Genomic DNA, 57,671 nt, shown 5'->3' on the forward strand with positions numbered 1-57,671 from the left:
CAACGGTGCTGTCGCTGGGTGCCTCCGTATTCGCCGCCTATGCGATCGAGCGCGTGCGTTTCACCGGGTCGCGGTCGGTTGGCCTGCTGATTTTCCTTGCCTATCTGGTGCCGCCGTCGATCCTGTTCATTCCGCTGGCTTTCATCGTCTTCAAATTCGGTATCTACGACTCCAAGCTGGCGCTGATCTTCACCTATCCGACCTTTCTCATCCCGTTCTGCACATGGCTGCTGATGGGCTATTTCCGCTCGATCCCGTTCGAGCTCGAGGAAAGTGCGCTGGTCGACGGCGCTTCGCGCTGGCAGATTCTGACGAAGATCATCCTGCCGCTTGCGGTGCCGGGGTTGATCTCCGCGGGCATCTTCGCCTTCACGCTGTCCTGGAACGAGTTCATCTATGCGTTGACCTTCATCCAGTCGTCGGAAAACAAGACCGTTCCAGTGGGTGTACTCACGGAGCTGGTTCGTGGCGACGTGTTCGAATGGGGGTCGCTGATGGCGGGCGCGCTGTTCGGTTCGCTTCCCGTTGTGATCCTCTACTCCTTCTTCGTCGACTATTATGTGTCGTCGATGACCGGTGCGGTGAAGGAGTAGGAAGGCAGGTCAACGTGCCCGCTATTTCGGAACCAGAGTTTGACAAGTGTCAAATGATGGATTACGACTGACGAAAATTGAAAATCGTCACTCGTAACCGGAGGCCAAGCGTGAGCGATATCGCCGACAGGGTTGCCGACTCAAGTCGCCAGGAAAACGTGAACCGCATTCTCGATGCGGCTGACCGGCTGTTCCGGCACTATGGCTACAGCAAGACGAACGTGGCCGACATCGCCCGCGATCTCGGCATGTCGCCAGCCAATATCTATCGCTTCTTCGGTTCCAAGTCCGAAATCCATCAGGCGCTGATGGAGCGGATGTTGACGCACAGAAACGACCTTGCGATGGAAATCGCACGTCTGCCGATCAGCGCAGAAGAGCGTTTGAGACGCTATGGCCATGAGGAACATCAGTTCACTATCAATGTGCTGACCGACCAGAAGAAGGTGCATGAGATGGTGGTCGTCGCCCTGGAGCATCAATGGGGCGTTATCGAAAAACATATCGACCAGCTTCATATCGTTCTCGCCAAGATCATCAGCGACGGCATCGCCGCTGGTGAATTTGTCGAACAGGATCCGGAGATCGCGGCGCGATGTTTTGGCGCCTCTATGGTCGCTCTGTGCCACCCCCAGGTGGCGGCCCAGTGCATGAACAAGGAAAACCGGGCCACCGCGGACGAACTGATAGAGTTCGCGATCCGGGCCCTGAAGAAATAAGCCGTTCCGGAAGCGGAACGGCAATCGTTCATTGAAGTTTTATCGGAGTGCGGACATGGTCTCGCTGTACATAGCCCGGTCGAAGAGGCCGTCTATACCCGGTTTTGCGCTCTTCGTGGCGCTTGGCCTCGCGCTCTCGGCCTGCTCCCAGGAAAAGGCTGAAACAAAAGAGGTGATCCGTCCGGTCAAGGTCGTGGAAATCGCCAAGGCGGATGATACGCGGCGCCTCGATTATTCCGGCTCGGTAAAATCGCGCACCGAAACGAGCCTCGGTTTCCGCATCAATGGCAAGGTCATCGAGCGCAATGTCGATATAGGCGACCGGGTGAAGCCGGGCGACGTTCTGGCTCGCGTCGACGCCAATGATTACGAGCTTGCCACGCGCAGTGCGCAGGCATCCTTGATGGCTGCGCAGAAGCAGGTCGAAACCACCGACCTGACGCGCAAGCGTGCCGAACAGCTCTTTGCGAAGAACTTCGCATCCAAGTCACAGCTCGAGGCCCAGACGCTTGCTTATGAGCAGGCGGTTTCAAGCCGGGATGCGGCAGCCTCATCGCTGGAGCAGGCGAAGAACCAGGTCGCCTATACCGATCTGACGTCCGGCCTGAACGGCATCGTGACGGCGATAAATGCCGATGTCGGGCAGGTCGTGGGAACCGGGACGCCGGTCGTGACGGTTGCTGTCGATGGCGAGAAGGAAGTTCAGATCGCCGTGCCGGAAACCGATATTGCGCAGTTCCGCATCGGCAAGTCCGTTCAGGCGCGTTTCTGGTCGGACAATGCGTTGGTGCTCGATGGCAAGGTTCGCGAGGTCGCCGGCAGTGCCGATCTTCAGTCGCGGACTTTTGCGGTGCGCGTCAGCCTGCCCGCCGATCCGCGCGTTCTGCTGGGTATGACGGCAACGATCGAAGCGAAGGTGGACAATGCCAATGCTTCCATATCCATTCCGCTGAGCGCGCTTGGCCAGAAAGACGGCGCGTCAGTCGTATGGCTCGTGGATCGCGCTGCCGGAACGGTTCACATGCGCCCGGTCAAAGTCGCGGACTTTTCCGATGATGGAGTCCGCGTTGCTGACGGCTTGCGGCCCGGCGATGTCGTTGTTGCCGCCGGCACGCAATTCATGTCGGAAAACATGAAGGTGAAGCTTCCGGAAACCGGCGACCAGAAGGCGGCGGCAGCGGAGCCTGCCGCTGTTCCTGACGCCGGCGTCGTCCGTTAGCCCTTCTTCAAACTCCAAAGCGTGAGTAAGGCCATGAGCAATTCCTCAGAGGAAAAGCAGCCGTTCAATCTTTCGCGCTGGGCAATAGCGCATCCGAGCATCGCACGCTTTCTGTTCGTGCTGCTGATTGTCGCCGGCGCCTTCGGCCTGATGCGGATGGGACAGAAGGAAGATCCTGATTTCACCTTCCGCGTCATGGTGGTGCAGGCGGTCTGGCCGGGCGCGTCCATCGAGGAGATGCAGGACCAGGTCGTCAACAAGATCGAGCGCAAGCTGCAGGAAACGCCGCATCTCGATTTCGTGCGATCCTATTCGCGCGCCGGCAGCGCCATTATCACCGTGCAGATCAAGGGCGATACCAACGCCGAACAGGTGAAGGACGCCTTCTATCAGGTGCGAAAGAAAGTTGGCGATATCTCCAGCGAACTGCCGCAAGGCCTGCTCGGGCCCTACTTCAACGACGAATTCGGCGATACTTTCATCACGCTGAACGCAATCAGCGGCGATGGCTTCAGCTATCCCGAATTGAAGAAGTTTGCGATCCAGGCGCGTGACATGCTGCTGGCCACGCCGGGTGTCGAAAAAGCCGTGATCCTCGGCGACCAGCCGCAGAAAATCTATATCGACGTATCGTCGAAGGCGCTTGCCGAGCGCGGGCTGACATTGAATGACCTTCGCAACACCGTTGCAGGCCAGAACAACGTCGATCCGGCCGGATCGGTCGAAACCGGAACACGGTCGGTGCGCATCGCGGTCGAGGGCGATGTCCGCAAGGTCGAGGATATTCGCGAACTGCGCATCAAGGCCGGCAACCAGGTGACACGCCTGGGCGATATCGCGACGGTATCTTCCGGTCTCGAAGACCCATATGCGCGCAAGTTCCGGATGAATGGCCATGACAGCGTTCAGATCGGCGTGGTCATGGCAAACGGCTTCAAGGTCACGGATGTCGGTAAGGCCGTGGACGCGACCTATGAACGCTTCGAGGAATCGATGCCGGTCGGCGTGTCCGTCGATCAGATATCCAACCAGCCCGAAGTGGTGACCGACGCCATCAGCGAGTTCATGCACGCGCTCGTGGAAGCACTCATTATCGTGCTCGTCGTTTCATTCCTGTCGATCGGCTGGCGTTCCGGCCTGATCATCGCCATCGTCATCCCCCTCGTTCTGGCTGCAACCTTCGCCATCATGTACGAGCTGGGAATAGATCTGCAGCGCATATCGCTCGGTGCCTTGATCATCGCGCTCGGCCTGCTGGTGGACGACGCCATGATCGTCGTCGAACTCATGGAGCGAAAGCTGGAGGAGGGGCTGGAAAAGCTCGACGCCGCCAGTTTCGCCTATTCCTCGACAGCCTTTCCGATGCTGACCGGCACGCTGATCACCATCGCCGGCTTTATCCCGGTCGGCTTCGCGGCGTCGACGGCCGGCGAGTATGTACGCTCGCTGTTCTATGTGGTGGGGATCGCCCTTGTGGTGTCATGGTTCGTGGCGGTCTATTTCACGCCATGGCTCGGCCACATGATCCTCAAGCAGCGCGCACATGCCGGACAGGATCATCACGACGTCTTCGACACGCGCTTCTACCGCCGGCTTCGTTCCACGGTGACATGGGCGGTGCGTCACCGGATCATCGTGTTGTCACTGACGCTCTTCACCTTTGCCGGCAGCCTCTACGCCTTCCAGTTCATTCCGCAGGCGTTCTTCCCGCAATCGTCCCGGCCCGAAGTCCTCGTCGACCTCTGGCTGCCGGAAGGCACCAGCATCAAGGAAGTCGAGAACCAGGCGAAGGCGCTTGAGACGCGCATGATGGACGACCCGGACAAGAAGTTCATCGCCACCTATATCGGCGAGGGCGCACCGCGCTTCTTCCTGCCGCTGGATCAGCAATTGCGCAATCCGAACTACGCGCAGCTTCTGGTCATGGCCAATGACGAGCCTGCACGCGAACGCATCATCGCCAAGCTGCGCGGCATTCTTGCCCAAGACTTCCCGACGGTTCGCGCCAAGGTGGATCGCCTCTTCCTCGGGCCGCCGGTCGGCTGGCCGGTGCAGATGCGCGTGTCGGGACCCGACCGGGAAGAGGTGCGCAAGATCGCGGACGAGGTGAAGCAGAAGTTCCATGCCGATCCAAGGATCGGTGCGATCCATGACGACTGGCTGGAGCCGGTGCCCGCCATGAAGCTGGTCATCGATCAGGATCGGGCGCGGATGCTTGGCGTGACGTCGCAGCGCGTTCGCCAGATGCTTCAGGCGACGATGTCCGGCGTGCCGCTCGACGATTTCCGCGATGGCGAGGAAACCGTCTCGATCGTCGCAAGGGAACCGGAAGCTGCCCGCCATCTGCTTTCGTCGGTCAACTCGGTCTACATCCCGACCGATTTCGGCGGCTTCGTGCCGGTCTCGCAGATCGCCAAGGTCGTGCCGGTGATGGAGCAGGGCATCGAGTGGCGTCGTGACCGTCTGCCGACGATTACTGTTCGCGGCACGCTGCCGGACGGCGTCCAGTCGAATGACGTTGCTACCGCAATGTTCAACGGCATGAAGGATCTGCGCGCTTCGCTGCCTGCAGGCTACAAGGTCGAAATCCAGGGCGGTGCGGAGGAATCAGCGGAAAGCCAGGCTTCGATTGCCGCCAAGGCGCCGATCATGCTGCTGGTCATCCTCGTGCTTCTGATGATCCAGTTGCAGCATTTCGGCAAATCCATGCTGGTGCTGGCGACAGGCCCGCTTGGCATCATCGGCGCTGCCATGGCGCTTCTGATAACAGGCGCTCCATTCGGCTTCGTCGCCATTCTAGGCGTGATCGCTCTGCTCGGCATCATCATGCGCAATTCGATCATTCTCGTCGACCAGATCGACCAGGATATCGCGGCCGGCATGGAACGGCAGGAGGCGATCATCGGTGCCGCCGTTCGCCGCTTCCGTCCGATCATGCTGACGGCGGCAACCGCAGTTCTGGCGCTGATCCCGATTTCACGCGGCGTGTTCTGGGGGCCGCTGGCTTACGCCATGATGGGCGGCATTCTGGTGGCGACGGTTTTGACCATCCTTGTTCTGCCTGCCGGCTATGCGCTGTTCTTCGGCAAGGAGCCGAAGAAGAAGTCGGTAGAGCCGGCCAGCCCGGCCGACGAACCCGGCATCACATTGACACCGCTGGGCGAGATACGGCCTTTGGCGGCGGAATGAGACGTTCGGCCGGTACCTGATCCCGCATCCGTTGTGGGATCAGGATGATGGATGTGGCTCGTCTATGCCGGAATTGGCGAAGAGGTTGGCGACCCAGTCGACGAAGACCCGCAGCTTGTTGCTCAGGTGCCGGTTGGGCGGATAGACGACATAGAGGGGCAAGGGATCGCGGCTCCATTCGCGCAGCACCGGCTGCAGGGTGCCTTTGCTGAACGCTTCCTTGACCAGAAAACGCGGCGCCTGGACGATGCCCATTCCTGCCTCGGCCGCCGCGACATAGGTGATTGCCTCGTTGGTGGCCATCGAACAGCGCCCGAGGATCTCCAGCTTCTCATCACCACGATCGAATAGGAAAGGTTGCTGGCGACCCATCGGCGGCATGAAAAAGCTTACGACATAATGGTTTTTCTCGAGATCCAGCGGATGCTGCGGTTCACCAAACCGTTCGAAATAAGCCGGTGCCGCGCAAGTGACGACGCTCATCTCGGAAATGCGCCTGGCGATAAGGGATTGGTCGTTGATTTCACCAGTCCGCAGGGCGCAGTCGACGTTTTCAGCCAGAATGTCGATCTGCCGGTCGGATACGCCGAGGTCGATTTGGATGTCGGGATAGCGGTCATAGAAATCGCACAGCGCCGGAATGACGATCAGCTTCGCCAGCGCTCCCGCCATGTCGACGCGCAGTTTGCCCTTGGGCAGGGCCTGCGAAGTCGCCATATTGCTGTCGAGTTCGTCGATATCGGAGAGCAGCCTGAGTGCTCTTTCGTAATAGAGCGCGCCGTCGGGTGTCACCAGAACGCGGCGGGTGGTTCTATTGAGGAGCTTGGTGCGCAGATGCGCCTCCAGGCCTTGAACCAGTTTGGTGACGGTGGCCTTGGGCGTGGCCAGTGATTCTGAAGCCCGGCTGAAATTGCCGACTTCGACGACGCGAACGAAGGCTCGCATGGCGGCAAGCTGGTCCATCGTTTTATCCTGTCCAAGATTCTGAAATACCGCTTTATTATTCACTAACAGAAACAGTGAAATTACAAAACGCCTACTTTTCCGTATGTAGCAACAATCCCATCTTATGAAGAACGCGTGGGGGCACTGCGCTTCCCCTGACAAGATGCTGTCAGGAGGCATATGAGATATGAGAGATCTGCCGCTTGACCTCAACTTAGGTTGAGGTCCTATATGGCTGATCGATCGGATGACAGGACGAGTTTTTCAGGGGTCATGAAAGCCAGTTGGACAGAAGAATCGCTTGATGGTGGAGCATGCCGCGTGCCGGTGCGCCTCTATCGCGGCGATGCGCTGGCAAAAGCGCCTCCGCTGGTCATGCATCTGCATGGCGGCTCGTTTCTCGGCGGCTCGCTTGCTACCGGGCAGGCAATTGCGACGCTGCTTGCCGAAGCTGGCGCGGTCGTCGTCTCAGCCGATTATTCCTGCGCCAACGAGCATCCATTCCCACGGGCGCTGCAGCTTTCCTATGAAGTTCTTGGCCGTGTGTGCGGCCAGCGGGCGAAATGGGCGGACAAGAAATCCGCACTGTTCGTTGCCGGCGAAGAGGCCGGCGGCAATCTTGCCGCGGGGCTGGCGCTGATGTGCCGCGACCAGCATTTTGGCGCCTTGCAGGGGCAGATACTGCTCTCGCCTATGCTTGATCCGTTCATGGCGACGGGATCGTTTCGCAAGGCCGAAGCCAAGCCTACCGGCTGCCAATGGTCGGACGGCTGGAACCGTTATCTGGGGTTCGGCGCCAATGCCTGCCACCCCTATGCCGCACCTGCATATTGCGCGCGCCTTGCCGGTGTGGCGCCTGCGCTCATCGTGACCGCGGAGGACGATCCGATGCGCGACGAAAGCCTGAAATATGCACGGCGATTGAATGATGCGGGCGTGATCGTCCGTGAAAGTGTGTTGAGCATCCCGACGGGATGGCCGGCCACTTATTCGAGATGCCCGGCCGTTCAGCCGGGATGGGGGGAGACTGTTCGCAGCCAGTTTGTCGAGTTTTTCCAAGAGACCGGAGCGTTACCCCACTGACGGACCGTTTCCAACCTATACGGCCTGAGCGCCGCTAAGGAGATCATTATGAAGAAGACTACCGCCCGCCGGCTCCTCTGGGGCGCCGGCCTACCCCTTGTTGCGCTGATTTTCGGCGTAGCGACAATCACAAACCTGCCGGAAACGGCCAAGGCTGAGGTGTCGGCACCGGCGCCGGCAACGCCGGTCTCGGTCGCAGTGGTCGAACCGCGTGAGATCACGACCTGGGAAGAGTTCTCCGGCCGCCTAGAAGCGGTGGACCGCGTCGAAATCCGCTCGCGTGTCGCCGGCGCCATACAGTCTGTGCATTTTCGCGAAGGGGCGCTGGTAAAGCAGGGCGATCTGCTCGTGACGATCGACCCGGCACCTTTCGCGTCGGCAGTGGCACAGTCCGAGGCCCTTGTCGCTGCAGCCGAGGCGCGCGTGGAGTTGACCAGGCTCGAACTCGAGCGTGGCCGCAAGCTCGTCGAGAACCGCACGGTATCGCAAAGCGATCTCGACCAGCGGCTTAGCGCTTCTCACGAAGCGGAAGCCAATCTGCGGTCGGCGCAGGCTGCCTTGCAGTCGGCGAAGCTCGACCTTGGCTACACCGAGGTTCGGGCCCCGATTTCGGGTCGCTTGGGCAGGATCGAGATCACGCCCGGTAACCTCGTCGCCGCAGGTTCCGGTTCGCCGATCCTGGCGAAGTTGGTCTCGGTCGACCCGATCTATGCCAGCTTCAGTATCGACGAGCAGCTTCTGGCGCGCGCCTCGGCCGAGCTTCCGGTGACGGATAGCGGAGCGCTGGCGGTCGAGCAGATCCCGGTGGAAATCGGCACGGCCAGCGATGACGGCACGCCGATCCGCGGCAAGCTTCAGCTCATCGACAACGAGGTTGATACGGCAAGCGGCACCATGCGGGTCAGGGCCGTCTTCGACAACCCCAATGGCCGCCTGATTCCTGGCCAGTTCGTGCGGGTGCGCATGGGTCAGCCGAAGCCGGCGCCTGAACTGACCGTCAGCGAGCGAGCAGTCGGGACCGATCAGGACAAGAAGTTCGTTCTGGTCGTCGAGGCGGACAACAAGATCGCCTACCGCGAGGTGGCGCTCGGCGCTTCGGTCGAGGGACTGCGCATCGTCAAGAGCGGGCTCAAGTCCGGCGAGCGGATCGTCGTCAACGGTTTGCAGCGGGTTCGTCCCGGTGCGCTGGTCGATCCTCAGCCGGTTGCCATGGTGCCAAATGAACAGGCGCTGGCCGAAGCCAACGCGGTGGCGCAGTAGAGCAGAAAAGTGAGTACCGTTTCTTCGAATATTCCGGTGCTCATTCAGAACGTTGGGTCGTGCTTCGTGCCTCCGAAGGGATGCGCTGCGATCTGACAGACCGGCGGAAGCGGGGCGCTTCCCACCTGCTTCCGCCGGCAGTCGACACATTGAATTTTGCCGATAGTCCCGATGCCGACAGGCTTTTTCGAGGGCTGTCCGCCAGTTTGCGCCCGGAAGGCGGGATTTTGACATGAATTTTTCCAGATTTTTCGTTGACCGGCCGGTTTTTGCCGGCGTGCTTTCGGTCCTTATTTTGATTGGCGGTCTGCTTGGCCTCCGTGCCCTGCCGATCTCGGAATATCCCGACGTCGTGCCGCCATCCATCGTGGTCAGGGCGCAATATCCGGGCGCCAACCCGACGGTTATCGCTGAAACAGTGGCGACGCCGATCGAGGAGGCCATCAATGGCGTCGAGGACATGCTCTACATGTCGAGCCAGGGCACCACGGACGGCCTGATGACGTTGACCGTGACCTTCAAACTCGGCACCGACCCGGACAAGGCACAGCAGCTCGTGCAGAACCGCGTCAGCCAGGCCGAGCCGCGTCTGCCGGAGGAGGTGAGGCGTCTCGGCGTCACAACGGTCAAGAGCTCGCCCGACCTGATGATGGTCGTGCATCTTCTGTCGCCGAATGACCGCTATGACATCACTTATCTGCGCAACTATGCCGTTATCAACGTCAAGGACCGGCTCGCCCGCATTGACGGTGTCGGCCAGGTGCAGGTCTTCGGCTCAGGCGACTATTCCATGCGCGTCTGGCTCGATCCGCAAAAGGTGGCCAAGCGCGACCTTTCCGCAAGCGACGTCGTACAGGCGATCCGCGAGCAGAATATTCAGGCTGCCGCCGGTGTCGTCGGCGCTTCGCCGGGAGCGCCCGGCCTCGACCTGCAGCTTTCCGTCAACGCTCAAGGACGTCTGCAGAGCGTCGAAGAGTTCGGCAATATCATTGTTAAGACCGGCGCGAATGGCGAGGTCACGCGGCTGCGCGACGTTGCCCGCATCGAACTGGGCGCTGCTGAATATGCGCTGCGCTCGCTGCTCGACAACAAGCAGGCCGTTGCCATTCCGGTGTTTCAGGCGCCCGGTTCCAACGCCATCGAGATTTCCGACAACGTCCAGAAGGTGATGGCGGAGCTGCAGCAGACCATGCCTGACGGCGTGGAATACCAGATCGTCTACGACACGACGCAGTTCGTCCGCGCTTCCATCGAGGCGGTGGTTGATACGCTTCTTGAAGCCATCGTCCTGGTCGTGCTCGTCGTCATTCTGTTCCTGCAAACCTGGCGTGCCTCGATCATCCCGCTGGTCGCGGTGCCTGTCTCGATCATCGGCACCTTCGCGGTGATGTATGTCTTCGGCTTTTCGATCAACGCGCTCACTTTGTTCGGGCTGGTGTTGGCCATCGGTATCGTCGTCGATGACGCCATCGTCGTCGTCGAAAATGTCGAGCGCAATATCGAGGAAGGGCTCTCACCCCGCGATGCGACATACCGCGCCATGCGTGAGGTTTCCGGCCCGATCGTTGCGATCGCCATGGTGCTGGTTGCGGTGTTCGTGCCGCTGGCCTTCATTTCCGGTCTGAGCGGTCAGTTCTACAAGCAGTTCGCCTTGACCATCGCAATCTCGACGGTGATTTCCGCATTCAATTCGCTGACGCTTTCGCCGGCCCTGGCGGCCCTCCTGCTGCGTGGACACGATGCGCCGAAGGATTGGCTAACCCGCGCGATGGACAAGACGTTCGGCTGGTTCTTCCGTGGTTTCAACCGTGCCTTCGGCAGCGGCTCCAAGGCCTATAGCGGTGGCGTGAGGCGGCTTCTGTCGCGCAAGACTGTGATCATGGGCCTCTATATCGTGCTGGTGGCTGCGACCTTCGGCATGTTCAAGGTGGTGCCCGGCGGGTTCGTGCCGGCGCAGGACAAGCAGTATCTTGTCGGTTTCGCGCAGCTGCCCGACGGGGCAACGCTGGACCGCACCGAGGAGGTGATCCGGCGCATGAGCGACATCGCCCTGAAGCAGCCGGGCGTCGAAAGCGCCATTGCTTTTCCGGGCCTGTCGATCAACGGCTTCACCAACAGCTCCAATGCCGGCATCATCTTCCTGTCGCTGAAGCCGTTCGAGGAACGTAAGACGCCCGACCTTTCGGGCGGCGCCATCGCGCAAGCGCTCAATGGCCAGTTCGGCGGCATTCAGGAAGCCTTCATCGCCATATTCCCGCCGCCACCGGTGCAGGGTCTTGGCGTGGTTGGCGGCTTCAAGATGCAGATCGAGGATCGCAATGGCCTCGGCTATCAGGCACTGGACGAGGCGACCAAGGCCTTTCTGGCAAAAGCCTATGCCGCGCCTGAGTTGACCGGGATGTTCACCGGATTCCAGGTCAATGTTCCGCAGCTCTATGCCGATCTCGACCGGACCAAGGCGCATCAGCTCGGCGTCGCGGTGACGGATGTCTTCGATACGCTGCAGATCTATCTCGGTTCGCTTTATGTGAACGACTTCAATCAGTTCGGCCGCACCTATTCCGTGCGCGTTCAGGCTGATGCCGCCTTCCGCGGTCGGGCCGACGATATCGGGCGGCTGGAAGTTCGGTCGCAGTCGGGCGAGATGATCCCGCTGTCCGCCTTGCTCAACGTCAAGCCGAGTGCCGGGCCGGAACGGGCAATCCGTTACAATGGCTTCCTGTCGGCCGACATCAATGGCGGGCCGGCGCCGGGCTATTCTTCAGGCGAGGCGCAGGCCGCCGCCGAGCGGATTGCCGCGGAGACCTTGCCGAAGGGCATTGCCTTCGAATGGACCGACCTGACCTATCAGGAAATCCTCGCCGGCAATTCGGGCGTGCTCGTCTTCCCGCTGGCGCTGGTCCTGGTGTTCCTGGTGCTGGCCGCACTCTATGAGAGCCTGGCTCTGCCGATCGCGATCATCATGATCGTGCCGATGGGTATTCTGGCGGCTCTCACCGGCGTCTGGCTGACCAATGGCGACAACAACATCTTCACCCAGATCGGCCTCATCGTTCTCGTTGGCTTGTCCGCCAAGAACGCCATCCTGATCGTCGAGTTCGCACGCGAACTGGAGTTTTCCGGGATGACGCCAAGGGAGGCTGCGGTCGAGGCGAGCAGGTTGAGATTGCGCCCGATCCTGATGACTTCCATGGCCTTCATCATGGGCGTCGTGCCGCTGGTCTACTCCACCGGTGCGGGCGCGGAAATGCGCTCGGCCATGGGTGTTGCGGTGTTCGCCGGCATGATCGGCGTGACGGCCTTCGGCATCTTCCTGACGCCGGTTTTCTACGTGCTGATGCGTGGACTGACCGGCAACCGGCCGCTCAAGCAGAGCGGCGAAGCGACGCTTCCGGCGCCCGTTACCGAGGCGCCTCACTAATACTTCGCAGCCGCGGGCGGCAACGCCTGCGGCAGCTTCCAACCGACGCGGCCAGATCGGCCAACGTCGGTTTCTCCCCTTCTTGCCGGGCATAAGCCGAACCGCGCCTCCAGCACGGTTCGGCTTCTCTTTGTTCGCGCCCGTTTCGCATTCGTGCCGGCTGAGCAGTCAGCGGGCGGGGATGAACCTTGCCCAATCGGTATAATATGGTATTCCAAGAACCGTGCCAGATCAGGGAGGACCATAGATGACCATTGCCAAGCGTTCGTTGCGTGTGGACCGTCCTGAAAAAACGCTGCGGGAACTCGCGCTGGAAAGCCTGCGCGATGCCATTCTGGACTCGCATTTCAAGCCCGGTGCACGACTGGTGGAACGTGATCTCTGCACCCAGCTCGGCGTCAGCCGTACAATCGTTCGCGAGGTCTTGAGGCATCTCGAATCCGAAGGTCTCGTCGCGACAGTTGGCACGAGAGGCCCGGTGGTTGCCGAGACGACGGCAGATCAGGCGCTGCAGATCTACGAAATTCGAGGCGCTCTCGAGGGTATGGCCGCGAAGCTCTGTGCGCAAAAGCGGGACGGCCGGATAAGCGAAGATCTGCAGGCCGCACTTGAGCGCATCAAGGCTGGCTATCAAAAAAAGAAGATGGACCGGGTTCTTGCCGAGACGACGGAGTTCTACCGCATCCTGTTCGCTGGCGCCGAGCGGGAGGTTGCGTGGGGGATCGTCAGCTCGCTGACCGCGCGCATCAACAGGCTTCGCTCGATGACTATCAAAACGGAAGGCCGCGATGTCGAAGGCCCGAAACAGATGCAGCATATCGTCGATGCCATCCGCGGCGGTGATGGTGAAGGTGCCTATCGCGCGGCGCAGGACCATATCACCCTAGCCTCGTCCATAGCCCGCCAACTGCTGGCCGAGGCGGCGGGCGCCTAGCAAAAACTTACCGAAAAAATCAAGCCGTCGCCTCAAGCAGAAAGAAGGAGGCAAGGGGCTCTTGACATCCAAAAGTTTGGTATACCATAATATGGTTTGAGATATTAGCATATGGAGCAACCGGTGCCGATCGCCATCCGCAAGACAATGCTGCAGGTCGAAACGACGTTCGTCGAAGGCGGCAAAAAGGCAGGGCAGCCGCTGAAGCTCTATGCAGCCATGGCCGTGATCACCAATCCCTGGGCGGGACGCGGCTTCGTGGAAGATCTCAAGCCGGAGATTCATGCCGTTGCTCCCGTACTCGGCGAGCTTCTGACCGGCATGATCATCGACGCCGTCGGCTCCGGCGCGGCCGTCGAAGGCTATGGCAAGGCCGCCGTGGTTGGGCTTTCGGGCGAGGTCGAGCACGCTTCCGCGCTCATCCATACCTTGCGGTTCGGAAATCATTTTCGCGAGGCGGTCGGCGCCAAGACCTATCTTGCCTTCACCAATACGCGCGGCCCCGGCAACGCCCCGATCATGATCCCGCTCATGGACAAGTCCGACGAGGGCCGGCGCTCGCACTATCTCACGATACAAACCTCGATACCCGATGCGCCGGCAGCCGACGAGATCGTGATCGCCTTGGGCGCCTCAGTCGGCGGACGGCCGCATCACCGCATCGGCAACCGCTATGAAGACCTGAAAGACCTTGGCCGTGATGTCAGCAATCCCGCAGCGGTCTAGGACGCCCGGCGGCGCAGCCTATGTGGAGCGGGGTTCAGGAGAACCTCTGCTTCTCATTCATGGCGTCGGCATGAGGCTTGAAGCCTGGTCGCCGCAGATAGGCGCACTGAGTCATACGCATCGCGTTATTGCGGTCGACATGCCGGGGCATGGTGAGAGCGACAGGATAGCAGCCGGGGCGTTGCTACCGGATTTCGTCGCCTGGTTCGGGAAGGTTCTGGACGACCTGCGCCTCGAGAGCGTCAATGTGGCAGGCCATTCGATGGGCGCGCTGATTGCGGGGGGCATGGCTGCAAGTTTTGGGGCGCGGGTGAAGCGCGTCGCACTACTCAACGGTGTCTACCGGCGCGATCCCGAAGCGCGAGCCGCAGTGCTTGCCCGCGTCGATTCCATCCGCGAAGGCCGCATCGACAGGGACGGTCCGCTGCGCCGCTGGTTCGGCGAAGGTAATGAGGACTCACCAGCATACCGCTTGACGCATGGCTGGCTTTCCCAGGTTGATCCTGAAGCTTACGCCACGGCATACGCCGCTTTCGCGCAAGGCGATGCCACCTATGCCGATGCCTGGCCGAGTATTGCGTGTCCGGCACTTTTCCTGACCGGTGAACACGATCCCAATTCCACGCCGGCGATGGCAAAGGCCATGGCAGCGGCGGCACCTTCGGGGCAAGTCAGGATCATTGCGGGGCACCGGCATATGGTGAACCTGACAGCACCCGAAACCGTGGATGGCATCCTGACTGACTGGCTTTCCCGTGAGGAGGTTCCCGCCTGATGGCCGCAATCGATCCAAGGGCACTGCGCGACGCATTCGGGGCGTTTTTGACGGGCGTCACCGTTGTCACGACGCATGATACTGCCGGGCAGCCGGTCGGATTTACCGCGAATTCCTTCACCAGCGTATCGCTCGATCCGCCCTTGCTGCTGGTGTGCCTGGCACGCAGTTCACGGAATTTCGAAGCACTGACCAAGGCGCAGGGCTTTGCAATAAACATATTGTCGGAAACGCAAAAGGATGTCTCGAACACCTTCGCGCGTCCGGTCGAGGATCGGTTTGCGACCGTTGACTGGAAGCGCGGGCCGCATGGCGCGCCGGTGTTTTCCGAAGTCGCCGCATGGTTCGATTGCTCGACCGAAACGATCGTCGATGGCGGAGACCATGTCATCCTGATCGGCAAGGTCGAAGCTTTCGAGAACGGCAAGTCGAACGGTCTTGGCTATGCGCGCGGCAGCTATTTTACGCCGTCGCTCGCGCAGAAGGCGGTTTCGGCTGCGGGCTCCGAAGCGACCGTCATTGCTGGAGCCGTGGCCGCCCGGGATGGCGAGGTCTTGCTCGTCGAGAAAGAAGCAGGCGTCTACGCGCTGCCGTCTTGCGAACTTGTTTCGGGAGACGGCCCGGAACGGCTGCAAAAGTATCTGTCAGAGGCAACGCATCTGCCGGCTTCGATCGGGTTCATCTATTCCGTCTACGAGGATACCACGGCTTCAAAGCAGCACATCGTCTACCGCTGCCAGCTAGGCCCTGGCGAACCGGCAACCGGTCGCTTCTTTGCCGTTGACGCCTTGCCGCTTACCACGATTGCCGACGCTGCGACGGTCGATATTCTGCGGCGCTACGCTGCCGAGAGTGTGCTCGGCAATTTCGGCATGTATGTCGGCAATGAACGCAGCGGCCGCGTCCACCCGGTCGCCGGAAAGGTCCAGCCATGAAGTTTTCGCTGTTCGTGCATATGGAGCGGCTGGACGCGGACCAGAGCCAGCAGAGCCTCTACGATGAATTCATCGAACTCTGCGAGATCGCCGACCGCGGCGGCATGCATGCGATCTGGACCGGCGAACATCACGGCATGGATTTCACCATCGCGCCCAACCCTTTCATCAATCTCGCCGATCTTGCCCGGCGCACCAAGAATGTCCGCCTCGGCACCGGCACCGTCGTTGCGCCTTTCTGGCATCCGATCAAGCTCGCCGGCGAGGCGGCGATGACCGACATCATCAGCGACGGGCGGCTTGATATCGGTATCGCGCGCGGCGCCTATAATTTCGAGTATCAGCGGCTTTCGCCCGGCCTCGATGCATGGGGCGCCGGCCAGCGGCTGCGCGAGATAATCCCTGCCATCAAGGGGCTTTGGGCGGGAGACTATTCTCACGAAGGCGAGTTCTGGTCGTTCCCGTCGACGACCTCTGCGCCGAAGCCTTTGCAGCAGCCGCATCCGCCGATCTGGGTCGCGGCGCGCGATCCGAACTCGCATGAATTCGCGGTCGCCAATGGCTGCAACGTGCAGGTGACGCCGCTCTGGTTCGGGGATGAGGAAGTTGAAAGCCTGATGGGGCGTTTCAATGACGCCTGCGAGAAGTATCCCGAAATTACGCGGCCGAAGATCATGGTGCTGCGCCACACCTATGTCGGCACTGATGAGGCCGACATCGAGCAGGCGGCGCGCGAGATCAGCGTTTATTACAATTACTTCGGTGCCTGGTTCAAAAACGAGAAGCCAATCAGCCAGGGGCTGATCGAGCGGTTAAGCGCGGAAGAAATTGCCGCGAATGCGACCTACGCCCCGGACGTCATGCGCCGCAACAATGTGGTGGGCACGCCGATGGAGGTGATCTCGCGGCTCAAGCACTACGAGGCGCTCGGCTACGACGAATATTCCTTCTGGATCGACACCGGCATGAGCTTCGAGCGCAAGAAGGCGTCGCTGGAACGCTTCATCGCCGACGTCATGCCGGCCTTTGCGGGGTAGGGCGATGAGACGTTTCCAGCATTATATCGACGGCAATTTCGAGGATGGTGCCCATTCCTTCGAAAGCCTTGACCCGGCCACCGGAGCCGCCTGGGCCGAAATGCCCGAGGCACGTGAAGCCGATGTCGATAGCGCCGTCACCGCCGCGCACAAAGCTCTCCATGCAGGTGCGTGGCCGGCATTGACCGCGACCGCGCGCGGCAAGCTGCTTTATCGGCTTGCCGATCTGGTAGCTAGCAATGCTGCCAAGCTGGCTGAACTCGAGACGCAGGATACCGGCAAGATCATTCGCGAGACCTCGGCCCAAATCGCCTATGTCGCCGAATACTACCGCTACTATGCCGGGCTAGCCGACAAGATCGAGGGCTCGCATCTCGCCATAGACAAGCCGGACATGGATGTCTGGCTTCGGCGCGAGCCAGTTGGCGTGGTCGCGGCGGTCGTTCCCTGGAACAGCCAGTTGTTTCTTGCCGCCGTCAAGATCGGGCCAGCCTTGGCTGCCGGCTGCACGCTTGTCGTCAAGGCGTCGGAGGATGGTCCCGCGCCTCTGCTCGAATTTGCGCGCCTCGTGCATGAGGCAGGGTTCCCGGCGGGCGTCGTGAATGTGCTGACTGGCTTCGGAGCGACCTGTGGCGCAGCACTTACCCGGCATCCGAAGGTCGCGCATATCGCCTTCACCGGCGGGCCGGAAACGGCGAGACAGGTGGTGCGCAATTCGGCCGAGAACCTGGCCAGCACTTCGCTCGAACTCGGCGGCAAGTCGCCGTTCATCGTCTTTGCCGATGCCGATCTCGAAAGTGCTGCCAATGCGCAGGTCGCAGGCATTTTCGCCGCAACGGGGCAGAGTTGTGTTGCCGGCTCGCGGCTGATCGTCGAGGCATCTGTGAAAGATCGCTTCCTCGCCATTCTCAAGGCAAAGGCCGAGGCGGTGAAAATCGGTTCGCCGCTCGATATGGACACCGAAGTGGGACCGCTCTGCACGAACCGCCAGCGCGAACTCATTGGCGACATCGTCGCGCGTTCGGTTGCGGCTGGCGCCGAGCTTGTCACTGGCGGGCATATGCCCGAGACACCAGGCTTCTACTATCCGCCCACCATCATCGACTGCACGAAGGTAAAGGCGCCGTCGGTCGAACGGGAACTGTTCGGCCCCGTCCTGTCGGTGCTGAGCTTTACGAGCGAGGAAGAGGCGCTGGCGCTCGCGAACGACACGCCGTTCGGCCTCGCCTCCGGCCTGTTCACGCAGAACCTTACGCGGGCCCACCGCATGATCAAGCGCATCCATGCCGGGGTCGTGTGGGTGAACACCTATCGGGCCGTTTCGCCGATCGCGCCGTTCGGCGGCTATGGCCAATCAGGACACGGCCGCGAGGGCGGACTTGCAGCGGCACTCGACTTCACGCGTACCAAGACCGTTTGGCTGAGGACATCGGACGAACCGATCCCCGATCCATTCGTGATGCGGTGAACGAAACCGCGCCTTGGTGCGGACGCACGACATGACTGACCGACACAACAAAAATGGGAACAAGGGAACATGCGTAAAACAATCAAGATGGCAGTGGTTGCTGCCGCGTTGAGTTTGACTGGTGCTGCCTCGGCAGCGGATCTTGTATTCACAAGTTGGGGCGGAACCACCCAGGATGCGCAGAAAGCGGCATGGGCGGACAAATTCGCCAGTGCCACGGGTGCGAATGTCCTGATGGACGGCCCGACCGACTACGGTAAGATCAAGGCCATGGTCGAGGCCGGAAGCGTCTCTTGGGATGTGGTCGACGCGGAAGGCGATTATGCCGTGCAGGCGGGACAGAACGGCCTTCTCGAAAAGCTGGACTTCAACGTCATCGACAAATCGAAGCTCGATCCGCGCTTCGTCACGGACTATAGCGTCGGCAGCTTCTACTATTCGTTCGTCATCGGCTACAACGCCGCCACCGTCAGCGAAGGCCCGAAGACCTGGGCCGACCTGTTCGACACGCAGAAATTTCCCGGAAAGCGCACCTTTTACAAATGGTCTGCACCCGGCGTGATCGAGGCGGCATTGCTGGCCGACGGTGTGGCTGCGGACAAGCTCTATCCTCTCGATCTCGATCGCGCCTTCAAGAAGCTCGACACCATAAAAGGCGACATCGTCTGGTGGACCGGCGGGGCGCAGTCGCAGCAGCTTCTCGCTTCCGCCGAGGCGCCCTACGGCATGTTCTGGAATGGGCGCCTGACGGCGCTGGAGCAGACAGGCGTCAAGGTTGGCGTCTCCTGGGAGCAAAACATCACGGCGGCGGATTCACTCGTGGTGCCCAAAGGCTCCAAGAACAAGGATGCGGCGATGAAGTTCATTGCGCTTGCAACCAGCGCCGAGGGGCAGAAGGACTTTTCCATCGCCACAGGTTATGCGCCGACGAACCTTGGCTCGGCGGCCCTCATGGATGAGGCGATGCGCAAGACTTTGCCCGACGCACAGTCGGCAAGCCAGGTGAATGCCGACATGAACTACTGGGCGGCAAATCGCGATGCCATCGGCACGCGCTGGTACGCCTGGCAGGCGGAGTAATCGATATGCCGCCGCGTCAGTCGAGGATGCGGCGGCAATCGTAAAGCCCGACCTGATGTTGAGCGGATATGTCCGCTCCATCAACCCTGGGAGTCAGCATGTCGGCAGTGACGGAAACAACGGCGGCAGGAAACTCGGAACGCGCGCGCGGTACGAGCGGCTGGGCCTATGCGCTGCCCGCGCTGTTGCTGCTGCTGATATTTTTCGTCGTGCCGGTGGTAGGGCTGCTGCTTCGAAGCGTTCTCGAACCCGAACCGGGGCTGGGCAATTACGCAACGCTTTTCGGCTCCTCGACCTATCTGCGCATCTTCCTGAACACCTTCATGGTGTCCGCAGTCGTAACTGCTCTTTCGGTGGTCATCGGCTTTCCGGTGGCTTGGATGCTGGCCATCATGCCATCACGCTGGGCTTCGGTGGTGTTCGCAATCCTCCTCCTGTCAATGTGGACGAACCTGCTCGCAAGAACCTATGCCTGGATGGTTCTGCTCCAGCGCACCGGTGTCATCAACAAGACGCTCATGAACCTCGGCCTGATCGACCAGCCGCTGGCGCTGGTCAACAATCTGGTCGGGGTGACGATCGGCATGACCTATATCATGCTGCCCTTCGTGATCCTGCCGCTGCGCGGTGTCATCAAGGCAATCGACCCCGCCATTCTTCAGGCCGCTTCACTGTGCGGCGCGACACGCTGGCAGTGCCTGACACGCGTGCTGATACCGCTTGCGCTTCCGGGTGTCGCGGCCGGCGCCCTGATGGTTTTCGTGATGTCGCTCGGATACTTCGTAACGCCAGCATTGCTCGGCGGCACCGCGAACATGATGCTTGCCGAGATGATTGCGCAATTCGTCCAGTCGCTCGTCAACTGGGGCATGGGCGGAGCCGCTGCCTTCGTCCTGCTGGTGGTGACGCTCTGCATCTACGGCATCCAGCTGCGCCTCTTCGGTGCGGGCCGCCTCGGCCAGGGGGCATAAAACAATGCTTCTTGATTTCGATCGCCTCGGCGCATGGAAATGGGTACTGGTGACGATCACGGCGCTGGTATCACTGTTTCTGCTGCTGCCTATCGTCTTCATCGCGGCCTTGTCCTTCGGCAACTCGCAATGGCTGATTTTCCCGCCGCCGGGCTGGACTCTGCGCTGGTATCGCGACCTGTTTGCCGACCCGCGATGGCTTGAGGCGGCCTGGACCAGCGCCAGGATCGCCATAGCAGTCACGGTCCTGTCGGTTGTTCTCGGACTGTTTGCATCGCTTGCTCTCACGCGCGGAAACTTCCGCGGCCGCGAAGTGCTGCGGGCATTCTTCGTCACGCCGATGATCCTGCCGGTCGTCGTGCTGGCCGTAGCGCTTTATGCGTTCTTCCTGAAAATTGGGCTGAACGGCACATTCTTAGGCTTCATTCTCGCGCATCTTGTTTTGGCACTGCCGTTCTCGGTCATCTCGATCAGCAACGCGCTCGAAGGTTTCGACAAGTCGATCGAGGACGCGGCCATTCTTTGCGGGGCAAGTCCATGGGAGGCGCGGTTCAGGGTAACGCTACCTGCGATCAGCCATGGGCTCTTTGCGGCCGCGATCTTCTCCTTTCTCGTTTCGTGGGACGAGGTGGTGGTCGCGATCTTCATGGCGAGCCCAACCCTGCAGACATTGCCCGTCAAGATATGGACCACGCTGCGGCAGGATCTCACTCCGGTCATCGCGGCTGCTTCCACGCTGCTGGTTCTCTTCACGATAGCGCTGATGCTGCTTGCCGCCCTTGTGCGCAAAGGAATGAAAAAATGACGACGCCCTTTCTCCAGATCCGGAACATCCGGAAGGCATATGGCGACGTCACTGCGGTAAACGACGTCACGCTCGACATAGCGCAGGGCGAGTTCATGACCTTCCTGGGACCGTCCGGCTCGGGGAAGAGCACGACGCTCTATATACTGGCGGGTCTTCAAAACCCGACTTCCGGCGATATTTTGCTGGACGGGCGCACATTACTCGATACGCCGCCGCACAAGCGCAATATCGGCATGGTGTTCCAGCGCTACACGCTTTTCCCGCATTTGTCGGTGGGCGAGAACATCGCTTTTCCGCTGCGTGTTCGCCGCAAGCCGAAGGCGGAAGTCGATGCGGCTGTGCGCCGGGCGCTCAAATTGGTGCGGCTGGAGGGCTTCGAGGACCGGATGCCGGCAAAAATGTCGGGCGGACAGCAGCAGCGCGTGGCGTTGGCGCGTGCGCTGGCCTACGATCCGCCAGTGCTCTTGATGGACGAGCCATTGTCGGCGCTCGACAAGAAGCTACGCGAGGAGATTCAGTACGAAATCCGGCGCATTCATCAAGAGACCGGCGTTACCATCCTTTATGTCACCCATGATCAGGAAGAGGCGCTACGCTTGTCGGACCGCATCGCGGTGTTCAGCAAGGGCGTTATCGACCAGGTTGGTACTGGCACCGAGCTCTACGCTAATCCGGCAACCCGGTTCGTGGCGGAATTCATTGGCGACAGCGATTTCCTCAAGGGCAGGATCGAAGCCACGGACGGGAAGAGCGCCGACATTCGCATCGGCGAGCATCTCATCCTGCCGGCGGTTTCGGTGCATGGTAGCGCACGGCCTGGAAACGAAGCTGCGGTGATGTTGCGGCCTGAACGGCTCACTCTGTCGTCGACGCCGGTTTCAACTGCCGGAAGCCTTGCGGCAACGGTCAAGGACGTGACATTTCTCGGCAATAATACACATGTGCTGACTGAGACCGCCACGCAAGAAGTGCTTTCGGTGCGCTTGCCTTTCGGCCATGAGGCTGCTGGCAGCCTGCGACCGGGCCAACCGGTCTGGGTGAGCTGGGATTCGTCATCAGCTCACGCGTTCTGCACTTAGCGAACAGTGCGTTTTTCGTTCGGCTGATCGCATAGGCAAATGAACGACAGCACGCTCTCAGCGAAGCGCGCAGGCCGTGTGTAGAAGTAAAAACCCCTAAGTCGAAATTTCGTGCGCATTTTGTCCAGCGCTTTTTTTGGTCAGGCGGAAGCTGTTTCGAACGGCAGAATATCCTTCATCTTATAGGCGACTTCCGTGCGGTTCGTCGCTTTCAGCTTGCGCATGATGTTGCGGATATGAACCTTCACCGTGCTTTCGCGCAGGTTCAGTTCATAGGCGATGACCTTGTTCGCCTTGCCGCGGCGCAGGGCTTCGGCAACGTCGGCCTGACGCGGCGTGAACAGATCTGCGATGGCGGAACGCTTTGGCTTGGCGGACAGGAAGGCGTCCTGCATGGCAAGCACGCTGCTCACCGGCACGAAGACCCCGCCGGCCAATGCCAGCTTGATCGCCTCGACGCATATCTCAACGCCAACCGACGCCGGGATATAGCCTTTGACCCCGCAATCGAGAGCGGTGAAGACCTGCGTGAGGTCGTCGAGATCGGCAAGAATCACGACCGGTATCGACTTGAACTCGGACACGACTTCCCGGATTTCCGCGCTGACTTCGGCGTCTGTGACCTTGTTTGCGCCGATATGCAGGAGAATCGCAGCCGGAGGCAGGTGGAGATCGGTGTTTTCCCGCCAGTCTTCAAGCGAGCTATATGCTGCGACTTCCCGAAGGCTGCCCTGTCCCGCCAGGCTGCGTGACAGACATTCCCGGGTAAGTGCGCGGCAATCGATCAGAACAAGCGATCGATCTTCCGTAGGTTGTCGTTCAAGGTTGATCTCTTCCGAAGAAGGGGTGATTGCAGGGCTGGTAGGATACCTCGCGCTGCTGTGTGCTGAAATAGATATCATGTGGCTTACTTCCTCATATATATCCGGTTTGCCGGGAATTTCTTTCCCAGGCTCAGCGCACGATGCATCTCCTGCGGAGATTCGTATGTGAAGCTTGTTACATTCATTGATTTTGTTATCGGTGGGTGATTTGCCGAAATGCAGATTGAAGAATAACCAAGCATTGAAACAGATTCGTGACTTGAAGAAAGCAAGGTCAAATGAGCAATTTCGATTGCGGCTTGCAGATCAAGGCGGTAACTTTTCATACCGGGGACGAAAAGGTAACAGGGGGATATGGCTGAGCGGCAGTATACGCGTCAGCTCGCGACTATAATTTCCATCGATGCGGTGGGCTTCTCACGCCTGATGGGCCTCAACGACGAGGCCGCTGTTTCCGCGTTCGAGGAACGGAGAGGAGTGATTGTCGAGAGTTGCACTTCCTTCGGCGGCCGAACCTTCGGCGCCGCCGGCGACAGTATCATGGCAGAGTTCGGCACGCCGATCGACGCCTTGCGGGCGGCGTTTGACTTTCAGGAGAAGATAGCAGCGATCAATGCTTCTGCTCCCGAAGAGATACGCATGCCGTTTCGCGCAGGCATCAACACGGGCAATGTGATCGTGCGGGATGAAAGCCTGTATGGCGACGATGTGAACATCGCCGCCCGCATTCAGGAATTCGCCCCGCATGATGGCCTCGCGATATCCAAGACGACCTGGCATCACGTGAGGGACAAGTCCGTCGCCGAATTCACGGACCTTGGTGAATTCTCGCTCAAGAATATCGCCTTGCCGGTTCAGGTCTTCATCGCCGCGCGCGGAGGCAAGCCGTCTCCTGCGATTGCGGGTCTATATGGGTCAGCCCGACCAAACCCGGCGCCGAGCGGGCCGCCTGCGGTTGCGGTACTGCCGTTCGGTATCGAGGGTGACGGTCGCGAAATCGAATATATGGCCGAAGGTATCGCTGAAGACATCATCCAGGGTCTTTCGAATACCAGATGGCTGCCGGTGATTGCCAGGAGCTCCAGTTTCCAGTTTCGCGACGATACACTCGGCACGCGGCTTGTCGGCAACGCTTTGGGCGCGCGCTACATCGTCAGCGGAAAGCTTGCCCATGGCGGCGGCAAGATACGCGTTCACGTCAATCTTGCCGATGCTTCCAACGGGCGGCAGGTCTGGTCGCGGCGCTTCGACCGCGATTTCACCGGCATTATCGACCTTCAGGACGAGATCGGTGGCGAAATCGTTTCCATCCTGGAAAAGGAGGTTGACCGGGCAGAGCAGGTGCGCACGTTCCAGGTGCCTTGGGAAAGCATGGAAACGTGGCAACTCGTCAGGCGCGGGCGCTGGCACATGCAGCGGCGCACAAGCGAGGACACCAAGCTCGCGCTCGAGTTTTTCGAGAAGGCGTTTGTGGAAGATCCGAATTCCTCGGCAGTGCTCAACGAACTTGCCTGGTGGTATTTCTGGCGGGCCTGGCTGCGCTTCGGTCACATCGAGGACCTTGCCAAGGTGGTCGATTTCTCGCGCAAGGCGCTGTTGATGGACAGCCAGGATGCGCGGCCGCACGCTCATCTCGGTATCACGGAAATCATGCGCGGACGCCCGAAACTGGCGCTGGAGCATCTTGGCGAAGCACTTCATATCAATCCGAGCTTTGCCTTCGCGCGCTCAGCCATGGGCAGTGCCCACCTTCTTCTCGGGCAGGCGAGGCAGGCTATGCCCCTGCTGCTCGATGCCGAACGGCTGAGCCCCTTCGATATCTATGGTTTCCACAATCTCGGGGAACTGACCGCTGCCCACTCCTTCATGCATGACTGGGATGCCGCGATCGAGACCGCCAATCGGTCACTCGACCTTTCTCCGGGGTATTTCTACGCCCGCTTTCTCAAGGTTGGCGCGCTCGCGCGAAGCGGAAGGATAAACGAGGCGAAGCGGGAACGCGCTATTTTCGAGACGCGCCATCCGGATTTTTCGATTGATCGCGTGGCGTGGATACCCTTCACCGAAAAGTCGGCAAACACCTATCTGATCGAGAATTTCGAGTTGGCGCAACGAGATTGAGGCAAGGCCGGGCAGCACTGTGAAGCAACTCACATACGTCGCAGTTGCGCCGCCATAGATCACATCGTTGGGCATCCAAATGGCTGAAGACGCCGGGGCTTTGAGGCGATGATCAAAACCAAATATTATGACGGCATTCTCGAGGCGCAGAAGACGCAGCGTCCTGCTGCGGAACTGCCGGCCTTCAACATAGAGCGCCTTCGCACCACCAAGAGCCTGATCGGACGAGTTCTGAGCCCGCTTGCCCCGGAACCGCGTACGGTGTTCCGCGTCCTCCGACGCTTTTGGCCCATGCTGAGGATCGGCAAATTCCTGCTGGTGACCAGAAATGCCGATGTCCGCGAAATCCTTGAGCGGCAGGATGTCTTCGAAACCCCCTACGGCCCCGAAATGACGGAAATCGCCGGCGGGTTCAACTTCATCCTTGGCATGCAGGATGGGCCAACATACCGGCGCATGAAGTCAACGGTCCTCAGTGCCTTTCCCGTGGACGAGATCGGCTGGAAGGTAAGGGAGATAGCCGCACAACATTCACAGGAAATCATGCAGCGGGCCGGGCCGGGCTTCGATGTCGTGCGCCATCTGTTGAAGATCGTGCCGGCGCGCATCTGCAGGGACTATTACGGAATGACGATCGACGACGACAATGAGTTCGTCGACTGGTCGAATGCGCTGAGCGGGCTTTTCTTCGGCGATCCGGGCGGAAAGCCGATAGTCCGCGAACTCGCAGTCGTCGCTGCGGCCCATATGACAAGGGCGGTGGATCTCTCGATCCAGGCGGTTCGCGAGGGGCGCACGGATCGGGAAACGCCGCTCGGCCGTCTCGTCGAAATGCTCGACCGTGACACACCGGCGGTGAGCCTGGGCGAAGTTCATTCCATCATGCTCGGCATGATAGCCGGTTTTGCGCCGACAAATCTTCTGGCGGCGGGCAATTGCCTCGATGTGATCCTTTCGCGCCCGGAAGCGCAGAAAGCAGTCGAAGATGCCGTAGCCGATGGTGACAACGAACAACTCGACCGGGCGATCCGCGAGGCGATGCGGTTCAAGCCGATCTGGTTCGGGCCATTCCGCTACGCGGCACAGGACGTCGTCATTGCAAAGGGAACGTCGCGCGAGCGCACGGTCAAGGCGGGGACATCCGTGATGCCGGCGACGTTCTCGGCAATGTTTGATTCCGATGCCGTCGAACGGCCGGACGAATTCGACACCAACCGTCCGGCCCGCGACTATCTTCTCTTCGGCCATGGCATCCACCAGTGCATCGGCGCGGCGATGGCGAAGATACAGATCGCCGAGGCATTTCGCGCCTTGTTCACGAAGAAGGGTGTGCGGCGGGCAAAGGGAAGGGCAGGCAAGCTCAACTCTCTCGGAGCCTATCCGGAGAGCCTGAAGGTCGATTTCGAAACCTCGCCGCTTTCAAAGACCATGACACATTCCATGGTCACCGTAATCTGCAAGGTAGAACCTGGCGTCTCGTTGAAAGCCTTGCGCGAAAAGGTTGCCGCGTTTGGCAATCCCGCCACTGGCCAGATTGCTGCCGCACTCGATGCGAATGGCTCCATTCATTTCGCGAGCCTTGCCGTGGCCTGCAAGGCGGAACCTGCGGATGAGAAGAGCGATGATGAAGCGCATCTTGTCCTTGAGCTGTCCGGAGATGGGACGGATGAAGCCGTGATGGACAATTTTGCCGCGACCGCCGGTCATCTCGTCAGGGGGATATTCGAGGAAGCGGGCGGCCTAAGCAGCGCGGAAGCGCTCGAAACGCTCATGCGCAAGCATGCGGTCAAGATTTCGCAATTGTTTGGCAGCAACGCCGGTCTGGTCTTCTCCGGCACGCCGGGGCATTCGGTTGCGCGCATTCACGCCGAGGCAAAGCTTGAAAACGCGGCGCGGCAGATCATAGCAACGATGGATAGGCCCGGCGGCGAGAATGCAGGCAAGACGCTGGCCAAGGTCAGAGAGCGCCTTGCTGAAAACAAGGACTATGGCTGGGCGCTGGAGCCTGCCGAAGGTTTGCTGGAATTGCCCGGAGGCAGCGGCTGGCGTGCCGCCTGGATGACTTTCAAGGCGCCATGGGTATTTTTCCCGACGGTGATCATGCTGCTTGTCTTATGGTGGATGACCTTCAATTTGACCTTTGGTCTCGGGGGCGGTGTCATTCGGATCGCCTTCCTTAGCATCCTCGCATTGGGACTTACCCTTGGCGGGCTTATCGTATTCTTCGGCATAATAGGTGGGCTGCTTTACCTGGGGTTGAGACGCCTCGAAAAACGCGATGTGCCGAGCGAAACCTCTGTCGATCCCGACCGTCTCGAAACGATAATCTCACGCGAAAACCATATCCTGCAGAACAATCTGACCGCGATCTCGGTCATGAAGCCCAGCACGATGAGAAGGCTCGCATTGCGGCTGGCCTTCTACATAATCTCCATCTCGGCGAAGAGCATCTATCGACCCGGCTTTCTCTCTGGCATCAACACCATCCATTTCGCCCGATGGGTGCTTCTGCCAGGCACCAACAAACTTATGTTTTTCAGCAATTACGGCGGCAGCTGGGAAAGCTATCTGGAGGACTTCATAGCCAAGGCCCATCTCGGCCTGACGGGTGTCTGGAGCAACACGCTCGGCTTTCCGCGTGCGCGCGCGCTGTTCTGGAAGGGTGCGACGGATGGCGACCGGTTCAAGCGTTGGGCGCGGTTGCAGCAGATACCGACATTGTTTTGGTACTCCGCCTATCCGGAACTCAACACCGGCCGCATACGCATGAACTCGCTCATTCGCTCGGGCATCGCCAAGGCCGAGACGGAAAGCGAGGCGCGCGATTGGCTTGGCCTGTTCGGCTCCACGCCCCGTCCGCCCGGCACGCTGGAAACGAGAGAGATACAAACGATCTTCTTCGGCCCGTTAGGCCCGCTGCATCTCGGCCAGATGGTTGCCGTGCGCATACCGGATGGACTTCCGCGCACAAAGCGCAAGGCATGGCTGAAATACGTTGCCCTTAGAACTAGCTTCGCGAACCAATTGCCGAAGGATTGCGCGACGGTCGCCATGTTCGGCCCGCAAGGCCTGGTGCGTCTCGGACTTGACGATGCCGCTGCAAACGGAGGCCTGTCGACATTCCCGTCCGTCTTTCGGCAGGGGATGGGCAGCCCGGCCAGAAGCCGCGTGCTCGACGACGTCGGAAACAGTGCGCCGGAAAAATGGGACTGGGGCTCGCCTGAAAAGCCCGTTGATGCGGTGGTGGTGTTCTACGCCGACGATGAGAAAATCCTCAAGCAGAACGTCGCTGCGTTCGAGAAAGAGACGAAAGCGGCCGGAATGACAATTGCCGCGCAGTTGCCGCTTGCCGTTAATCGCAAGGGGGACCTGGCCTTCGAGCATTTCGGCTTTGCCGACGGCATCTCGCAGCCGGTAATCAACGGCACCCCGCGCTCAAGCAAGCCGGTCGATCCGATGCATCAGGTTGCGCCGGGCGAGTTCCTCTTCGGCTACAAGGACGAACTCGGCTTCTATCCTCCGACGCCGACAATCCCGTCGTCGCTCGATCGAACCGGTATTCTGCCGGAGATCGAGAAAGAGGAATTGCCGCTGTTCGGCTGCGAATCCGATCTTCGCGATTTTGGCAGGAACGGTACTTTCGTCGTCATGCGCCAGATAGAGCAGCACGTCGAAAAGTTTCACGGCTTCTGTCAGGCGGCGGCGAAGGAACACCGGCGTAAGTCGAACAATGCCGCCATAACGCCTCACTGGATCGCTGCCAAGATGGTCGGGCGCTGGCAGGATGGGACATCGCTGGTGCGCAATCCAAACGCCCGTGGTGCGCGTGAACCGGACAATGATTTCTCCTTTGCCGACGAGGACCCGCAAGGACTGCAATGCCCGCTGGGCTCGCATGTGCGCCGGTCGAACCCGCGCGATTCACTGGGCGAAGACCGTGCGGCTCAGATCAAGATCAACAAGCGGCACCGCATTTTGCGCGTCGGCAGAACCTATGAGAAGGATGGCGAAAAGGGCCTGCTGTTCATGTGTCTCAACGCCGATATCGAGCGCCAATATGAGTTCATGCAGCAAAGCTGGGTTTCCGCCGTCTCCTTCAACGGCCTGCAGGAAAAGGACCCGGCGATCGGCACGCAGAAAGACGATGCAGGCCGCTTTTCGATCCCGTCGCCTGAGGGAAGCATCGTGCTGGAGAAGCTTCCGAGTTTTGTGACTACGCGCGGCGGGGGTTATTTCTTCATGCCGAGCCGCTCAGCCATGCAGTATCTGATTTCACGGCTGTAAGCCTTTGGCCGATCAGCCGTCCTCAAAATCGGCGATGTCCTGCAGCGCCTGCCGGTCCTTGACGCGAATGCCGCCCCGCTTCATTTCGATCAGGGAGCGGCCGCGCCAGTCGTTCAGGATCTTGTTCACCGATTCCCGGGTCGCGCCGAGAAATTCGGCAAGCTCGGTCTGCGATATCAGTATCCATCCTCCGGAATCGCCCATATGCCCGGAAAGGAAGTTCAAGCGCTTCGCAAGGCGCGCCTCGATCTTCAGGAGCGCGTGATCTCCCAACTCGCCGCTTACCCATCGCAGGCGGGCGCAAAGCAATTCGATTATGGCGCGGGCAAGGGGAGGGTTCTTTTCGATCCTGTCGAAGAGCTGGTTGCGGCTGACGGAAACCAGCTCGCAATCGGTGAGACATGTCGCCGTCGCCGTGCGGGGCTGACCGTCCAGCACGCCGATCTCGCCGATCAGGCTCTGCGACAGTTCCATATTGGCGACGAGCTTTTTCCCGCTGGAGGAATAGATGGAAATTTCGACGGTACCGCTCAGGACGCCGTAAAGGCGTTCCGGCATATCCTCCTGCATGAAAAGATGCTCGCCCGCGCGAAAGCGCTCGGGTTTGCAATCCTTGAACAGAAGGTTGAAAAGACCCGGGCCAAGCCTGACGGCACGCGCAGCTGAATCGTTATGCCTGTCGGCGTCGGCACCCGGCCTTCGGTTGTCTTCTGACAGCATCTTGGCGTTAACTCGTTCATTCAGGGAAGGAACCGCTGCGTGCAGCGATTTTCCTACCTTGCGGATATCGGATCAGTCGATACACGGTCAACCGTGCACGGTCAGCTTCATTTGTCGGCATGCTGAATCAACGTTCAATTGATTATAGCATCTTTTTCTGCAGGCAAAGGCAGGTGTTTGGTGCGGTCTATTCCGGCAAGCCAGCCTGGCGCAGCGCGTCGAGGTAGCGTTCCATCACTTTGCCGTCCTTCCAGGGTACGCCAGCCTGTGTGCTGGCGATATTCGTACCCGGTGCGATGCGCAGCAGCTCCGCGACAGCGGCGCGGGCCTCATCTACGCGGCCCAGCATGCCGTAGCTTGCAGCGAGGAGGCGATGTGCCGTCGGGAAGCTCTGGTAAAGATGGATGGCCTTCAGGCCCCATTCGATGGCTTCATCGTAATGTTCATCGGCAAATTCAGCCAGTCCGAGAAAGGCAAAGGTCCAGTAATTGGCCGGATCGCGCGGGCTGAGCCGCAAGGCCTCCTTCAGGCTTTCGCGAGCGTTTTCGCTGTCTCCGGACAAAGCGTAGCCACCGCCGCCCCACATATGCGCAAAGGCCAGGTTGGGGTTTATCGTCAGCGCCGTGTCCAGCCTTCGGAAAGACTCGTCGTAACGGCGCATGAACAAGGCCACGCCACCAAGTATGGTGTGAGCTTCGGCATCGCGGCCGTCCAATTCCACTGCCCTGGTCGCCATTTCCTGGGCCCTCGCCAGCAACTGCCCGGGATGACCGCCCCGCGCGTAGAGCACATCCCAGATGTCGCAGGTCGCATGAACAACCATGGCTCTCGCCATGCGCGGATCGAGCTCGAGCGCCTGATCTGCGAATTTCCGCGCTTCCGCACAGTGCTCTTCGGTCAGGCGCCAGGCATGCCAGTTGGCGCGCATCACCGAATCCCAGGCGTCGAGGCTCGCGGGATCCTTGCGGCGTGCGCGTTGCATTTCTGCGCCGATCAATTCCGGTGCTACGACCCCGACGATGCTGGCCGTGATTTCATCCTGCACGGCGAATATGTCGTCGAGTTCGCGGTCGTAGCGCTCAGCCCAGACGTGATTGCCGTAGGCCGCGTCGATGAGCTGGGCCGTGATGCGGATGCGTTTGCCGCCCTTGCGCACACTGCCTTCCAGCAGGTAGCGGACACCCAGTTCGCCGGCTGTCTTTTTCACGTCGACAGCCTTGCCCTTGTAGGTGAACGAGGAATTTCGTGCCGTAACGAAGAAGGCGTGGTTACGCGAGAGCTCGGTGATGATGTCTTCGGCAATGCCGTCGGCAAAATATTCCTGGTCCATTTCGGGGCTCATGTCCTGAAACGGCAGCACGGCGATCGAAGGCTTGCCGGAGGCTTCCGGAACGCCACGAGACGAAGCGGATCTTTTTTCGGGCATGATTTCGAGGCGAACCCGGTAGACACGGACCGGTTTGCGAATGTTCTTGACCTCCTGCTCGCCCATGTCGTCGAAGGCAAGGTCGAGCTTGCCGACGACCTGTTCGAAGACGCTGGCCGTGATCGAAATGCCGCCCGGGTCGGCAAGACCCTCGAGGCGGGCCGCGAGATTCACGCCGTCGCCGAAAATGTCGTCGCCGTCGATGACGATGTCACCCAGATTGATACCGGCGCGATACTGCATGCGTCGCTCCCTGGGCAACGAAGCTTCGGCTTTGGCGATCGCCCGTTGAATCCGCACCGCACTTTCGAGCGCATCGACGACGCTGACGAACTCGACCAGCAGGCCGTCGCCGGTGGTCTTGACGATCCGGCCGTGATGCTCGTGCAGGATAGGGTCGATCAGTTCCTGGCGATGAGTTTTTTGTCGGCTGATGGTTCCTGTCTCATCAGCTTCCATATGCCGCGAGTAACCGACCATATCGATGGCCAGGATCGCAGCCAGTCTCCGTGTCACGCGGTCGGTGGTCAAAAATCATTCCTCGCCGGAGACGCACCACACGGAGCTTACGATCCCGGCTTCTGCGAGTCCACGCGAAAGGCCTGCCGCTCCCTGAATTCCGATCGTGACAGGCCCAGGCGATGCGATCCTACTTGGCGGCAGGCCTCATCCAGGCATCAGGGTCCGGCGCCGGCGGGATGGTGGCATCGCGCGAAAGCAGACCTGTCATGCGGGAAAAGGCCATGAAGGATCGCCTTGCATCCTCCGCAGTTACCTGATCGATCATGGCAGCCGTGCAGGCTTTCAGAGTCGTGCGATATACCGGGCCTTGTCGGCCGACGGGCCACGCCTGCAGAAAGTCGAGCGCCTGATCGACGCTGTAGATTTCCGTCACGATTTCATCGGACCCGGCAACGAGCCGGACCGGCATAAAAAACTGCAACCTATCCATGTGTTTCCTCCCAGAAACGCATTGCGAGCTCAGAATATCATCCTTTTTTCTGCATTGCTCGACTTTTAGCGGCCTATCGATAGCCGAACACAAACAGTTGCTCTCATAGTAATCGACTGATTGGGCGCTTGTCGTTGCACAGCAGTTCTGTCGCGGTGACAGAACTCAACGCTGAACCGCCGGCTAAGTTGCAGGAATGTTAAAAGAAAAGTCGTGGTCAAGCAGGGTTGTTTGACGCTCAGCCTTTGGCGAGGATATGCGCCTCGCGTGCCGCTGCGATGAATGCCTGCCGCGCTTTCCGCACGGGCTGCCATCCATCGAGTGTGTCGCGGCAGATGCGGAGTGCGGCCTGGTATTTCGGACCGGGCATCGCCGGCCTGTTCTGCGACAGGAATTCGATGCCTTCCCATGCCGTAGCGATGATGCGCCGATGCTCCGCGTCCAGGTTGACTTCAACAGGAACGGGAAAAACATGGTCGCTCATTTCTTGGTCCTGCGCTGAATCGATTGCCGCATCGGAGTTCCGGAAAATCGGTCCGGTCAGACCTGCCCGCCTTCGACCAAAATATCGGCCTCGCGGGCGGCGGCTATGAAAGCATCGCGGGCAACCAGAAGGGTTTCTCTTCCGGCAATAGCCATGACGGAGGCTGCGTAGGCGTCGGCATGGCGGGGACCGCGAAAAGCCGGCCATTTCTTGGAAAGGAATTCAGCCGCGCTGTCGGCATTCTCGATGACATGAACCGACGAATTAGGCGCGTCTGCTACCGCTACCGGTGCAACGAACTGATGGTTCAACACAGACCTCCCGACTTGCTCTCGGCGGATCGAAACTCGCGGTAGAGCTTCTGGTTCCTGCCTGGAAGAAAGAATTTCCCGACCAGCTCATTTATAACACCGGGAAGGGGAAGATCAGGCGACCCTCATTGGGATAAGGCGTACATCAAAATGAACAGATACGGTCAGCCGGCCGGCCGTTCCTTATGCAAGCGAAGCAAGCCGGTCGGCGGAAATCAGTCCAACCCGGCTCGGCGGTTACACCCAGCCGCCGTCTACGACAAAATTCTGGGCCGAACACATTCTTGAATCGTCAGACGCCAGAAACAAAGCCATGCGCGCAATATCGTCGGGCATGACCCGGCCAGTGAGGCACTGGCTTCGGTCGATCAGTTCATTGGCCGCATCGTCCACCCAGAGATCGAGCTGCCGCTTCGTCATCACCCATCCCGGCACCAGCGTGTTGACGCGGATGCCATGCTTGCCGAGATCGCGTGCGAAGGAACGCGTCATGCCATGCGTGGCAGCCTTTGAAGCGGCGTAACCCGGGTAGCCGCCGCTCGCCATCATCCAGCCGACGGAACCGAAATTGACGATCGAGCCACCGCCCGCCGCAATCATGCCGGGCGCCACAGCCTGGATAGCAAAGAAAGCGTGGCGCAGGTTGACGGCGATGCGGGTGTCGAAATAGTCGGGCGTCACGTCCCGCCAGTCGTGGCGCGTGTCGTTTGCCGCGTTGTTGACCAATGCAAGCGTCGGACCGTGCGCCACCTCGATCGCGCCGATCGCCGCGCGATAGGCGTCGATGTCGGTGACGTCGCAGCGCTGGAACATCACGCTGCCGCCCTGCTCCGAAAGCTCGGCGCTTAGCGCAGTGCCGTCGGCTTCGGCCAGATCGACGAACCCGACCTTGGCGCCTTGTGCCGCGAAAGCCCGCACCAGCGCCTCGCCGATGCCGCTTGCGCCGCCCGAAATGACTACGGGAAGCCCGTCAAGGCTCGGATATGTTGCCTCTTTCATCGAATGCTCCTTACAGGGCGCGGACTTCGGTCGGCGTGTCGGCGTCAAGTTTAAGAGCATTGCGCAAGGGCAGGCCGAAGCCTCTGGCCTCTATCTCGAAAACATCGCCCGCTTCGGTCTTTACGCCGTCGGCAAAAGACAGTGTCGCAGTCCCGAACATGTGGACATGAACATCGCCAGGCTGCCGGAACAGGTCGTACTTGAAGTGATGATGCTCCAAATTGGTTATCGTATGAGACATGTTCGCCTCGCCCGATAGGAACGGCTTTTCCCAGAGGGTCTTTCCTCCCCGCAGAATCCGGGATGTGCCGTGCAGATCGTCGGGCAGTTTTCCGACCAGAATTTCCGGCCCTATGGAGGCATTGCGCAGTTTGGAATGCGCGAGATAGAGATAGTTGATCCGCTCGGTGACGTGATCGGAGAACTCGTTTGAAAGCGCGAAGCCTATCCGGAACGGCGTTCCATCATCGCCGATGATATAGATGCCGGCGACTTCCGGCTCCTCGCCGGCATCGAGTGCGAAGGCGGGCGACGACAGCGGCTTTCCCGGATCGACGATCATCGTGCCGTTGCCCTTGTAGAACCATTCCGGTTGCACGCCGGGCTTGCCATCGGCCGGCTTGCCGCCCTCGACCCCCATGCGGAACATCTTCATGGAATCGGTGAGCTTTTCCTCCGCATTCACCGTCTTATGCATGGCGTCGCGCGTCGCGGCGGACCCGAGATGCGTAAGACCTGTTCCTGTTACATAGAGATGTGCGGGATCAGGATGACGGATCGGCGACATGACGCGGCCTTCGCGATAAGCCGCTTCGAGATCCACCGCTTCGCCTCGGCCACGCTCTTCTATGACGGCATCCAGCGGCTTGCCGGCGCGCACGGCCTCAAGCGCAAGCGCATAGACCGATTTCGCCCCCTTGACCAAACGGGCCTCGCCATTGTCGCGAACCACTACGGAACTCAATCCGTCGGGACCTGAAATCTGGGAAATAAGCATCTCGCCTCCGTCTTTTCCAGCGCCTGCCATGCCGTTGGGCATGCAGGACGCAATACTTCGCCACCGCGCAGCGGACGCTTGCCGCCGCGCGCTCATATTTTTGCAGTAACGATTCCGGTCACGCCGATCCGACTTGTTCGCCGGGCTTCTATCCGCTCTTTTGCACTGGCGCTGCCGTTTCTTAATTGCTGCTTGCGGCTACCTCCTGCCGGCTCAAGCCTTATTCTTGTTGTAGACGTCGAATACGACCGCGCCGAGCAGGACCATTCCCTTGATGACCTGCTGCCAGTCGATATTGATGCCCATTACGCCCATGCCGTTATTCATGATGCCCATGATAAAAGCGCCGATCACTGCGCCGGTCACCTGTCCAACGCCGCCCAGCGCCGATGCGCCGCCGACGAAGACAGCCGCGATGACGTCGAGTTCGAGGCCGGCGCCGGCCTTCGGCGTCGCCATGTTGAGGCGTGCCGAGTAGATCAGGCCGGCAAGTGCGGCCAGCATGCCCATGATGACGAAGATGTAGAAGGTGAGACGCTCGGTATGGATGCCGGAAAGTGCCGCCGCCTTGACGTTGCCGCCCATCGCGTAGATGCGCCGGCCGAAGGTCATGCGCTTGGTGATGAAGACGAACAGCGCGATCAGGATGCCCATGACCACCAGCACGTTCGGCAAGCCTTTGAACGACGCGAACTTGTACATCAGGAACAGCAGGATGCCGGCCATCACCAGATTCTTGATGACGAAGAAGGCGAATGGCTCGGCATCGTAGCCATGGCTCTCGCGGTCCCTGCGGCTTTTCAAGGCGAAGTAGAGCATCGCCAGAACGATGAGGATGCCGATCACCATTGTCGTCGAATGGAGGACGATGCCGGTGTTGGGTATCGGCGCGCCGGCGGCATTGAGCGTCGGCGCGACGAGCCGCAACGGCCCTATGACGTCGGGGATGAACCCGGCGCTCAGAAGCTGGAACAGCGGCGGAAAGGGCCCGACGGAACGGCCGCTGAGCACGTTGAGCAGCAGGCCCTTGAACACCAGCATGCCTGCCAGCGTCACGATGAAGGAGGGGATCTTCATGAAGGCGATGAAGTAGCCCTGTATGCCGCCGATGACAGCACCAGCCGCGATGCACAGGAAGCCGGCCAGCAGCGGATTCATGCCGTAGTCGACCATCAGAATCGCCGCGACAGCGCCGATGAATCCCGCGACGGCGCCGACCGAAAGGTCGATGTGGCCGGCGACGATCACCAGCAGCATGCCCAGCGCCATGACGATGATGTAGGAGTTCTGAAGGACGATATTCGTCAGGTTCACCGGCAGGAACAGGATGCCGTTGGTCATGACCTGGAAGAAGACCATGATGGCGACCAGCGCGAGAACGAGCCCGTACTCGCGCAGGTTCTCCTTCATTGCCTGCTGCATCGATGCCCTTGCGGCACTTACGCCCGGTGTGGCTTCGGTGCTCATGAGGCTGCCCTTTCCAACTGTTCTTCCCGGGCCGTGCCGCGCACGATCGCCCGCATGATCTTTTCCTGGCTGGCTTCGTGGCTTGCCAGTTCGCCGACGATACGACCCTCGTTCAGCACGTAGATACGGTCGCAGATACCCAGCAGTTCCGGCATTTCCGACGAGATGACAAGGATGCCCTTACCCTCGTCAGCCAGCTTGTTGATGATCGTGTAGATCTCATATTTCGCGCCGACATCGATGCCACGCGTCGGCTCGTCGAGGATCAGCATGTCAGGATTGGCGAACAGCCATTTCGACAGCACCACTTTCTGCTGGTTGCCGCCCGAAAGGTTGCCGGCGATCTGGTAGACGCTGGACGAGCGGATGTTCGTCTTCTTGCGGTACTCGTTGGCGACCTTCAGTTCGGCCATGTCATCGATGACGCCGCTTCTGGAGACGCCCGGCAGATTGGCGATAGTCACATTGTGCTTGATGTGGTCGATCAGGTTCAGCCCGTAGACCTTGCGGTCCTCGGTGGCATAGGCGAGGCCGCCGGCGACCGCCTTGCCGACGGTCGAGGTATCGGCGCGCTTGCCGTGCAGGAACACCTCGCCGCTGATGTTGGTGCCGTAGGTTTTCCCGAACACGCTCATGGCGAATTCGGTGCGCCCGGCGCCCATCAGCCCGGCAATGCCCACGACTTCGCCCTTGCGGACATTGAGATTGATGTTCTTGATAACCTGCCGCTCCGGATGCAGCGGGTGGTAGACCGACCAGTTCTTCACCTCGAAGATCGTCTCTCCGATCTTCGGCGTGCGCGATGGATAGCGGTTCTCGATCGAGCGGCCGACCATCGACGTCACGATGCGGTCCTCCGTGATGTCGGCCTTGTCCATCGTCTCGATCGACTGCCCGTCGCGGATGACGGTGATCTGGTCGGCGATGCGCTGAATCTCGTTCAGCTTGTGCGAGATCATGATCGAGGTCATGCCTTGCGCCTTGAACTCGAGCAAAAGGTCGAGCAGCGCATCACTGTCTTTTTCACTGAGACTTGCGGTCGGCTCGTCGAGGATCAGCAGCTTCACTTCCTTGGAGAGCGCCTTGGCGATCTCGACCAGCTGTTGCTTGCCGGTGCCGATGTTGGTGACCAGCGTGTCGGGATCTTCGCGCAAGCCCACTTTCCGCAGCAATTCCGAAGAGCGGCGGCGCACGGTGTTCCAATTGATGACGCCGTTCGTTGCCTGCTCGTTGCCGAGAAATATGTTTTCGCCGATCGACAGCAGCGGCACCAGCGCCAGTTCCTGATGGATGATGACGATACCGACCTTCTCGCTGTCATGGATGCCGTTGAAGCGGCATTCCTTGCCTTCGTAGTGGGTTTCGCCTTCATAGCTGCCGTACGGGTAAACGCCGGACAGGACCTTCATCAGCGTCGACTTGCCGGCTCCGTTCTCGCCACAGATCGCGTGGATGTCGCCGCGGCGAACCTTCAGGTTGACGTTTTCCAGCGCCTTGACGCCTGGAAACGTCTTCGTGATATCGCGCATTTCGAGGATTATGTCGTTCATCGTCCTGCTGTCCTGCTCCCATCCTCAGCTGCCGCAGGCCACGCACGTCGTCGCGACCGCAGCGTACACAAGGCAAGGGGATACCGGAAGGCCCGCTTACGGGCCTCCCGGCGTTTGTCGATTACTTCAGGTCTTCAGCCTTGATGTAGCCGGAGCCGACCACGATCTGCTCGTAGTTCGACTTGTCGACCGACACCGGGACGAGCAGGTAGGACGGAACCACCTTGACGCCGTTGTTGTAGGTCTTTTCGTCGTTGATTTCGGGCTTACCGCCCGAAAGAACGGCGTCCACCAGGTTCGCGGTGACCTTTGCCAGTTCGCGCGTGTCCTTGAACACGGTCGAATACTGTTCGCCGGTGATGATTGCCTTGACCGAAGGCACCTCGGCGTCCTGGCCGGAGATGATCGGCCATGGCTGCTCGGCAGAGCCGTAGCCGACGCCACGCAGCGACGAGATGATGCCACGCGACAGGCCGTCATAGGGAGCAAGAACCGCATCGACGCGGCTGCCATCGGAGTAGTTGGCCGACAGGATGTTATCCATGCGGGCCTGCGCGACCGCTGCGTCCCAGCGCAGCGTGCCGACCTTCTCCATGCCCGTCTGGCCTGACTTGACGACGAAGTCGCCCTTGTCGATCAGCGGCTGAAGGACGCTCATGGCGCCGTCATAGAAGAAGAACGCATTGTTGTCGTCCGGCGAACCACCAAACAGTTCGATGTTGAACGGACCCTTCTTCTCCGGATAGCCGAGGCCCTTGAGGATCGATTCGGCCTGAAGCACGCCGACCTTGAAGTTGTCGAAGGTGGTGTAATAGTCGACATTGCCACTGTCGCGGATCAGGCGGTCATAGGCGACGACCTTGACGCCCTTGTCGGCGGCCTGCTGCAGCACGGCCGACAGCGTGGTGCCGTCGATCGAGGCGACAACCAGCGCCTTGGCGTCCTTGGTGACCATGTTCTCGATCTGGGCGAGCTGGTTCGGGATATCGTCTTCGGCGTATTGCAGGTCGACGGTATAGCCCTTCGACTCCAGCGCGGCCTTCAGTTCATTGCCGTCGCTGATCCAGCGCAGCGAGGACTTTGTCGGCATGGCGATGCCCACGAGGCCTTTTTCCTGCGCCGAGGCGGTATAGGTCATGGCGGCGAGGCCGAGCGCGAGCGCACCGACTAACGTCTTGATGATCTTCACTTTAATCTCTCCCTTGTGAAAATCGCAGCCGGCATTGCCGCCGGTGCGGCTCATCCCGGCCACTTAAGGCTCGGGCTGAAAACTCTGTGAAGCAAACTCCCATTTGGCCACGAGCTACGAATTCCTCCTTCGTGCAGCAAGCGACGGGCCCGAAGGTTCAGGATTTCGATATAACTGTCAAATGCAATTTCGATGGCATGATATATCAAAATCGATATACTTATGCCGTCGTAGGGATCACATAGCGGAGTAAGGGCTTATGCCAACCGGTCCGAAGCAGGGGCGTGTCCAGAACAGCTATGAGAGCGATGAAGGCCTGCTGCGAAGCGGGTTGAAGCTCCGTCATTTGCGCCTGACGGCAGCACTCGAAGAGCACGGCCAGATCAGCGCTGCGGCGCATGTCATGAATATTTCGCAGCCGGCAGCGTCGCGCATGATCGCTGAAATCGAAGCGATCCTCGGCGTCGAAATATGTGAGCGGCTGCCACGCGGCATCCGGCTGACGCCATTCGGCGAGGTTCTGGCGCGGCGCGCGCGGACAATTCTGCTTGAGATGCGCGAGGTGGACAGGGAAATTTCGGGCTTGAAGCAGGGCACGGGCGGGTCGGTTTTTCTCGGCGCCGTCACGGCTCCGGCAATCGAGCTCGCAGTGCCGGCCATCAGGAAGGTCAGGCAACGTCATCCGCGCATCGAGATCAGCGTGCAGATCGAGACCAGCGCGGTACTGGCCCGTGAACTGCTGGCGTCACGACATGATTTCATCATCGCGCGCATCCCTGACGATCTGAACCCGAGGCTGTTCGAGGCGCGTATCATAGGCGTCGAAAAGGCATGCCTGATTGCGCGCCGCGGTCATCCGCTTTCGACCGGCAAGACCATCGATCTGGATCAGCTCAGCCACTATGACTGGGTTTTCCAGCCCAGCGGCTCGCTGCTCAGGCAGACTGTGGAAGGCATTTTCGTCAGCCAGGGCGCGCCGCTGCCGGACCGCATCCTCAACACGAGCTCGCTGCTTCTGACCCTTGTGATGATCGCCCAGTCCGACGCGATCGCGCCGATCGCCATCGATGTCGCGCGCTTCGTCAACAGTCGGTCAGGGCTTGCCGGCTCCATCGACATTTTGCCCATACCCTTCGAGATCAATGTGCAGCCCTACAGCCTGATCAAGGTTCGCGACCGGACGCTCTCCCCAACTGCCGAAATGCTTTACGAGCAGATATTGCGGGAGATTTGACGGCTGCCGCCCTCGAAAGCCTGAAGCGTCAGGAATTGCGCAGATGCCGCTCTACGCTCTGCAGATGAATGCGCATTGCGGCTGCGGCGCCCGCTGTGTCGCGATGGGCGATGGCTTCCACGATCTGGTCATGCTCGGCGAAACTGTGGTGATCGTCCGGCGGGCGCACCGGGTTTTCGCGCAGCCGGCCCCACGTCACTTCCCGGCGCACGGCATTAAGCGTGTCGAGAAGACCGAGCAGAAGGCTGTTCTGCGTTGCCTCGCCGATGGTGCGATGAAGCTTGTTGTCCCACAGCTCATAATGCCGCCAACTGGGCGCCTGCCTCGTGCGGGTGACGCAATTGCGCATTTCCGCCACCAATGCAGGCGTTGCGTTGAGCGCTGCGCACCGGGCGATCTCAGGCTCGAAGGCGATGCGTGCGCCCATAACTTCGATCGGATTGGTGCGTCGTGCCATAGCGGTGACATCGGCCACCGTGTCGATGGGCCGGCTGCCGGTAAAGGTGCCCTTGCCGACATGACGCCACAACTGCCCTTCGGCCTCAAGCGCCGCCAGCGCCTTGCGCAACGCGGCGCGCCCCAGATCGAGCGTTTCGGCCAGCTCGCGTTCGGGCGGTAGCCGGCCATCGCTGGGCAACTCCATGCTTGCAAGGAATTGGCGCAGTTTCGTTGCGGCTGCCGTGTCGGCCAGAGTGACGCTCTTTCTAGGCATTTTTCAAAACCAATTACTATATTGGTTTGATATATAGCCGGCCTCCAATTGGCTGTCAATCACGTCAGTGAAGAGTTGGTCGCTGACTTTGTAAACTTATTATCTTATTGATTATATTTACCTATTATCGCTCTAAGGCAATGCAGGCAATCGATCTACGTCATGCGCCGACATCGCGACGTTGACATGCCGTGAAAAATCAATCTAGATTAATCTGTAATTGATATCGAATTGGTCTTGGAGGAGCGTTCGATGTTCAAGCTGGGAGGAGAAAACATGCACGGGTTGATCGACAAGTTTAGAAACATTACAGCCGTCTTCACGTTTGGAACTCTTTTGGTTGCCGCGCCGGTGTCTGCGCTGGCCGATCCGGTTCGGATCGCCTTCGGCGATATTGCGACGGTTGAATCACTGCATCTGCTGGTCGCCTTCGAACGCGCCAAGGAAGCCGGTGTGGACCTTCAGGTGACGTATCTCAAATCCGAAGACATTGCGGCTCAGGCCGTGGTCGGCGGGCAAGCAGACATTGGTGTCGGTGGGCCTTACTCGCTTATCCAGAAGGTCAAGGCGCCCGTCCGCATGTTCCTGCAGCTGAGCCAGTTGCGGTTCTACCCGGTGGTCAATTCAGAGTTCTACAAGGACTGGAAAGATCTGGACGGCCAGGAAATCGCCGTCCACTCGCGCGGTTCGGGCACCGAAGCGATCATGCGCCTGATGGCCGATACGCACGGCATCAAATATTCCAACTTCTCCTATGTGCCGGGTGCCGAAGTGCGTACCGGCGCTCTCCTGCAAGGCAACGTCAAGGCGACAATCGTGGACTCGTCAGGCAAGCGCATCCTTGAAGACAAGGCGCCGGGCAAATTCGTCTTCCTGCCGCTCGGCGACGTGAGCGCCACCGACGAAGCGCTGTTTGCCAACACGGCGTTCCTGGAGAAAAATCCTGAAGACGTGGCTAAGCTGGTCGAAGCCATTCTTTCGACCTGGCGCGATATTGCCGCTGATCCCAAGTCGATCGTCGCGCTGCGCGAAAAATACAATCTGCTGCCGGACGCCACCTCGGATATGGTGGCCGACATCGAACCCTATTTCACCGAGGCAGCCGCCCTCGGCCTGCCGGTGAATGGCGGTGGCGCGGACGCTGCCAAGGACGATTTCGAGTTCTACACGATCTCGGGTGCTCTCGAAGGCAAGGCCGAGGAACTCAAGGTCGAGGACTTCTGGGCGCTCGGACCGCTCGATACCGCTATCGCCAAGCTCGGCACGAAATAGGGCAGGCGGAATGTCTTCATCGCTCAAACTGATCGATGTGACCGGGGCCGACAAAGCCCCGGTCAATATCGGCCAAGCTCTCGGTCGCTTATTCGAAAAAGTGCCGGCACTATGGACGCTGGCGTCCTTGGCTCTTCTGTTCGGAGCCTGGGAGATTGCCGGGCTGGTCCCGATCAGCATCGCCTTTCCGACCTTTACCTCGACTGTCGCCGCCTTCGTGGAGATGGTTCTCGATGGTACGATGGGTCACGCATACTTCCTGACCTTGCAGCCATTGCTGCTCGGCGTTGCCGTCTCGGCGGTGCTGGGTATCGTGCTCGGCATTCTGATGGGACTGTCGCTCAAGGCCGAGTGGTTGCTGGCACCCGTCTTCATCGTGCTGCAGGCCGCGCCGATGGCAGCGCTGGTGCCGCTGGTGACGTTCATCTACGGCATCGGGCTGACGGCGAAGACATTGGCGGTCATCATGCTGGCATTGCCCGTGATCGTGCTGAATTCCTACAAGGCAGTTCGCCACGTCAATCCATCGCTGGTGGCAATGTGCCGTTCGTTTCAGGGAACGCGCCTCCAGCAGATCATGAAGATCATCATCCCTGACGCGTCTCCGGTCATTTTTGCCGGGCTGCGGCTGGGCATCGCCGCCGGCTTCATCGGCGTCATGCTGGCCGAGCTGCTGATCACGCCGACCGGCGTCGGCGACCTCATAACCTATCACCGGTCCATCGCGAACTACGCGCATATGTATGCGGCGGTGGCATCCATCATCGTCGTATCGACCGTGACGCTTGCGGCCCTGCAGTGGTTCGAGATCCGGTTCCTGCGCCCCGAAAAAAGGAAGAGGTGACATGCAGCAAGCTGCTCGCTCCACCATAAAAGCCGCCGCTACAAACGATGAGGCGATCGTTCAGGTTCGCGGGATCGACAAGACCTATGGCGACATCGAGGCGTTGCGCAACGTCGATCTGGAATTCTCACGCGGCAAACTGACCACGCTGCTCGGCCCGTCCGGCTGCGGCAAGACCACGCTGCTCAAGATCATCGCCGGCCTGGTGCCTGCGACTGCCGGCGAAATCCGGGTCAATGGCCGCGTCGTGACCGGTCCCGGCCCCGAACGCGCTTTCGTATTTCAGGATTTTGCCCTGATGCCGTGGGCGACCGTCATGCGCAACGTGGCGTTCGGCCTTGAGCTGCGCGGTGTCAACGCTGCCGAACGCAAGCGCATAGCGACCCACTATATCGAGGAAGTCGGTCTCGTCGGCTTCGAGGACAAGTATCCGCATGAGCTTTCCGGCGGCATGCGCCAGCGCGTCGGCATCGCAAGAGCTTTCTCGGTCAACGCCGACGTCCTGCTGCTCGACGAGCCGTTCTCGGCAGTTGATGAGCAGAACCGCCGCAAGTTTCAGGAAGACCTCCTGCGGCTGGTCGATCTGGAGAAGAAGACCTTTATCTTCGTCACACATTCCATCGAGGAAGCCGTCTATGTTTCCGACCGCATCGTGCTTCTGTCACCGCGTCCGGGTCGCATATCGCAGATCATAGATCCGAAAATCGACCGGAGCGCTTCGCCCGACGACATCCGCCGTGACCCAGGCTACCTCAACACCGTCGAGGAAATCTGGGACGGGCTCAGGCACTATGTGGATTGAGGCGCGGCCATGACGATTTTCGGTTTTCGCGTTCCGATGATGGCCTCGCTCATCGTATGGGCGATCCTTTGGGAGATCGTCGGTCGGCTCGACCTTATCTTCCTGATCCCGCCGATGAGTTCCATCATCGAAACCGGTGTGCATCTGGTGCAGACCAATTCCTGGCAGAACGCCTCCATCATCACTCTGCGCAGCTTTGCCATCGGCATGGCACTGGCGATCGGCATCGGCGTCCCGCTCGGCATATTGATGGGACGGTTCAAGGCGGTCGACAATCTGATGGGCTTGTGGGTCAACATGTTCGTCAGCGCGCCGCTGTCGGCACTGGTTCCGGTGCTGATGATCCTCTTCGGTCTCGGCGAAACGACCGTGGTCGTCACGGTATTTCTGTTCGCGGTCTGGATCATCGTTCTTGACGCGCGGGCAGGGGTGATGCAGGTGCCGCCTTCGCTTATCGAAATGGGCCGAAGCTATGGCGCGAATGGCTGGGTGTTGTTCAGCAAGATCATCCTTCTGTCTGCCTTGCCGGAGATATTGGCTGGCATCCGCATCGGGCTTATCCGTGGCGTCAAAGGCGTCGTCATCGGCCAGATCCTCGTCTCGATCGTCGGCTATGGCGAGCTGTTCGAACTCTTCTCCCGCAGCTTTGAAATGGAAAGCTTCTGGGCCTTGACCATCATCCTCTTCGCGGCAGCGATGCTTCTGTCCGCGCTGATCGAAACCTTCGAAAAACGCATCGAATATTACGCAGGAGCGAGATAATGAACGTGCATACAACAACCAACTATCTGTTTGCGCCGCTGGCCATACCGACGCTGCCAATCGTCGGAAGCGATGCGCTGTTTCCGGTTCACCGTATCTATTGCGTCGGGCGCAACTTTGCCGACCATGCCATCGAGATGGGCCATGATCCCAACCGCGAGCCGCCCTTCTTCTTCCAGAAGAACCCGGATACGCTTGTGCTTTCCGGCCAGGATTTCCCCTATCCTTCCCAGACCAGCGATGTGCATCACGAGATCGAACTGGTGGTGGCGCTGAACAAGGGTGGCACCAACATCCCGCTCGAAAGCGCGATGGATCACGTCTTCGGCTATGGTGTCGGTCTCGACATGACGCGCCGCGATCTGCAGGGCGAGGCCAAGAAGCTCGGGCGTCCGTGGGAGACCGGCAAGGCATTCGAGGCCTCGGCACCCTGCACGCCGCTGGTTCCGGCTTCAAAGATCGGTCACCCAACGGCCGGTGCAATCTGGATCAAGGTGAACGGTGAGCTTCGCCAGAGCGGTGATCTCAACCAGATGATCTGGAAAGTGCCGGAGATGATTTCCTATCTGTCGGGGCTGTTTACGCTTCAGGCCGGCGATCTGATCTTTGCGGGAACGCCTGCCGGCGTCGGTGCGGTGGTGCGCGGCGACGAGATGCACGGCGCTGTCGAAGGCGTGGGCGAAATCCGCACCCGCGTCGCCTGACTTTTCAGAGCGATCTAGACTGGGCAAGGACTAAGAAGGTCCTTGCCCGATGATCTCATCGGTATTCGCCAACAGTTTGCGAACCGCGCTGCGCGCCGTATTGGGCCGCTGCAAGCGAATGCTCTTCTCTATGTTCTCATGAAGTTTTTGCGCGCGTTGCAGGCTTTGCCCTTCTCGGGTGACATGCACGAAGAGGTGGTTGAGCGCGGATTCGATCAGCACGCCAAGCGGCACGAGCAGATCGTTACCTGATGCGCGCAGGATGGCTACGTGAAATCTGGTATCGGCCTGGGTTCGCTGCTGAAGCGACCCGGCGTGCTCCATATCGTGCAGCGCCTGGCTGATCTCAGCCATTTGTTCGTCGGTGCGGCGCAGCGCCGCCAAGGCGGTCGCTTCGGGCTCTATGATGTGCCGGAATTCCTGCACCGTCCTGAGAAAGACTTCGCGATCCGGCGAAGCCGCGTACCAGCTCAAAACATCGCGATCCAAGAGGTTCCAGCGATCACGGGGCTGGACCCGGCTGCCGATTTTCGGGCGTGAGCTGAGCAGGCCCTTGGCCATCAGCATCTTGATGGCTTCGCGTACCGCCGAGCGGCTGGCGTTGAACATCTCGGTCCAGTTCGCCTCGTTCGGCAGGATGGTGCCCGGCGGGTAGTCGCCACGAACGATGCGCAGCCCGATCTCGCTGGCCAGTGACGCGGGCACGCTAGATTTTGCGACGCGATCGGAGTTCGAACCGCCCTTCGGACGCGGCTTGTCCGTGATCGCAGCGCTAGCTGGCTTCCTGGCCTTTCTGGATTTCGGCTCCGCCATATTTACTCAATTGTCCTTGCAAGTTTGTGCCGCAGCACGCAGCTGGCGGGATAGATATGGTGCAGATCAACTCTGCCGCACGTATTTCCGCCAACTGTGCTGGGGCCGGAAACCGAGCAATTCCCTGACCTTGCGGTTCGCCAGCAGCGTCTCGAATTCGCCGATCTCGCGCTTCAACGGCACCCCAGGATAGAAGCGGTCGAGCAACTCCCTGGTGGGCAGGTCCGACGACGTGTCATCATTGGCCGCATTGAACACCTGATAGCCGAGACCATCCTTCTCAACCGCAAGATTGGTGATCTGGCCGAGGTCGCGTGCGTCGATATAGCTCCAGGCGATCCTTTTGCGAAAACCGGGATCGGCAAACCATTTCGGAAACAGGTCATATTCATGCGGCTCGATTACGTTGCCTATGCGCAAGGCATAGATGTCGGCACCGCTGCGCAGGGCAAAGGCGCGTGCGGTCTGCTCGTTGACGATCTTGGAGAGCGCATAGCTGTCCATCGGATCGACGTCATATTCCTCGTCGAGGGGGAAATAGCGCGGGCTACGCGGCTCGTTGGCAAAGACAAGCCCATAGGTGGTCTCGCTCGATGCTATGACGATCTTGCGGACGCCGAGCTTCACCGCCGCCTCGATCACATTGTAGGTGCCGAGCGCGTTGATGCGGAAGACTTCGTTGTCCGGCGTGATCATGATGCGGGGGATCGCGGCAAAATGAACGACGGCGTCGATGGGTTGCGGCCGCAATGATGGGTCGAACTCGTGCAGCCCGGTATAGCTCGACAGCGCATTGAAAACCTGCCCGCTGTCGGTGATGTCTGTGATGAGTGTGCGGACCTTGGGATTGTCGAGCGGCTTGGTGTCGAGATTGAGCACCTGATGGCCTTGTTCGACAAGGTACTGGACGACGTGCCGCCCGGCCTTGCCGCTGCCTCCGGTGAATATGATCCTCTTCGACATTTTGTCCTCCACATTCTGCGCGATCGGTAGATATTGTCAGACAAACACGGTTTCCGGGAGCACCACTTCGTCGCAGGCCGCGAGCATGAAGTGGAAGAACGCCGGCGATGCCAGAGCTGAATCCAACGTGCGACAAGGTAAGCAAGGAAGATGAGCATGACTGCGAACGCAAGCGAACAAATCGGTTTCATCGGCCTTGGCCTCATGGGCCACGGCATGGCGAAGAACATCGTCGAAAAGGGCTATCCGCTGACATTCCTGGGCCGCAAGAACCGTGCGCCAGCCGAGGATATGATCGCCCGTGGTGCAACCGAGGCCTCCTCGCCGACCGAGGTCGCGGCGCGCTCCACCGTTGTCTTCATATGCGTCACCGGTTCGCGGCAGGTGGAAGAGATCATTCGCGGAGCGGGCGGGCTCAAGGCCGGACTGAAGCCCGGATCGGTTGTGGTCGACTGCTCTACAGCCGATCCGGTTTCGACGATGGCGCTTGCCACTGAGCTCGCCGAGCTTGATATCGCCTATGTCGACGCGCCTTTGAGCCGTACGCCGAAGGAGGCCTGGGAAGGCACGCTGGACACGATGGTCGGCGCTTCCGACGAACTCTTTAAGCGGTTGAAGCCGGTACTGGACACATGGGCCGGGCGCGTCGTTCATATCGGCGGAACGGGCGATGGCCATCGCATGAAGCTCCTGAACAATTTCGTCTCGCTCGGCTATGCCGCGCTTTACGCCGAAGCCTTGGCGCTGGCGCAGAAAGTGGGTATTTCGCCATCGCGCTTCGACAGCGTCATACGCAACGGACGCATGGATTGCGGCTTCTACCAGACCTTCATGCGCTGGACGCTGGAAGGCGATCGTGATGCTCATAAGTTCTCCATCGCCAACGCCTTGAAGGATATGACCTATCTGGAAGCAATGGCTGAATCCGTCGGCATGGCAAATCCGCTCGGCAACGCCGCCAAGAACTCCTTTGCTGGAGCATCTGCTGCAGGCAAAGCCGACCAGTTCGTTCCAATGCTGGCTACGCATATCGGCAGCGTCAACGGTGTCGACCTGTCGCCATCAAAGCCGGCTTGAAGCAGCCTGCGTGACCACAATATCGAAGCGTCGGTTCGGGCGTCTGGAAACACAGACGCCCGAAACGGAATGGAGCTACTTCTGAATGCAGGTGTCGACCGTGTCCTTGGTGCATTCGTCGAGGCCGGTGAAAACCGGATCTTCGACCGGCTTGCCGGCAATGAGATCCATCATCACCGTCGGTGCCTTGTAACCCATCTCGAACGGACGCTGGCCGACAAGTGCCGTGACAAGGCCTTCCTTGGCAATCGCCACTTCGTCGCCGATGGTGTCGGCCGCACCGATGACGAATTCATTGCTGGCGATCTTGTCGGCCAATGGCTTGAACAGATCGCGATAGGGCTGCGGTGCCCCGAACAATGGCCAGCCGCCCATGATACCGAAGGCATCCAGGTCAGGATTTGCAGCGAGGATGTCGGTCATGGCCTGGACGCCCTTGGCGCCATCGTCATTGGTGAAGACCGGGCAGCCTGCGACTTCCGTCCAGCCGCCTTCGCCCTTCAGTTCGGTCAGGCCCTTCTGGCCGGTGAGTGTATCGCGCATACCCTGGGCGCGGCGCAGGATGTTGTCGGCGCCCGGATTGCCTTCGATCGTGCAGATCTTGCCGCCCTTCGGCTTGCCCTTCTTGATGTATTCGCCGATGCGCGCACCCATCAGGTAGTTGTCGGTGCCGAGATAGGTTTTGCGCAGTGCGGAATCTTCGGCGGCGAGATCGGCGTCGAGCGTCATGACCGGCACTGACGGATTGGCCGTCTTCAGGGTCTGGGCGATCAGCTTGGCGTTGGACGGCGAGATGGCAATCGCGGCGGTGTCCGCCTTGCCGAGCATGTCTTGCACGATCTGCGCCTCACCGGCCTCGTCCGAGGTCGATGCCGGACCGGTATAAAAACACTCATATTCCGCGTCCGCGTTTTCCTTGTTCCACTTCTGGCAGCCTTGGTTGATGGCCTCGAAGAATGGATTGTCCAGGCCTTTCACAACGATGACGAGCTGTTTCTTGGCCAGCGCCTGTCCGGCACTGAGTGCCAGAACGGCAGTTGCGAGCAGTAATGCCTTCCTCATTGGTTCCTCCCTTGAAAAAGACGGACACCGCGTGTCCGCTACTCAAAATCAAACCGGATGCCAGGCGATGCGACGATCTTTTCGAAAGCCCGCAGCACCAGGCTGAGCCGATAAGCATTTCCAGATCGTATTAAGTCTGCCGGTACGGCCGGCATCTGATTTTCTTGCAAGCTTTGCAGTCGATGGGCGATGCGCTTGATATTCAGGTGGAGCCGAGGCTTGGAAATAACGCTCGCGCCTTGCCCAAGCGACGGCGACAAGCCTTGGCATGCTCTTCCTCGTATGGTCAGCTAATAACGGCGTGCTTCGCGCGTCAACGGCTATTTGTCCTACAAATGAACTTTCTGCCTTACGCCCTTCGATTTATCAGACAATTGATTGACGCTGTGGCGCGGTTTTGCGTAAATGCACGCTATCGCCCACCTGGGAGGAGACCGGGAAAGCGAGATCGCGACGGCTCCGCGTCAAAGACCAGCCGCTTGACAGCGGTGGCGGGCCTGCAGGTTTCGGGAGGCTGGAAGGCGCGTGGCGGTTCTCGAACTGACCAACATTTCCAAACATTTCGGCGCCATCCAGGCGGTGAATGATGTTTCGTTTTCGATCGGGGCAGGCCAGGTGGTCGGCCTGATGGGCGACAACGGGGCCGGCAAGTCCACCCTGGTCAAGATGATTGCCGGAAATTTCCGGCCGAGCCACGGCACCATGCAACTGGACGGTGCCGAACTCATAATGCACAGGCCGATCGAAGCGCGACAGCATGGCATCGAGATCGTTCATCAGGATCTTGCGCTCTGCAACAACCTGACGGCAGCGGCCAATGTCTTTCTCGGACGCGAACTGCGCCGCGGCGTCGGGCCTCTGCGCGTGCTCGACTACAAGGCGATGTACAGGCGCGCCGGGGAGATATTCCGGGAGCTCAAGTCCGAGACGCGTCCGCGCGATCTTGTCAGGCAGATGTCGGGTGGCCAGAGGCAGGCGGTGGCGATTGCGCGCACCATGCTGTCGGAAGCAAAGATCGTGCTGATGGACGAGCCGACGGCGGCCATTTCGGTGCGCCAGGTGGCGGAAGTGCTGAACCTGATCCGCCACCTGCGCGACCGAGGCATCGCTGTCGTTCTGATCAGCCATCGCATGCCGGACGTATTCGACGTTGCCGACCGGGTCATCGTCATGCGGCGCGGCCGGAAAGTTGCCGACAAGCAGATCGGGGCGAGTTCGCCTGAGGAAGTGACGGGACTTATCACCGGTGCCATCGAACAGGTGTGATCGACGCTGTTCATGGGTCTCGGAAGGAAACGAAGGTCGACGATGGCTATCACCCTTGACCAGACGATTGGACAGAAGCAGCAGAGCTGGCTTGCGAAGATACTGGGCAGCCAGACTTTCTGGGTGCTGATCGCCGTCATACTGGCCTGTATCTTCCTGTCTTTCGCCACCGACTCCTTCGCTACGACGAAGAACCTTTACAATATCACCCGCAACGTCACTTTCGTCGCAATCATCGCGCTCGGCATGACGCTGGTCATCATAACCGGCGGCATCGATCTGTCCGTCGGTTCCGTGCTTTGCCTGTGCAGCATGGTGCTGGCAGTCGTCATGCATGCCGGCTACAGCATTGAGGTTGGCATCGTGGCATCGATCGGCACGGCGCTTCTGATCGGGGCATTCAACGGGATATTGATCGCCTATCTCGGCTTTCCGCCATTCGTCGTCACGCTCGGCATGCTGTCGATCGCCCGCAGCCTGGCGATGGTTGCGTCCAACAATACCGTCGTCTTCGAGTTCGGACCCGATCACGACAAACTGCTGGCACTGGGTGGCGGTGCCTGGTTTTTCGGCATCGCCAATCCTGTCCTCTACATGATCGTTCTGGCACTCATCACCGGCTTCGTGCTGCGCTGGACCAGGTTCGGCCGCTACGTTTTTGCTATCGGCGGCAACGAGCATGCCGCAACGCTTACCGGTGTTCCTGTGAAAAGGATCAAGGTTGCCGTCTACATGGTTTCAGCTCTGTCGGCAGGCATTGCCGGCATTATTCAAACGGGCTGGCTCGGCGCGGTAACCACCAATATCGGCGCCGGAATGGAACTGCAGGTCATCGCGGCCGCCGTTATCGGCGGCGCCAATCTGGCAGGGGGTGCCGGTACGGCTTTCGGCGCGCTCATCGGCGCGGCATTGATCGAGGTCATTCGCAACAGCCTTGGCCTGCTCGGCATCAACGCCTTCTGGCAGGGCACCTTCATCGGCGGTGCCATCGTGTTTGCCGTTCTGTTCGATCGCATCCGCAACTTCCGGCAGAGCGAATAGCCTCAGTTCTTATCGACCGGTTTCGAGCGCATGCGCGAAACGGTCTCGCGTTCCGCCCGCTTGCTGCGCATCGGCGGCAGCCCACGGTCGACAAGATCCATGTCTTCCAGCACCATGTCACCCATGCGGGTGAAAGCGATATCGAGCGCGCCGGCGCGATGGGCGGAGCGGAGGAAGCCGGGCAGCGAGCGGACAGGATGGTCCCTGGCCAGCGGCTCCTCGGGAAAGACATCGCTGGCAGCCACGATATGGCCGCTTCGCACTGTTTCCATCAGCGCAGGAAAATCGACAACGCCAGCACGGCTGAGCAGAATGAAAGCCGCACCCGGCCGCATCGAGGCGAAAGCATCCTTGCCGAGAAACCCTTCGTTCTCGCTGGTCACGGAGGCGACGACGAAAACGAAATCGCTCTGCGAAAGCACCTCACTCAGCGAAGCCGGTTGAACGCCATGTTCGATAAGGATCGATGGCGGCATCCAGGGGTCGAAAACCTTTATGCGCGTCCTGAAGCCGGACAGCACCCGGTTGAGCGCCTTGCCGAGATCGCCGAAGCCGATGATGCCGACATCCGATCCCGAGAGCAGCCGCGCCTTTCTGTTGCCGTCGCCACCCCAGAGCTCCTTGCCTGCACGAAAGTCGATATCCGAATCGACGATACCGCGGGCAAGATTCAGCGCCAGCGCCAGACCCAGTTCCGCTACCGGCTCGGCAAAAACCGCGCCGGTCGTCACGACATGGATGCCCCGCTCGAACAGAAATTCATAGGGCATATTGTTGAACAGGTTGCTCTCGACATTGAAGATGCATCGCAGGGAACGCATTTTCTCCAACGTCTGCCGTGACAATGGCGGCTGGCCAACGATGTAGCGCGCCTGTTCCAGAATGGCATCCGGCAGGCGATCGACTTGCACCGCCTCGACCTCGAAGATTTCGTAGCGGTCGCCGAAAATCTTCCGCGCCGACGGCGTGAAGATCAGGTCGAGCGTACGTGGTTCGGGCGCGCTGATGACCAGTGGCCGTTTGCTGTCAGACATGATCCTCCTCCCGGCGAAATCAGGTTACGCCTTTCCATGTTTCAGTGTTGTATCAGCTGTGTGCATTGAAAACATGCCTCCCTGGGAGGGGAGCAGATCCTCCGGTGTGTCGCGGTGGCTGACAAGCTGATCAGATACGGTATTCAGGCAACTAGGCTTTCAAACTGCCCGGCGAGCGATGGCGCCGGATTGTAGGCGTACCTCGCCTGTCGAAGGCTGAGGTTGTACGCCAGATACCAGCGTACGCACAGGATCACCGAACGGTTGAGATGGCGGCCTGAAACATGAATACGCTTCTCTGAAAGGGAGGAACTCTAATGCCTTAGCCAAGGTTGAAAATGGTTTGCGACAAAGCCTTCTAAAGTCCGCCTTCGACGAGCCTTTCCAGAAGCTTGTCCAGCATGTCGTCGCAGCGGTCCATCTGCTCGATGCTGACGAACTCGTCCGGCTTATGACCTTGCGCCATGGAGCCAGGCCCGCAGACCACGGTCGGTGTGCCAAGATCGCGGCTGAACAGCCCGCCTTCCGTGCCGAATGCCACCTTGATCGTGCCGTTTGCACCGGTGAGCGATTTCACGAAGGCGACAGCCTTTGAATCCGTCGGCGTATCGAGGCCCGGATAGGTGTTGAAGATGTTGATGTCGATCGCCGCCTCCGGCGCGATTGCGGAGGCTTCGGAAACGATGCGCTCTGCGCCGCCTTTGATGCGATCCAGAATTTCGTTCGGATCGTCAGCCGCGACGTTGCGGATTTCGAAGTCGATCTGGCAAAGATTGGGAACGATGTTCAGCGCGACGCCGGCGTTCATCTTGCCCACGTGAACGGTCGAATAGGAGATATCGTAGTCGCCATCGCGCGCGCCTTCTTCGACAAGCCGCGCCTGCTCGTTGCGCAGAACATCCACGAAGTCGCATCCGAGATGAATGGCGTTCAGCGCCAGCGGGGCGAGTGCCGAGTGGCCCTCACGGCCCGTGCAGATCGCGCGCGCGCCGACTTTGCCCTTGTGGCCGGTGGCGACCTGCATATTCGTCGGTTCGCCGATGATGCACAAAAGCGGCTTTTGGGGTGCTGCTTTCAGCATGTCGATGAGGCTGTGCACGCCAAGGCAACCAAGTTCTTCATCATAGGACAAGGCCAGATGCAGCGGTGTTGCCAGCTTGACCTTCGATGCCTTGACGCACGCAGCGATGGCTGCAGCAACGAAGCCCTTCATGTCTGCCGTGCCGCGTCCATAGAGACGCCCGTCGCCTTCGGTCATCTCGAAGGGCGGCTTTGTCCAGTTCTGCCCGTCTATGGGAACGACGTCGGTGTGACCGGAAAGCATGATGCCCGGGACGTCGTCCGGTCCGACCGTCGCGTAGAGGTTAGCCTTGGTGCCATCGTCATTGGTGATGATCGTGGAGGCTATACCATGCGTATCCAGCAATTCGGCGACGAAGTTGATGAGGTCCAGATTGGAATCCCGGCTGACGGTCGGGAAGCCGATCAGTTTCTCCAAAATTTGAATGCTGTTCATGCGTGGAAATCTCACTTTTCGATCGCGCCTATCTAGCACGATGCGATCGTTCCTCTAAAGGCGCATTTGCTTCATTACGGCATCGAAACTTACGATCCCGGCCCGGTTTCGACGATTAGGCGGTTCCTAACCGGTGCGGAAGAAATCTCTAGTTTCACGCCGCACGCCTCACCATAAGAGTAAGGAAATTGATCCAACCCAACGGCCTCGTGCCAGACCGCATATTGCTCGAACAGCGGTTTCAGGAAGGGAAAATAGATGCGTGATCCCCGCTACGACGTTCTGTTCGAGCCCATGAAGATCGGGCCGGTCACGGCAAAGAACCGCTTCTACCAGGTTCCGCATTGCAATGGCGGCGGTTATCGCGATCCCTCCGCTGCGGCCGAGATGCGCCGCATAAAATCCGAGGGTGGCTGGGGTGTCATCTTCACCGAACAGACCGAGATGCATCATACCTCGGAGATCACTCCGTTCATCGAACTGAGATTGTGGGACGACGCCGATATTCCCATGCTGGCGAAGATGGCCAAGGCGATGAAGCAATATGGCGCGCTGGCTGGCATTCAGCTGGCCTATTCGGGGATCAACGGACCGAACCTCTATACGAAAGAAGTGCCGCGCGGGCCTAGCGCCTTGCCGATCCGCACCTTCACCAACGATCCGGTGCAGGCGCGCGCCATGGACAAGCAGGATATCCGCGATCTGCGCCGCTGGCACCGCAACGCCTTCAAGCGCGCTAAGCAGGCCGGGTTCGATCTGGTCTGCCTCTACGGTGCGCATGGGTTCGGCATCATCCAGCATTTCCTGTCGACCGCTACCAACCAGCGCACCGACGAATATGGCGGTTCGCTGGAGAACCGCTCGCGCCTGATGCGCGAACTGATCGAGGAAGGACGCGACGCCATTGGCGACACCTGCGGCCTCACCTTGCGGCTTTCGCTCGATGAGATGATCGGCGACCTCGGCTTTGCGAATTCCGAAGTGCGCGACATGATCGAAATGCATGCCGATCTGCCCGACCTCTGGGATCTCGCTCATGGGGCGTGGGAAGATTGCTCCGGCCCCTCGCGGTTCAAGGGGGAAGCCGCTCAGGAAGACCTTGTCTCCGGCATCAAAAAGCTGACTTCGAAGCCGGTAGTCGGTGTCGGCCGCTTCACGTCTCCCGATGTGATGGTGAAGATGATCAAGTCGGGCACGCTCGACTTCATCGGTTGCGCGCGTCCTTCGATTGCCGACCCTTTTCTGCCGAGAAAGGTGGAGGAGGGCCGCATTGAGGACATTCGTGAATGCATCGGCTGCAACATCTGCATCACCGGCGACATGACGATGTCGATCTCGCGCTGCACGCAGAACCCGACTTTCATGGAAGAATGGCGCAAGGGATGGCACCCGGAGCGCATGCAGGCCAAAGGTCCCAGCGAAAGCGTGCTGATCGTCGGAGCCGGCCCTGCTGGGCTTGAAGCGGCGCGCGCGCTGGGCTTGCGCGGTTATCAGGTGGCGGTTGCCGAGGCGGGCACCGAGCTTGGCGGCCGTGTGGCACGAGAATGCCGTCTGCCCGGGTTGTCTGCCTGGGGCCGTGTGCGCGACTATCGCCAGTACCAACTCAGCCAGATGCCGAATGTCGATATCTACTTCGAAAGCCGGCTTTCGGCCGACGACATTCTGGGTTTCGGATTTGACAATGTGGCCATTGCGACCGGGTCTGCATGGCGGCGTGATGGCGTGGCGCGGGCGCATGTCGTGCCGATGCCGATGGCCCCGGACATGCCTGTCTATACGCCCGACGATCTGATGGACGGCAAGGTGCCTACGGGAAATGTCGTGCTCTTCGATGACGACCACTATTATGTGGGTGGCGTTCTCGCCGAACTTATGGCGCGCCAGGGCGTGAGGGTGACGTTGGTCACGCCATCCGCCTATGTGTCGGACTGGACGCGCAACACGCTGGAGCAAGGCGCCATTCATCGCCGGCTGGCTGATCTCGGCGTTGAAATCGTTCTGAACAGGACCGTTACGCGCATTGTTTCGGGCGGCGTCGCAACCGCCTGTACCTATACGGGCGCGGAGCGCGATATCGAGTCCGATGCGGTCGTGCTGGTCACGTCCCGCCAGCAGGACGATGGAATATGGCGCGAGCTTCAGGCGCGGCGCGAAGAGTGGGCCGGCAATGGCATTCATTCGATCAAGGTGATCGGCGATGCAGAAGCACCGGGTCCGATCGCCTGGGCAACCTATGCAGGTCATCGATATGCGCGTGAGCTGGACGAGGCAGACATCGGCGACGCGCTGCCATTCCGCCGGGAGATCACAGCCCTCGCTTTGGATTAGGAAAATTGGCCTGTCGTTCTGGTGCGTGACACGCAGACCGGCCCACTGCGCTGTTGATTCCAGCGAAAACTCTCGGTGGAAATGCTGGATCGATTCTCAGTGAAACGTTTGGCCCGCCCATTTGAAGGATAGCACAGGCTAACGCTGATCAGTTGGCCGAGGTTCTTTTCGATCTCTATAACTTGATACGGTAATCTCTCTTACAGTATGATCAATTTAATTATAGCAAGAGGCCGTGATGCCGGGTGATTCCCCAGCCGCGTCGTTGCCGAAGAGGTGTGCATGCTCAATCTTCATGTTCGTCAGGTCGAAGCATTCCGTGCCGTTGTGACGCTGCGCAGCATGACAAAGGCGGCCGAGCTTCTGGGGATATCCCAGCCCGCCGTCAGCCGCCTCATGGCTGATTTTCAGGAAACGGTTGGGTTTCGGCTTTTCAGCAAATCACGCAACAGCGCTGAACCGACCCCCGACGGGCAGCTGCTGTTCGAGCAGGTCGACAAGCTCTTCACCGGACTGGAAGAACTGCGGCAGCAGATCAACGCCATCAGCACGCTGCAAACGGGCCGGCTGACTGTCTCGGCGACGAATTCGCACGCATCCGGTTTCCTGCCGGCCATGGTCGCTGAGTTCAAGCGACGGCATCCCGGCGTTGCGATCGCCTACCACATTCAGGCG

48 protein-coding genes and 2 pseudogenes (2 of these 50 cut by a window edge) are annotated in these 57,671 nt (G+C 60.0%); 31 read left to right on the plus strand and 19 right to left on the minus strand.

Features of this window, described 5'->3' with window-relative positions; genetic code table 11:
* The 4 genes from G6N74_RS17745 to G6N74_RS17760 all read left to right on the plus strand — a co-directional run.
* Window positions 1–593, plus strand: the 3' portion of a protein-coding gene (locus G6N74_RS17745) for a carbohydrate ABC transporter permease (protein WP_165119283.1). Its footprint begins 310 nt before the window's first position; only the last 593 of its 903 coding nucleotides appear in the window; its start codon lies off the left edge, out of view; its stop codon occupies window positions 591–593.
* Between the two features lie 110 nt (window positions 594–703).
* Window positions 704–1,312 (plus strand): TetR/AcrR family transcriptional regulator, encoded by a 609-nt coding sequence (locus G6N74_RS17750; RefSeq protein WP_165119284.1) that lies wholly within the window; start codon window positions 704–706, stop codon window positions 1,310–1,312.
* A gap of 55 nt (window positions 1,313–1,367) precedes the next feature.
* Window positions 1,368–2,531: an efflux RND transporter periplasmic adaptor subunit gene (locus G6N74_RS17755; protein WP_165119285.1), complete on the plus strand. Its 1,164-nt coding sequence runs from the start codon at window positions 1,368–1,370 to the stop codon at window positions 2,529–2,531.
* A gap of 33 nt (window positions 2,532–2,564) precedes the next feature.
* Window positions 2,565–5,720, plus strand: coding sequence for an efflux RND transporter permease subunit (locus G6N74_RS17760; RefSeq protein ID WP_165119286.1), 3,156 nt, complete (start codon window positions 2,565–2,567; stop codon window positions 5,718–5,720).
* Window positions 5,721–5,759: 39 nt separating this feature from the next.
* On the opposite strand, the gene G6N74_RS17765 is transcribed toward G6N74_RS17760, so the two are convergent.
* A complete protein-coding gene (locus G6N74_RS17765; RefSeq protein ID WP_165119454.1) occupies window positions 5,760–6,683 on the minus strand; it encodes a LysR family transcriptional regulator in 924 nt (307 codons plus the stop codon).
* A 255-nt stretch (window positions 6,684–6,938) separates the two neighbouring features.
* Between G6N74_RS17765 and G6N74_RS17770 the strand changes: the two genes are divergently transcribed.
* The 14 genes and pseudogenes from G6N74_RS17770 to G6N74_RS31535 all read left to right on the plus strand — a co-directional run bounded on the left by G6N74_RS17770 (window position 6,939) and on the right by G6N74_RS31535 (window position 22,242).
* Window positions 6,939–7,748 (plus strand): alpha/beta hydrolase, encoded by an 810-nt coding sequence (locus G6N74_RS17770; RefSeq protein WP_165119287.1) that lies wholly within the window; start codon window positions 6,939–6,941, stop codon window positions 7,746–7,748.
* A gap of 48 nt (window positions 7,749–7,796) precedes the next feature.
* A complete protein-coding gene (locus tag G6N74_RS17775) occupies window positions 7,797–9,008 on the plus strand; it encodes an efflux RND transporter periplasmic adaptor subunit (protein ID WP_165119288.1) in 1,212 nt (403 codons plus the stop codon).
* A 232-nt stretch (window positions 9,009–9,240) separates the two neighbouring features.
* Window positions 9,241–12,429, plus strand: coding sequence for an efflux RND transporter permease subunit (locus G6N74_RS17780; protein ID WP_165119289.1), 3,189 nt, complete (start codon window positions 9,241–9,243; stop codon window positions 12,427–12,429).
* A gap of 247 nt (window positions 12,430–12,676) precedes the next feature.
* The gene (locus tag G6N74_RS17785; protein ID WP_165119290.1) at window positions 12,677–13,363 is read left to right on the plus strand and encodes a GntR family transcriptional regulator; all 687 of its coding nucleotides are present in this window, start codon (window positions 12,677–12,679) and stop codon (window positions 13,361–13,363) included.
* Between the two features lie 123 nt (window positions 13,364–13,486).
* Window positions 13,487–14,089: an amino acid synthesis family protein gene (locus G6N74_RS17790; protein WP_165119291.1), complete on the plus strand. Its 603-nt coding sequence runs from the start codon at window positions 13,487–13,489 to the stop codon at window positions 14,087–14,089.
* The gene (locus G6N74_RS17795; protein WP_165119455.1) at window positions 14,064–14,864 is read left to right on the plus strand and encodes an alpha/beta fold hydrolase; all 801 of its coding nucleotides are present in this window, start codon (window positions 14,064–14,066) and stop codon (window positions 14,862–14,864) included. The genes G6N74_RS17790 and G6N74_RS17795 overlap by 26 nt, the downstream gene beginning before the upstream one ends.
* Entirely contained in the window at window positions 14,864–15,799 is a 936-nt protein-coding gene (locus G6N74_RS17800; RefSeq protein ID WP_165119292.1) for a flavin reductase, read from the plus strand. Before G6N74_RS17795 ends, G6N74_RS17800 begins: the two co-directional genes overlap by 1 nt.
* On the plus strand, window positions 15,796–16,836 hold the full coding sequence (locus tag G6N74_RS17805) for an LLM class flavin-dependent oxidoreductase (RefSeq protein WP_165119293.1): 1,041 nt from the start codon (window positions 15,796–15,798) through the stop codon (window positions 16,834–16,836). The genes G6N74_RS17800 and G6N74_RS17805 overlap by 4 nt, the downstream gene beginning before the upstream one ends.
* Window positions 16,837–16,840: 4 nt before the next feature.
* The gene (locus G6N74_RS17810) at window positions 16,841–18,304 is read left to right on the plus strand and encodes an aldehyde dehydrogenase (protein ID WP_165119294.1); all 1,464 of its coding nucleotides are present in this window, start codon (window positions 16,841–16,843) and stop codon (window positions 18,302–18,304) included.
* A 69-nt stretch (window positions 18,305–18,373) separates the two neighbouring features.
* On the plus strand, window positions 18,374–19,384 hold the full coding sequence (locus tag G6N74_RS17815) for an ABC transporter substrate-binding protein (protein ID WP_165119295.1): 1,011 nt from the start codon (window positions 18,374–18,376) through the stop codon (window positions 19,382–19,384).
* Between the two features lie 98 nt (window positions 19,385–19,482).
* On the plus strand, window positions 19,483–20,355 hold the full coding sequence (locus G6N74_RS17820; RefSeq protein WP_165119296.1) for an ABC transporter permease: 873 nt from the start codon (window positions 19,483–19,485) through the stop codon (window positions 20,353–20,355).
* 4 nt (window positions 20,356–20,359) lie between these two features.
* A complete protein-coding gene (locus G6N74_RS17825; protein ID WP_165119297.1) occupies window positions 20,360–21,160 on the plus strand; it encodes an ABC transporter permease in 801 nt (266 codons plus the stop codon).
* A pseudogene (locus tag G6N74_RS17830) lies at window positions 21,157–21,883 on the plus strand (ABC transporter ATP-binding protein); the annotation flags it as partial. The gene G6N74_RS17825 and the pseudogene G6N74_RS17830, both read left to right, overlap by 4 nt.
* Window positions 21,884–21,999: 116 nt before the next feature.
* The gene (locus G6N74_RS31535) at window positions 22,000–22,242 is read left to right on the plus strand and encodes a TOBE domain-containing protein (RefSeq protein ID WP_376767728.1); all 243 of its coding nucleotides are present in this window, start codon (window positions 22,000–22,002) and stop codon (window positions 22,240–22,242) included.
* A gap of 140 nt (window positions 22,243–22,382) precedes the next feature.
* Here the strand turns inward: G6N74_RS31535 and G6N74_RS31650 are convergent, their stop codons facing one another.
* Window positions 22,383–23,144 (minus strand): LuxR C-terminal-related transcriptional regulator, encoded by a 762-nt coding sequence (locus tag G6N74_RS31650; protein ID WP_165119299.1) that lies wholly within the window; start codon window positions 23,142–23,144, stop codon window positions 22,383–22,385.
* Window positions 23,145–23,420: 276 nt separating this feature from the next.
* Here G6N74_RS31650 and G6N74_RS17840 point away from each other — a divergent pair, with 276 nt between their 5' ends.
* Both G6N74_RS17840 and G6N74_RS17845 read left to right on the plus strand, forming a co-directional pair.
* Complete coding sequence (locus G6N74_RS17840) at window positions 23,421–25,187, plus strand: adenylate/guanylate cyclase domain-containing protein (protein ID WP_165119300.1); 1,767 nt, start codon at window positions 23,421–23,423, stop codon at window positions 25,185–25,187.
* Between the two features lie 108 nt (window positions 25,188–25,295).
* Entirely contained in the window at window positions 25,296–29,471 is a 4,176-nt protein-coding gene (locus G6N74_RS17845; RefSeq protein ID WP_165119301.1) for a cytochrome P450, read from the plus strand.
* A gap of 12 nt (window positions 29,472–29,483) precedes the next feature.
* Here G6N74_RS17845 and G6N74_RS17850 read toward each other — a convergent pair whose 3' ends face one another.
* The 10 genes from G6N74_RS17850 to chvE form a co-directional block, all read right to left on the minus strand.
* Window positions 29,484–30,191 carry a Crp/Fnr family transcriptional regulator gene (locus G6N74_RS17850; RefSeq protein ID WP_165119302.1) on the minus strand — a complete coding sequence of 236 codons (708 nt, stop codon included), beginning with the start codon at window positions 30,189–30,191 and terminating at the stop codon, window positions 29,484–29,486.
* A 187-nt stretch (window positions 30,192–30,378) separates the two neighbouring features.
* Complete coding sequence (locus G6N74_RS17855; protein ID WP_165119303.1) at window positions 30,379–32,148, minus strand: adenylate/guanylate cyclase domain-containing protein; 1,770 nt, start codon at window positions 32,146–32,148, stop codon at window positions 30,379–30,381.
* Window positions 32,149–32,266: 118 nt separating this feature from the next.
* Window positions 32,267–32,569 carry a DUF982 domain-containing protein gene (locus G6N74_RS17860; protein ID WP_165119304.1) on the minus strand — a complete coding sequence of 101 codons (303 nt, stop codon included), beginning with the start codon at window positions 32,567–32,569 and terminating at the stop codon, window positions 32,267–32,269.
* 238 nt (window positions 32,570–32,807) lie between these two features.
* On the minus strand, window positions 32,808–33,053 hold the full coding sequence (locus tag G6N74_RS17865) for a DUF982 domain-containing protein (RefSeq protein WP_165119305.1): 246 nt from the start codon (window positions 33,051–33,053) through the stop codon (window positions 32,808–32,810).
* Between the two features lie 56 nt (window positions 33,054–33,109).
* A complete protein-coding gene (locus tag G6N74_RS17870) occupies window positions 33,110–33,364 on the minus strand; it encodes a DUF982 domain-containing protein (protein ID WP_165119306.1) in 255 nt (84 codons plus the stop codon).
* 237 nt (window positions 33,365–33,601) lie between these two features.
* The gene (locus G6N74_RS17875) at window positions 33,602–34,363 is read right to left on the minus strand and encodes an SDR family NAD(P)-dependent oxidoreductase (protein ID WP_165119307.1); all 762 of its coding nucleotides are present in this window, start codon (window positions 34,361–34,363) and stop codon (window positions 33,602–33,604) included.
* A 10-nt stretch (window positions 34,364–34,373) separates the two neighbouring features.
* The gene (gene araD1, locus G6N74_RS17880) at window positions 34,374–35,360 is read right to left on the minus strand and encodes an AraD1 family protein (protein WP_165119308.1); all 987 of its coding nucleotides are present in this window, start codon (window positions 35,358–35,360) and stop codon (window positions 34,374–34,376) included.
* A 213-nt stretch (window positions 35,361–35,573) separates the two neighbouring features.
* On the minus strand, window positions 35,574–36,827 hold the full coding sequence (mmsB, locus tag G6N74_RS17885) for a multiple monosaccharide ABC transporter permease (protein WP_165119309.1): 1,254 nt from the start codon (window positions 36,825–36,827) through the stop codon (window positions 35,574–35,576).
* Entirely contained in the window at window positions 36,824–38,377 is a 1,554-nt protein-coding gene (gene mmsA, locus G6N74_RS17890) for a multiple monosaccharide ABC transporter ATP-binding protein (protein WP_165119310.1), read from the minus strand. The genes mmsB and mmsA overlap by 4 nt, the downstream gene beginning before the upstream one ends.
* A gap of 121 nt (window positions 38,378–38,498) precedes the next feature.
* A complete protein-coding gene (gene chvE, locus G6N74_RS17895; protein ID WP_091911137.1) occupies window positions 38,499–39,566 on the minus strand; it encodes a multiple monosaccharide ABC transporter substrate-binding protein in 1,068 nt (355 codons plus the stop codon).
* A 259-nt stretch (window positions 39,567–39,825) separates the two neighbouring features.
* Between chvE and G6N74_RS17900 the strand changes: the two genes are divergently transcribed.
* Window positions 39,826–40,800, plus strand: coding sequence for a LysR family transcriptional regulator (locus G6N74_RS17900; protein ID WP_165119311.1), 975 nt, complete (start codon window positions 39,826–39,828; stop codon window positions 40,798–40,800).
* Window positions 40,801–40,828: 28 nt separating this feature from the next.
* Here the strand turns inward: G6N74_RS17900 and G6N74_RS17905 are convergent, their stop codons facing one another.
* Complete coding sequence (locus G6N74_RS17905) at window positions 40,829–41,512, minus strand: FadR/GntR family transcriptional regulator (protein ID WP_165119312.1); 684 nt, start codon at window positions 41,510–41,512, stop codon at window positions 40,829–40,831.
* A 252-nt stretch (window positions 41,513–41,764) separates the two neighbouring features.
* Here G6N74_RS17905 and G6N74_RS17910 point away from each other — a divergent pair, with 252 nt between their 5' ends.
* From G6N74_RS17910 to G6N74_RS17930, 5 genes are read left to right on the plus strand one after another with little or no spacing between them, the layout of a single operon-like run.
* A complete protein-coding gene (locus G6N74_RS17910) occupies window positions 41,765–42,784 on the plus strand; it encodes an ABC transporter substrate-binding protein (RefSeq protein ID WP_246245800.1) in 1,020 nt (339 codons plus the stop codon).
* A 10-nt stretch (window positions 42,785–42,794) separates the two neighbouring features.
* On the plus strand, window positions 42,795–43,628 hold the full coding sequence (locus tag G6N74_RS17915) for an ABC transporter permease (RefSeq protein WP_165119313.1): 834 nt from the start codon (window positions 42,795–42,797) through the stop codon (window positions 43,626–43,628).
* Window position 43,629: 1 nt separating this feature from the next.
* Window positions 43,630–44,430, plus strand: a complete 801-nt coding sequence (locus tag G6N74_RS17920; protein WP_165119314.1) for an ABC transporter ATP-binding protein — start codon at window positions 43,630–43,632, stop codon at window positions 44,428–44,430.
* Between the two features lie 9 nt (window positions 44,431–44,439).
* Window positions 44,440–45,192 (plus strand): ABC transporter permease, encoded by a 753-nt coding sequence (locus G6N74_RS17925; RefSeq protein WP_165119315.1) that lies wholly within the window; start codon window positions 44,440–44,442, stop codon window positions 45,190–45,192.
* Window positions 45,192–45,896 carry a fumarylacetoacetate hydrolase family protein gene (locus G6N74_RS17930; protein ID WP_165119316.1) on the plus strand — a complete coding sequence of 235 codons (705 nt, stop codon included), beginning with the start codon at window positions 45,192–45,194 and terminating at the stop codon, window positions 45,894–45,896. The genes G6N74_RS17925 and G6N74_RS17930 overlap by 1 nt, the downstream gene beginning before the upstream one ends.
* Before the next feature lie 30 nt (window positions 45,897–45,926).
* On the opposite strand, the gene G6N74_RS17935 is transcribed toward G6N74_RS17930, so the two are convergent.
* On the minus strand, window positions 45,927–46,709 hold the full coding sequence (locus G6N74_RS17935) for a FadR/GntR family transcriptional regulator (RefSeq protein ID WP_165119317.1): 783 nt from the start codon (window positions 46,707–46,709) through the stop codon (window positions 45,927–45,929).
* 66 nt (window positions 46,710–46,775) lie between these two features.
* The gene (locus G6N74_RS17940) at window positions 46,776–47,672 is read right to left on the minus strand and encodes an NAD-dependent epimerase/dehydratase family protein (protein ID WP_165119318.1); all 897 of its coding nucleotides are present in this window, start codon (window positions 47,670–47,672) and stop codon (window positions 46,776–46,778) included.
* A gap of 150 nt (window positions 47,673–47,822) precedes the next feature.
* Between G6N74_RS17940 and G6N74_RS17945 the strand changes: the two genes are divergently transcribed.
* The gene (locus G6N74_RS17945; RefSeq protein WP_165119319.1) at window positions 47,823–48,749 is read left to right on the plus strand and encodes an NAD(P)-dependent oxidoreductase; all 927 of its coding nucleotides are present in this window, start codon (window positions 47,823–47,825) and stop codon (window positions 48,747–48,749) included.
* Between the two features lie 75 nt (window positions 48,750–48,824).
* Here the strand turns inward: G6N74_RS17945 and G6N74_RS17950 are convergent, their stop codons facing one another.
* Entirely contained in the window at window positions 48,825–49,811 is a 987-nt protein-coding gene (locus G6N74_RS17950) for a substrate-binding domain-containing protein (protein WP_165119320.1), read from the minus strand.
* Between the two features lie 525 nt (window positions 49,812–50,336).
* Between G6N74_RS17950 and G6N74_RS17955 the strand changes: the two genes are divergently transcribed.
* Together G6N74_RS17955 and G6N74_RS17960 are read left to right on the plus strand one after the other, a co-directional pair.
* Window positions 50,337–51,077: an ATP-binding cassette domain-containing protein gene (locus tag G6N74_RS17955; RefSeq protein WP_165119321.1), complete on the plus strand. Its 741-nt coding sequence runs from the start codon at window positions 50,337–50,339 to the stop codon at window positions 51,075–51,077.
* Between the two features lie 42 nt (window positions 51,078–51,119).
* Complete coding sequence (locus tag G6N74_RS17960) at window positions 51,120–52,118, plus strand: ABC transporter permease (protein ID WP_165119322.1); 999 nt, start codon at window positions 51,120–51,122, stop codon at window positions 52,116–52,118.
* 2 nt (window positions 52,119–52,120) lie between these two features.
* Here the strand turns inward: G6N74_RS17960 and G6N74_RS17965 are convergent, their stop codons facing one another.
* The 3 genes and pseudogenes from G6N74_RS17965 to argE all read right to left on the minus strand — a co-directional run bounded on the left by G6N74_RS17965 (window position 52,121) and on the right by argE (window position 54,668).
* Window positions 52,121–53,152 (minus strand): hydroxyacid dehydrogenase, encoded by a 1,032-nt coding sequence (locus G6N74_RS17965; RefSeq protein WP_165119323.1) that lies wholly within the window; start codon window positions 53,150–53,152, stop codon window positions 52,121–52,123.
* A 200-nt stretch (window positions 53,153–53,352) separates the two neighbouring features.
* A pseudogene (locus G6N74_RS30525) lies at window positions 53,353–53,442 on the minus strand (IS6 family transposase); the annotation flags it as partial.
* Window positions 53,443–53,510: 68 nt separating this feature from the next.
* Window positions 53,511–54,668, minus strand: a complete 1,158-nt coding sequence (argE, locus tag G6N74_RS17970) for an acetylornithine deacetylase (protein WP_165119324.1) — start codon at window positions 54,666–54,668, stop codon at window positions 53,511–53,513.
* A gap of 258 nt (window positions 54,669–54,926) precedes the next feature.
* On the opposite strand from argE, the gene G6N74_RS17975 reads away from it, so the two are divergent.
* Window positions 54,927–56,996, plus strand: coding sequence for an oxidoreductase (locus G6N74_RS17975; protein WP_165119325.1), 2,070 nt, complete (start codon window positions 54,927–54,929; stop codon window positions 56,994–56,996).
* Between the two features lie 282 nt (window positions 56,997–57,278).
* Window positions 57,279–57,671, plus strand: partial view of a LysR substrate-binding domain-containing protein gene (locus tag G6N74_RS17980; protein ID WP_281354001.1) — the start only. It continues 513 nt past the right edge of the window; 393 of the gene's 906 nt are visible here — the first part of the coding sequence; it begins with the start codon at window positions 57,279–57,281; the stop codon falls past the right edge of the window.

Source organism: Mesorhizobium zhangyense, assembly GCF_011045115.1.
Lineage (GTDB): Bacteria > Pseudomonadota > Alphaproteobacteria > Rhizobiales > Rhizobiaceae > Mesorhizobium_M > Mesorhizobium_M zhangyense.

Bases quoted from the DNA above. Each gene is read 5' to 3' on its own strand.
- G6N74_RS17775 (WP_165119288.1), top strand. From the start codon at position 7,797: ATGAAGAAGACTACCGCCCGCCGGCTCCTCTGGGGCGCCGGCCTACCC.
- mmsB (WP_165119309.1), bottom strand. From the start codon at position 36,827: ATGAGCACCGAAGCCACACCGGGCGTAAGTGCCGCAAGGGCATCGATG.
- G6N74_RS17785 (WP_165119290.1), top strand. From the start codon at position 12,677: ATGACCATTGCCAAGCGTTCGTTGCGTGTGGACCGTCCTGAAAAAACG.
- argE (WP_165119324.1), bottom strand. From the start codon at position 54,668: ATGAACAGCATTCAAATTTTGGAGAAACTGATCGGCTTCCCGACCGTC.
- G6N74_RS17940 (WP_165119318.1), bottom strand. From the start codon at position 47,672: ATGTCGAAGAGGATCATATTCACCGGAGGCAGCGGCAAGGCCGGGCGG.
- G6N74_RS17910 (WP_246245800.1), top strand. From the start codon at position 41,765: ATGTTCAAGCTGGGAGGAGAAAACATGCACGGGTTGATCGACAAGTTT.
- araD1 (WP_165119308.1), bottom strand. From the start codon at position 35,360: ATGCTTATTTCCCAGATTTCAGGTCCCGACGGATTGAGTTCCGTAGTG.
- G6N74_RS17755 (WP_165119285.1), top strand. From the start codon at position 1,368: ATGGTCTCGCTGTACATAGCCCGGTCGAAGAGGCCGTCTATACCCGGT.
- G6N74_RS17795 (WP_165119455.1), top strand. From the start codon at position 14,064: ATGTCAGCAATCCCGCAGCGGTCTAGGACGCCCGGCGGCGCAGCCTAT.
- G6N74_RS17820 (WP_165119296.1), top strand. From the start codon at position 19,483: ATGTCGGCAGTGACGGAAACAACGGCGGCAGGAAACTCGGAACGCGCG.
- G6N74_RS17780 (WP_165119289.1), top strand. From the start codon at position 9,241: ATGAATTTTTCCAGATTTTTCGTTGACCGGCCGGTTTTTGCCGGCGTG.
- G6N74_RS17925 (WP_165119315.1), top strand. From the start codon at position 44,440: ATGACGATTTTCGGTTTTCGCGTTCCGATGATGGCCTCGCTCATCGTA.
- G6N74_RS17960 (WP_165119322.1), top strand. From the start codon at position 51,120: ATGGCTATCACCCTTGACCAGACGATTGGACAGAAGCAGCAGAGCTGG.
- G6N74_RS17840 (WP_165119300.1), top strand. From the start codon at position 23,421: ATGGCTGAGCGGCAGTATACGCGTCAGCTCGCGACTATAATTTCCATC.
- G6N74_RS17850 (WP_165119302.1), bottom strand. From the start codon at position 30,191: ATGCTGTCAGAAGACAACCGAAGGCCGGGTGCCGACGCCGACAGGCAT.
- G6N74_RS17915 (WP_165119313.1), top strand. From the start codon at position 42,795: ATGTCTTCATCGCTCAAACTGATCGATGTGACCGGGGCCGACAAAGCC.
- G6N74_RS31535 (WP_376767728.1), top strand. From the start codon at position 22,000: ATGTTGCGGCCTGAACGGCTCACTCTGTCGTCGACGCCGGTTTCAACT.
- G6N74_RS17770 (WP_165119287.1), top strand. From the start codon at position 6,939: ATGAAAGCCAGTTGGACAGAAGAATCGCTTGATGGTGGAGCATGCCGC.
- G6N74_RS17945 (WP_165119319.1), top strand. From the start codon at position 47,823: ATGAGCATGACTGCGAACGCAAGCGAACAAATCGGTTTCATCGGCCTT.
- G6N74_RS17860 (WP_165119304.1), bottom strand. From the start codon at position 32,569: ATGGATAGGTTGCAGTTTTTTATGCCGGTCCGGCTCGTTGCCGGGTCC.
- G6N74_RS17875 (WP_165119307.1), bottom strand. From the start codon at position 34,363: ATGAAAGAGGCAACATATCCGAGCCTTGACGGGCTTCCCGTAGTCATT.
- G6N74_RS17965 (WP_165119323.1), bottom strand. From the start codon at position 53,152: ATGTCTGACAGCAAACGGCCACTGGTCATCAGCGCGCCCGAACCACGT.
- G6N74_RS17765 (WP_165119454.1), bottom strand. From the start codon at position 6,683: ATGGACCAGCTTGCCGCCATGCGAGCCTTCGTTCGCGTCGTCGAAGTC.
- G6N74_RS17815 (WP_165119295.1), top strand. From the start codon at position 18,374: ATGCGTAAAACAATCAAGATGGCAGTGGTTGCTGCCGCGTTGAGTTTG.
- G6N74_RS17805 (WP_165119293.1), top strand. From the start codon at position 15,796: ATGAAGTTTTCGCTGTTCGTGCATATGGAGCGGCTGGACGCGGACCAG.
- G6N74_RS17800 (WP_165119292.1), top strand. From the start codon at position 14,864: ATGGCCGCAATCGATCCAAGGGCACTGCGCGACGCATTCGGGGCGTTT.
- G6N74_RS17865 (WP_165119305.1), bottom strand. From the start codon at position 33,053: ATGAGCGACCATGTTTTTCCCGTTCCTGTTGAAGTCAACCTGGACGCG.
- G6N74_RS17920 (WP_165119314.1), top strand. From the start codon at position 43,630: ATGCAGCAAGCTGCTCGCTCCACCATAAAAGCCGCCGCTACAAACGAT.
- G6N74_RS17760 (WP_165119286.1), top strand. From the start codon at position 2,565: ATGAGCAATTCCTCAGAGGAAAAGCAGCCGTTCAATCTTTCGCGCTGG.
- G6N74_RS17905 (WP_165119312.1), bottom strand. From the start codon at position 41,512: ATGCCTAGAAAGAGCGTCACTCTGGCCGACACGGCAGCCGCAACGAAA.
- G6N74_RS17935 (WP_165119317.1), bottom strand. From the start codon at position 46,709: ATGGCGGAGCCGAAATCCAGAAAGGCCAGGAAGCCAGCTAGCGCTGCG.
- G6N74_RS17950 (WP_165119320.1), bottom strand. From the start codon at position 49,811: ATGAGGAAGGCATTACTGCTCGCAACTGCCGTTCTGGCACTCAGTGCC.
- G6N74_RS17930 (WP_165119316.1), top strand. From the start codon at position 45,192: ATGAACGTGCATACAACAACCAACTATCTGTTTGCGCCGCTGGCCATA.
- G6N74_RS17810 (WP_165119294.1), top strand. From the start codon at position 16,841: ATGAGACGTTTCCAGCATTATATCGACGGCAATTTCGAGGATGGTGCC.
- G6N74_RS17975 (WP_165119325.1), top strand. From the start codon at position 54,927: ATGCGTGATCCCCGCTACGACGTTCTGTTCGAGCCCATGAAGATCGGG.
- G6N74_RS17900 (WP_165119311.1), top strand. From the start codon at position 39,826: ATGCCAACCGGTCCGAAGCAGGGGCGTGTCCAGAACAGCTATGAGAGC.
- mmsA (WP_165119310.1), bottom strand. From the start codon at position 38,377: ATGAACGACATAATCCTCGAAATGCGCGATATCACGAAGACGTTTCCA.
- G6N74_RS17825 (WP_165119297.1), top strand. From the start codon at position 20,360: ATGCTTCTTGATTTCGATCGCCTCGGCGCATGGAAATGGGTACTGGTG.
- G6N74_RS31650 (WP_165119299.1), bottom strand. From the start codon at position 23,144: ATGATATCTATTTCAGCACACAGCAGCGCGAGGTATCCTACCAGCCCT.
- G6N74_RS17845 (WP_165119301.1), top strand. From the start codon at position 25,296: ATGATCAAAACCAAATATTATGACGGCATTCTCGAGGCGCAGAAGACG.